General features: G+C 28.0%; 58 protein-coding genes and 1 riboswitch (1 of these 59 only partly in view). Of the genes, 48 read left to right on the top strand and 10 right to left on the bottom strand.

Features of this window, described 5'->3' with window-relative positions:
- Nucleotides 1–1,066 carry the 3' portion of a M13 family metallopeptidase gene (locus tag L3B98_RS22795; RefSeq protein WP_238918359.1) on the top strand. It extends 977 nt beyond the left edge of the window, so the window shows 1,066 of its 2,043 coding nt (coding positions 978–2,043); its start codon lies off the left edge, out of view; the stop codon is at nucleotides 1,064–1,066.
- Nucleotides 1,067–1,296: 230 nt separating this feature from the next.
- On the top strand, nucleotides 1,297–2,787 hold the full coding sequence (locus L3B98_RS22790; protein WP_238918358.1) for a hypothetical protein: 1,491 nt from the start codon (nucleotides 1,297–1,299) through the stop codon (nucleotides 2,785–2,787).
- On the opposite strand, the gene L3B98_RS22785 is transcribed toward L3B98_RS22790, so the two are convergent.
- Nucleotides 2,729–3,532 (bottom strand): CPBP family intramembrane glutamic endopeptidase, encoded by an 804-nt coding sequence (locus tag L3B98_RS22785; protein WP_077364076.1) that lies wholly within the window; start codon nucleotides 3,530–3,532, stop codon nucleotides 2,729–2,731. The two genes, L3B98_RS22790 and L3B98_RS22785, sit on opposite strands and share 59 nt — an antisense overlap.
- A 234-nt stretch (nucleotides 3,533–3,766) precedes the next feature.
- Between L3B98_RS22785 and L3B98_RS22780 the strand changes: the two genes are divergently transcribed.
- From L3B98_RS22780 to L3B98_RS22745, 8 genes are all read left to right on the top strand, one after another.
- Nucleotides 3,767–4,270, top strand: coding sequence for an AAA family ATPase (locus L3B98_RS22780; RefSeq protein WP_238918357.1), 504 nt, complete (start codon nucleotides 3,767–3,769; stop codon nucleotides 4,268–4,270).
- 306 nt (nucleotides 4,271–4,576) lie between these two features.
- Entirely contained in the window at nucleotides 4,577–5,533 is a 957-nt protein-coding gene (locus L3B98_RS22775; RefSeq protein ID WP_238918356.1) for a CAP domain-containing protein, read from the top strand.
- A 216-nt stretch (nucleotides 5,534–5,749) separates the two neighbouring features.
- Complete coding sequence (locus L3B98_RS22770) at nucleotides 5,750–6,121, top strand: SdpI family protein (RefSeq protein ID WP_238918355.1); 372 nt, start codon at nucleotides 5,750–5,752, stop codon at nucleotides 6,119–6,121.
- Nucleotides 6,122–6,378: 257 nt separating this feature from the next.
- Nucleotides 6,379–7,479: a hydrolase gene (locus L3B98_RS22765; RefSeq protein WP_238918354.1), complete on the top strand. Its 1,101-nt coding sequence runs from the start codon at nucleotides 6,379–6,381 to the stop codon at nucleotides 7,477–7,479.
- 144 nt (nucleotides 7,480–7,623) lie between these two features.
- Nucleotides 7,624–8,310, top strand: coding sequence for a response regulator transcription factor (locus L3B98_RS22760; protein ID WP_238918353.1), 687 nt, complete (start codon nucleotides 7,624–7,626; stop codon nucleotides 8,308–8,310).
- Nucleotides 8,311–8,314: 4 nt separating this feature from the next.
- Nucleotides 8,315–9,727, top strand: coding sequence for a HAMP domain-containing sensor histidine kinase (locus tag L3B98_RS22755; RefSeq protein ID WP_238918352.1), 1,413 nt, complete (start codon nucleotides 8,315–8,317; stop codon nucleotides 9,725–9,727).
- 128 nt (nucleotides 9,728–9,855) lie between these two features.
- Entirely contained in the window at nucleotides 9,856–11,091 is a 1,236-nt protein-coding gene (locus L3B98_RS22750; protein WP_238918351.1) for a hypothetical protein, read from the top strand.
- A gap of 54 nt (nucleotides 11,092–11,145) precedes the next feature.
- Nucleotides 11,146–12,417 carry a peptidase M56, BlaR1 gene (locus tag L3B98_RS22745; protein WP_238918350.1) on the top strand — a complete coding sequence of 424 codons (1,272 nt, stop codon included), beginning with the start codon at nucleotides 11,146–11,148 and terminating at the stop codon, nucleotides 12,415–12,417.
- A 62-nt stretch (nucleotides 12,418–12,479) separates the two neighbouring features.
- On the opposite strand, the gene L3B98_RS22740 is transcribed toward L3B98_RS22745, so the two are convergent.
- Nucleotides 12,480–13,349, bottom strand: coding sequence for a Cof-type HAD-IIB family hydrolase (locus L3B98_RS22740; protein WP_238918349.1), 870 nt, complete (start codon nucleotides 13,347–13,349; stop codon nucleotides 12,480–12,482).
- Nucleotides 13,350–13,633: 284 nt separating this feature from the next.
- Here L3B98_RS22740 and L3B98_RS22735 point away from each other — a divergent pair, with 284 nt between their 5' ends.
- Entirely contained in the window at nucleotides 13,634–13,840 is a 207-nt protein-coding gene (locus L3B98_RS22735) for an alpha/beta-type small acid-soluble spore protein (RefSeq protein WP_015393653.1), read from the top strand.
- 102 nt (nucleotides 13,841–13,942) lie between these two features.
- Here the strand turns inward: L3B98_RS22735 and L3B98_RS22730 are convergent, their stop codons facing one another.
- Nucleotides 13,943–14,968: a hypothetical protein gene (locus tag L3B98_RS22730; RefSeq protein WP_238918348.1), complete on the bottom strand. Its 1,026-nt coding sequence runs from the start codon at nucleotides 14,966–14,968 to the stop codon at nucleotides 13,943–13,945.
- Between the two features lie 85 nt (nucleotides 14,969–15,053).
- Entirely contained in the window at nucleotides 15,054–15,776 is a 723-nt protein-coding gene (locus tag L3B98_RS22725; RefSeq protein ID WP_238918347.1) for a hypothetical protein, read from the bottom strand.
- Between the two features lie 153 nt (nucleotides 15,777–15,929).
- On the opposite strand from L3B98_RS22725, the gene L3B98_RS22720 reads away from it, so the two are divergent.
- From L3B98_RS22720 to L3B98_RS22700, 5 genes are all read left to right on the top strand, one after another.
- The gene (locus L3B98_RS22720; RefSeq protein WP_238918346.1) at nucleotides 15,930–17,609 is read left to right on the top strand and encodes a M3 family oligoendopeptidase; all 1,680 of its coding nucleotides are present in this window, start codon (nucleotides 15,930–15,932) and stop codon (nucleotides 17,607–17,609) included.
- A gap of 69 nt (nucleotides 17,610–17,678) precedes the next feature.
- Complete coding sequence (locus tag L3B98_RS22715; protein WP_238918345.1) at nucleotides 17,679–18,227, top strand: ferritin-like domain-containing protein; 549 nt, start codon at nucleotides 17,679–17,681, stop codon at nucleotides 18,225–18,227.
- A 12-nt stretch (nucleotides 18,228–18,239) separates the two neighbouring features.
- Complete coding sequence (locus tag L3B98_RS22710; RefSeq protein ID WP_238918344.1) at nucleotides 18,240–19,187, top strand: L-lactate dehydrogenase; 948 nt, start codon at nucleotides 18,240–18,242, stop codon at nucleotides 19,185–19,187.
- Between the two features lie 256 nt (nucleotides 19,188–19,443).
- Nucleotides 19,444–21,309 (top strand): APC family permease, encoded by a 1,866-nt coding sequence (locus tag L3B98_RS22705; RefSeq protein ID WP_015393647.1) that lies wholly within the window; start codon nucleotides 19,444–19,446, stop codon nucleotides 21,307–21,309.
- Between the two features lie 168 nt (nucleotides 21,310–21,477).
- On the top strand, nucleotides 21,478–21,840 hold the full coding sequence (locus L3B98_RS22700) for a hypothetical protein (RefSeq protein WP_015393646.1): 363 nt from the start codon (nucleotides 21,478–21,480) through the stop codon (nucleotides 21,838–21,840).
- 69 nt (nucleotides 21,841–21,909) lie between these two features.
- Here the strand turns inward: L3B98_RS22700 and L3B98_RS22695 are convergent, their stop codons facing one another.
- Nucleotides 21,910–23,157: a helix-turn-helix transcriptional regulator gene (locus tag L3B98_RS22695; RefSeq protein ID WP_238918343.1), complete on the bottom strand. Its 1,248-nt coding sequence runs from the start codon at nucleotides 23,155–23,157 to the stop codon at nucleotides 21,910–21,912.
- A 171-nt stretch (nucleotides 23,158–23,328) separates the two neighbouring features.
- Here L3B98_RS22695 and L3B98_RS22690 point away from each other — a divergent pair, with 171 nt between their 5' ends.
- Together L3B98_RS22690 and L3B98_RS22685 are read left to right on the top strand one after the other, a co-directional pair.
- Nucleotides 23,329–24,636, top strand: a complete 1,308-nt coding sequence (locus L3B98_RS22690; protein WP_238918342.1) for an MFS transporter — start codon at nucleotides 23,329–23,331, stop codon at nucleotides 24,634–24,636.
- Nucleotides 24,596–24,892 (top strand): hypothetical protein, encoded by a 297-nt coding sequence (locus tag L3B98_RS22685; protein WP_238918341.1) that lies wholly within the window; start codon nucleotides 24,596–24,598, stop codon nucleotides 24,890–24,892. Before L3B98_RS22690 ends, L3B98_RS22685 begins: the two co-directional genes overlap by 41 nt.
- Before the next feature lie 162 nt (nucleotides 24,893–25,054).
- Here L3B98_RS22685 and L3B98_RS22680 read toward each other — a convergent pair whose 3' ends face one another.
- Nucleotides 25,055–25,651 (bottom strand): trimeric intracellular cation channel family protein, encoded by a 597-nt coding sequence (locus L3B98_RS22680; protein ID WP_238918340.1) that lies wholly within the window; start codon nucleotides 25,649–25,651, stop codon nucleotides 25,055–25,057.
- 302 nt (nucleotides 25,652–25,953) lie between these two features.
- A riboswitch (glycine riboswitch) is annotated at nucleotides 25,954–26,121 on the bottom strand.
- 208 nt (nucleotides 26,122–26,329) lie between these two features.
- On the opposite strand from L3B98_RS22680, the gene L3B98_RS22675 reads away from it, so the two are divergent.
- From L3B98_RS22675 to L3B98_RS22615, 13 genes are all read left to right on the top strand, one after another.
- On the top strand, nucleotides 26,330–27,547 hold the full coding sequence (locus L3B98_RS22675) for a MerR family transcriptional regulator (RefSeq protein WP_238918339.1): 1,218 nt from the start codon (nucleotides 26,330–26,332) through the stop codon (nucleotides 27,545–27,547).
- A gap of 141 nt (nucleotides 27,548–27,688) precedes the next feature.
- Nucleotides 27,689–28,942: an MFS transporter gene (locus L3B98_RS22670; RefSeq protein ID WP_238918338.1), complete on the top strand. Its 1,254-nt coding sequence runs from the start codon at nucleotides 27,689–27,691 to the stop codon at nucleotides 28,940–28,942.
- A 144-nt stretch (nucleotides 28,943–29,086) separates the two neighbouring features.
- On the top strand, nucleotides 29,087–29,311 hold the full coding sequence (locus L3B98_RS22665; RefSeq protein ID WP_015393639.1) for a hypothetical protein: 225 nt from the start codon (nucleotides 29,087–29,089) through the stop codon (nucleotides 29,309–29,311).
- A 37-nt stretch (nucleotides 29,312–29,348) separates the two neighbouring features.
- Nucleotides 29,349–29,660 (top strand): DUF2085 domain-containing protein, encoded by a 312-nt coding sequence (locus tag L3B98_RS22660; protein ID WP_077364044.1) that lies wholly within the window; start codon nucleotides 29,349–29,351, stop codon nucleotides 29,658–29,660.
- Nucleotides 29,661–29,750: 90 nt separating this feature from the next.
- Nucleotides 29,751–30,674, top strand: a complete 924-nt coding sequence (locus tag L3B98_RS22655; RefSeq protein ID WP_238918337.1) for a YafY family protein — start codon at nucleotides 29,751–29,753, stop codon at nucleotides 30,672–30,674.
- A gap of 71 nt (nucleotides 30,675–30,745) precedes the next feature.
- Nucleotides 30,746–31,390: an MBL fold metallo-hydrolase gene (locus L3B98_RS22650; protein ID WP_238918336.1), complete on the top strand. Its 645-nt coding sequence runs from the start codon at nucleotides 30,746–30,748 to the stop codon at nucleotides 31,388–31,390.
- A gap of 40 nt (nucleotides 31,391–31,430) precedes the next feature.
- The gene (locus L3B98_RS22645; protein WP_077364039.1) at nucleotides 31,431–31,988 is read left to right on the top strand and encodes a DJ-1/PfpI family protein; all 558 of its coding nucleotides are present in this window, start codon (nucleotides 31,431–31,433) and stop codon (nucleotides 31,986–31,988) included.
- A gap of 138 nt (nucleotides 31,989–32,126) precedes the next feature.
- On the top strand, nucleotides 32,127–32,429 hold the full coding sequence (locus L3B98_RS22640; RefSeq protein WP_238918335.1) for a hypothetical protein: 303 nt from the start codon (nucleotides 32,127–32,129) through the stop codon (nucleotides 32,427–32,429).
- A gap of 482 nt (nucleotides 32,430–32,911) precedes the next feature.
- Entirely contained in the window at nucleotides 32,912–33,463 is a 552-nt protein-coding gene (locus tag L3B98_RS22635) for a hypothetical protein (protein ID WP_238918334.1), read from the top strand.
- Complete coding sequence (locus tag L3B98_RS22630) at nucleotides 33,450–33,836, top strand: GntR family transcriptional regulator (protein WP_238918333.1); 387 nt, start codon at nucleotides 33,450–33,452, stop codon at nucleotides 33,834–33,836. The genes L3B98_RS22635 and L3B98_RS22630 overlap by 14 nt, the downstream gene beginning before the upstream one ends.
- Nucleotides 33,833–34,729, top strand: a complete 897-nt coding sequence (locus tag L3B98_RS22625; RefSeq protein WP_238918332.1) for an ABC transporter ATP-binding protein — start codon at nucleotides 33,833–33,835, stop codon at nucleotides 34,727–34,729. Before L3B98_RS22630 ends, L3B98_RS22625 begins: the two co-directional genes overlap by 4 nt.
- The gene (locus tag L3B98_RS22620) at nucleotides 34,710–35,765 is read left to right on the top strand and encodes a hypothetical protein (RefSeq protein WP_238918331.1); all 1,056 of its coding nucleotides are present in this window, start codon (nucleotides 34,710–34,712) and stop codon (nucleotides 35,763–35,765) included. The genes L3B98_RS22625 and L3B98_RS22620 overlap by 20 nt, the downstream gene beginning before the upstream one ends.
- Nucleotides 35,766–36,125: 360 nt before the next feature.
- The gene (locus L3B98_RS22615; RefSeq protein WP_077364029.1) at nucleotides 36,126–37,124 is read left to right on the top strand and encodes a polysaccharide deacetylase family protein; all 999 of its coding nucleotides are present in this window, start codon (nucleotides 36,126–36,128) and stop codon (nucleotides 37,122–37,124) included.
- Nucleotides 37,125–37,129: 5 nt separating this feature from the next.
- Here the strand turns inward: L3B98_RS22615 and L3B98_RS22610 are convergent, their stop codons facing one another.
- Nucleotides 37,130–37,450 carry a hypothetical protein gene (locus tag L3B98_RS22610; RefSeq protein WP_015393628.1) on the bottom strand — a complete coding sequence of 107 codons (321 nt, stop codon included), beginning with the start codon at nucleotides 37,448–37,450 and terminating at the stop codon, nucleotides 37,130–37,132.
- A 77-nt stretch (nucleotides 37,451–37,527) separates the two neighbouring features.
- The gene (locus L3B98_RS22605; protein ID WP_077364025.1) at nucleotides 37,528–37,845 is read right to left on the bottom strand and encodes a hypothetical protein; all 318 of its coding nucleotides are present in this window, start codon (nucleotides 37,843–37,845) and stop codon (nucleotides 37,528–37,530) included.
- Nucleotides 37,846–38,156: 311 nt separating this feature from the next.
- Here L3B98_RS22605 and L3B98_RS22600 point away from each other — a divergent pair, with 311 nt between their 5' ends.
- The 17 genes from L3B98_RS22600 (at nucleotide 38,157) to L3B98_RS22520 (ending at nucleotide 56,291) form a co-directional block, all read left to right on the top strand.
- The gene (locus tag L3B98_RS22600; RefSeq protein WP_015393626.1) at nucleotides 38,157–39,140 is read left to right on the top strand and encodes a magnesium transporter CorA family protein; all 984 of its coding nucleotides are present in this window, start codon (nucleotides 38,157–38,159) and stop codon (nucleotides 39,138–39,140) included.
- 209 nt (nucleotides 39,141–39,349) lie between these two features.
- Nucleotides 39,350–41,167, top strand: coding sequence for an LTA synthase family protein (locus L3B98_RS22595; protein WP_238918330.1), 1,818 nt, complete (start codon nucleotides 39,350–39,352; stop codon nucleotides 41,165–41,167).
- 108 nt (nucleotides 41,168–41,275) lie between these two features.
- Complete coding sequence (locus L3B98_RS22590; protein WP_077364021.1) at nucleotides 41,276–42,025, top strand: tetratricopeptide repeat protein; 750 nt, start codon at nucleotides 41,276–41,278, stop codon at nucleotides 42,023–42,025.
- A 289-nt stretch (nucleotides 42,026–42,314) separates the two neighbouring features.
- Nucleotides 42,315–42,671, top strand: a complete 357-nt coding sequence (locus L3B98_RS22585; protein WP_077364019.1) for a hypothetical protein — start codon at nucleotides 42,315–42,317, stop codon at nucleotides 42,669–42,671.
- A 382-nt stretch (nucleotides 42,672–43,053) separates the two neighbouring features.
- Complete coding sequence (locus L3B98_RS22580; RefSeq protein WP_077364017.1) at nucleotides 43,054–44,217, top strand: ABC transporter substrate-binding protein; 1,164 nt, start codon at nucleotides 43,054–43,056, stop codon at nucleotides 44,215–44,217.
- Nucleotides 44,218–44,232: 15 nt separating this feature from the next.
- Entirely contained in the window at nucleotides 44,233–45,135 is a 903-nt protein-coding gene (locus tag L3B98_RS22575; RefSeq protein ID WP_015393621.1) for a branched-chain amino acid ABC transporter permease, read from the top strand.
- Nucleotides 45,136–45,137: 2 nt separating this feature from the next.
- On the top strand, nucleotides 45,138–46,196 hold the full coding sequence (locus L3B98_RS22570; RefSeq protein WP_077364015.1) for a branched-chain amino acid ABC transporter permease: 1,059 nt from the start codon (nucleotides 45,138–45,140) through the stop codon (nucleotides 46,194–46,196).
- The gene (locus L3B98_RS22565) at nucleotides 46,196–46,966 is read left to right on the top strand and encodes an ABC transporter ATP-binding protein (protein WP_238918329.1); all 771 of its coding nucleotides are present in this window, start codon (nucleotides 46,196–46,198) and stop codon (nucleotides 46,964–46,966) included. The genes L3B98_RS22570 and L3B98_RS22565 overlap by 1 nt, the downstream gene beginning before the upstream one ends.
- Nucleotides 46,959–47,669 carry an ABC transporter ATP-binding protein gene (locus tag L3B98_RS22560; protein WP_077364011.1) on the top strand — a complete coding sequence of 237 codons (711 nt, stop codon included), beginning with the start codon at nucleotides 46,959–46,961 and terminating at the stop codon, nucleotides 47,667–47,669. Before L3B98_RS22565 ends, L3B98_RS22560 begins: the two co-directional genes overlap by 8 nt.
- Before the next feature lie 229 nt (nucleotides 47,670–47,898).
- A complete protein-coding gene (locus L3B98_RS22555) occupies nucleotides 47,899–48,291 on the top strand; it encodes a zinc ribbon domain-containing protein (protein ID WP_238918328.1) in 393 nt (130 codons plus the stop codon).
- A 347-nt stretch (nucleotides 48,292–48,638) separates the two neighbouring features.
- Nucleotides 48,639–49,295 (top strand): NAD(P)/FAD-dependent oxidoreductase, encoded by a 657-nt coding sequence (locus L3B98_RS22550; protein WP_238918327.1) that lies wholly within the window; start codon nucleotides 48,639–48,641, stop codon nucleotides 49,293–49,295.
- Between the two features lie 198 nt (nucleotides 49,296–49,493).
- Nucleotides 49,494–51,434: a [FeFe] hydrogenase, group A gene (locus L3B98_RS22545; protein WP_015393615.1), complete on the top strand. Its 1,941-nt coding sequence runs from the start codon at nucleotides 49,494–49,496 to the stop codon at nucleotides 51,432–51,434.
- A 328-nt stretch (nucleotides 51,435–51,762) separates the two neighbouring features.
- Complete coding sequence (locus L3B98_RS22540; protein WP_015393614.1) at nucleotides 51,763–52,386, top strand: DUF47 family protein; 624 nt, start codon at nucleotides 51,763–51,765, stop codon at nucleotides 52,384–52,386.
- On the top strand, nucleotides 52,379–53,377 hold the full coding sequence (locus L3B98_RS22535) for an inorganic phosphate transporter (RefSeq protein ID WP_077364005.1): 999 nt from the start codon (nucleotides 52,379–52,381) through the stop codon (nucleotides 53,375–53,377). Before L3B98_RS22540 ends, L3B98_RS22535 begins: the two co-directional genes overlap by 8 nt.
- 219 nt (nucleotides 53,378–53,596) lie before the next feature.
- Entirely contained in the window at nucleotides 53,597–54,793 is a 1,197-nt protein-coding gene (locus tag L3B98_RS22530; RefSeq protein ID WP_077364003.1) for an Mbeg1-like protein, read from the top strand.
- Nucleotides 54,794–54,817: 24 nt separating this feature from the next.
- Nucleotides 54,818–55,660 carry a metallophosphoesterase gene (locus tag L3B98_RS22525; protein WP_077364001.1) on the top strand — a complete coding sequence of 281 codons (843 nt, stop codon included), beginning with the start codon at nucleotides 54,818–54,820 and terminating at the stop codon, nucleotides 55,658–55,660.
- 253 nt (nucleotides 55,661–55,913) lie between these two features.
- Nucleotides 55,914–56,291, top strand: coding sequence for a phage holin family protein (locus L3B98_RS22520; protein WP_077363999.1), 378 nt, complete (start codon nucleotides 55,914–55,916; stop codon nucleotides 56,289–56,291).
- Nucleotides 56,292–56,356: 65 nt separating this feature from the next.
- Here L3B98_RS22520 and L3B98_RS22515 read toward each other — a convergent pair whose 3' ends face one another.
- Together L3B98_RS22515 and L3B98_RS22510 are read right to left on the bottom strand one after the other, a co-directional pair.
- Nucleotides 56,357–56,737 carry a VOC family protein gene (locus L3B98_RS22515; RefSeq protein ID WP_077363997.1) on the bottom strand — a complete coding sequence of 127 codons (381 nt, stop codon included), beginning with the start codon at nucleotides 56,735–56,737 and terminating at the stop codon, nucleotides 56,357–56,359.
- Between the two features lie 83 nt (nucleotides 56,738–56,820).
- The gene (locus tag L3B98_RS22510) at nucleotides 56,821–57,540 is read right to left on the bottom strand and encodes a hypothetical protein (RefSeq protein ID WP_077363995.1); all 720 of its coding nucleotides are present in this window, start codon (nucleotides 57,538–57,540) and stop codon (nucleotides 56,821–56,823) included.
- Nucleotides 57,541–57,671 lie beyond the last annotated feature (131 nt).

Here is a 57,671-nt window from a genome sequence, read left to right as displayed (position 1 = left end):
TGCCCCATATTTAGGTCAGTCATTTGAAAAGGCTTCACTTGAATTTAAAAATGCATATTTAGGATCACAAGGGGATATTTCAGAGGAAGAAAAAGCTATTAATATGGTTAATGCTACATTAGGTGATCCTTTTGGCAAAATATATATTCAAAAATATTTTTCTGATAAAGTTAAAAATGATGTTAAAGATATGACAAATGAAATTATAGAAACATATAAAACTAGAATTAATAAGTTGGATTGGATGAGCGAAGCAACTAAAAAGAAAGCAATTGAAAAATTAGATAAGCTTAATATTCAAATTGCTTATCCAGATAAGTGGGAAGATTATTCAAAGCTACAAATAAGATCCTTTGAAGAAGGTGGATCACTTTGGGATAATATTGAGAATTTAAAAAAATTCGCATTTGAAAAGCAAATAAGTAAATTAAATCAACCAGTTGATAAGACAAAATTTGCTTGCCCTCCACAAACAATTAATGCATTTTATAATGCAACCTCAAATACTATAACTGTTCCTGCTGGAATTCTGCAAGGAGCATTTTATAATGCCAATGCAAGTAAAGAAGAAAAGCTTGGTGCAATTGGAACTATTATAGGTCATGAAATAAGTCATGCCTTTGATAATACTGGTGCAAAGTTTGACGCTGATGGTAACCTAAACAATTGGTGGACAGCAGAAGATTATGCTAAATTCCAAGATAAAACAAAGAAGGTAAGAGCTTTTTATAGCAACGTAAAATTAGATGATGGGAAAAATGTTAATGGAGATCTTACTGTTGGTGAAAATATTGCTGATATTGGTGGAATGACTTGTGCGTTAGATATTTTAAGCAAAATGCAAAATCCTGACTACAAAGCATTTTTTGAAAGCAATTCATCTGTATGGCGTGAAATTAATACTAAAGAATATGCAGAAATGCGACTTCAATATGATTCACATTCACCAAATAAAGTTAGAAGTAATATAGTTTCTGCCCAATTTGATAAATTCTATGAAACTTTTGGAATAAAGCCTGGCGATAAAATGTATGTTAAACCCGAGGATAGATTAAAAATTTGGTAAGATTATTGTTTAATATATTTAACTAATAGAGATAAAATTAAAAAAATATTTGAGAAAAGAACTGCATTATTCTTTATGAATTTGCGGTTCTTTTATTTTAAGATCAATTATTATCAGCACTTTAATAGTATTTAAAATAAAATAGTATAAATTTTATAATTTACATCATATTACTATTAGAACTTATTTTTAGATAAGAACAAATTCCATTTATACGGAGGAAAAGCCCAATGAGCATTAAAGACGTTAAAATAAATAAGTATAGGGTTTGTGCCATTTTAACTGCAGTGATGATAATAACTGCAGTATTATTTGTTGGACCAGAAGTTGGTGTTGCTGATCAAGGGGATTTTGATAGAATAATGAATATTTCAGGATTGAGTTTGCTAGATAAGGATAAAAATAATCCTGATTTTATTAGATTTTTCAAATACATAGTTACTGAATATAAAATTAATCCAATAGATAATCTTTCAAAGACTATAAAGGGGTGTAGTATTAGTTATTTAATTGTGCCCATAAGTAAAGTTATAAGAATGTTTGGAGAAAATATATTTAAAACCAAATATTTAGCTTTTATATATAGTTGTTTATATACTCTAGCATTAATTATTATTTTAAAAGCATTTAATATAAAAAATACATTAAATTCAATCGTAGTCTCTACTTTAATTTTATTGATTTTTTTCGATGGTAATTATTTAGTTTGGTTCAATAGTTTATATGGTGAACCAATGATGATAGTAACTTTGTCTCTATTTATTGCATGTGTATTAAACTATATACATTGCAAATACGCTATTAAAAATCGTAAGAATATAACTATAAATATTGCTTTTATAATAATTACCGCATTTTTATTTTTAGGATCAAAACTTCAAGTAACTATCTCATTACCAATTATAATTGCTCTAATATTAAAAATTATATGGGATAACAGACTATGTTTAAGTAAAATTAGCTTAGGGGCTCTGTGTATACTGATATACATATTAGTTCTTTATCCAATTGGAATTTGTAATAAAAGTGATAATTTGTGTAAAGATACAGAATATAATTCTGTTTTTTATGGGGTATTAAATGGTTCAAAAACACCTAGACAGGATTTAATTGATTTGGGACTTAATCCGGATATGTCTATAGAGGCTGGAAAACATTCATATTTAGAGAAAACTGAATATGAAAAATATATTCCAGGAGCAGAAATAACAAATGAAGAGTTTTATAGTAAGGTTAGTAACCGGAGTTTGGCGAAATTTTACTTAACTCATCCTATAAGATTATTTGAAGGCATGGAATATACGGCAGGAAAAGCTTTTTATACTAGTACCTCATTAGGCAAATGCTCTCAATACTATAGTGAACTTCCTATAGTAGAATTTCATAGATTTACAATTTGGTCAGATTTTAGAGATCATATATTGCCTAAAAATTTATATTTTATTGTAGCAGTTTATCTAATAATAATAATTCATTCTATTCACGATTATATTAATAATAAATCAAATTTAGAATTTAAGAATAGGATACTACTACTTTGGGTAGTAATGCTAATTGGAATAATTCAATTTCCTATGCCATTTGTAGGAAATGGAAAAGCTGATACTGCAAAACAACTATTTCTATTTAATTTTATTTTTGATGGATTACTCCTATGTATGTTTACATATGTTTATCTAAAATTGAAAACTTTTTATAAGCGTAAATTGCAAAGAAAATAAAATAAATTAAACCAAATACGCCTAGGCCATTTACAATATAAGGGTTACCTATAATATAACCTTGGACTGGTAGTAATTTATATGATGATCCTAGAATAGCTAGATTTAAATTATTCCATAATGTAAGCATTATGCTTGGAAGAATTACATTTTTAGATAATGTAAAAAGATATGTAAAACCGAAGTTTATAGCAAAAACGGCTGCAGATTGAAGCAAAGTATAAACAATAGCTTTTGATAAACCATGATGAAAATTTAAAATAAAAATTACTGGAAGATGATATAAGGTTATGATAACACCAATTATAAAGGTAGCACGTTTTATTTTATATTTTTCAATAAGTCTAGGAAGTAAATATCCTCTCCAACCAAACTCTTCTAATAAACCTACAATAAATAACACTATTGAGATTAAAGTAATACTTACTATTTTTAAAAATATGTTGTTCCAACTAGTTAGTAATGAACCTTGATGTGTAAATATAGTAACTAACATACAAAACAATACTGCGGTTATTGGGAAAAATATTGTAAATGCTAAACTTTTAACAGATATTCTTTGAAAAAAAGGTGTAAGTAGATTTTTTAAAGATTTATTTTCAATTAACATTGAAACGATAGCTGCAAATGCTGGAAGTGCAGTAATGGCAAGCAATAAGCTATTTGATCCTTTAAACCAAAATAATATGCTAATAAAATAAGTTATTGGTAAAATGATTGATAAAAATATTCTTTCGTATTTCATGTTTTAGCTCCTCTCAATGATTATCTATATCATTGTATCTATTGTATAATACAATTATGACGGTAATTTGTAAAGAGGAGTTTGGAAGTAATAACTATTTTGAGTAATAATGCCAGTAAATAGAATATATTTAAATAGTATAAAGATTAAATCTGTATTAATTTATAGCTTTATGGTAAATTTTTTGAATGATATAATATTAATAAATATTACAGTATTCAGGAGTTTTTGATTATGAAGAAAAAATTGATAATTATTAATGGAACAATGGGAGTTGGAAAAACAGCAACTTGTAGAGAACTTAATAAGAAACTTAAAAATTCAGTATGGCTTGATGGTGATTGGTGTTGGATGATAAATCCTTTTAAAGTTAATGAAGAAAATAAAGAAATGGTGATTGATAATATAACTTACTTATTAAAAAACTTTCTTAAAAATTCAACTATAGAATATGTCATTTTTAATTGGGTCATACATATTGAAGAAATTTTTGAGGAAATATTGAAGCCTTTAAATGCTTTGGATTTTGAAATTATTAAGATTACTCTTACCTGTAGCGAAGAGGCTCTTAAGAATAGGATATTGGAGGATGTTAAACATAATATACGAAATGATGATTGTTTACTTCGGAGTATTAATAGACTTGAAATGTACAAAGACATGTCTACAAAGCAAATTGATACAAGCGAATTATCAATAGTAGAAACAGTTAAAGAGATAGTGAAAATAGTTAAATGACTTTTGATATGAGTATATTTTTATAAAAATATAGGGGCCTAGCCCTTGAAGAATCTCTTGTTAAAGGATATCATGAAGTATATTGAAATAAACGGGAGTATACAGGAGAACTTTTTAGCTAATATCATTTAAATGAGATATACTAAGAATTGTTTTGTTGAATAATGTCGAAAATGTGATAGTATAGAGTCATGGACTTCACAGAAAAAGCGAATATGATTAATTTAAATTATAAAATCATGTTTGAGTTTTTAGATTTTTATTTATAATGTGAAGTCAAATACGAAAGATAAAGGAGAAAAACTAATGAAGAAAGCTTTTTTAACAAAGATTGTGACAGGGGTTATTGCTGCAACAACAATGACTACTATAGCACCATTAGGAGTATCTGCAGCAACTACTAATTCAACATATGATAATTTCTATAATTATTATAATTCACTTGCAAATTCTATTGTTAACTCTGGATGGGTTAAAGATAATGGAAATTGGTACTATTTTGATAACTCAGGAGCAAAGCAGACAGGTGTACTTAATATTAATGGAAAAACTTATTGTTTTAATCCATCAGGAATAATGCAAACTGGAAAAGTTGCTATTGGCAATAAAACGTATACATGCTCTGATAATGGACAAGTTACTGGATCAAAGACTCCATCAGTGGATAAAGTATTTGATTCGACTAACAATGTAGTAAAAGATACAAATAAAACTACTACAGTATCTAATCAAAATAAGAATGAAACAACAACAAATGCTGGAACTACAACTAATACAGCAAATACTAATTCGGGAGCAAAAACAACAAGTAGTACAAGTAATACAGCTTCAGTAGATGTGCAAGGGTTACCTAAGCTACCAACAAATTATTCTGTAAGTATTCAAACTTCTGCAGAAGATAAGATCCTTGAATTAATGAATGCTAAAAGAGTTGAAGCAGGTTTAAAGCCATTAACCTTAGATAAAACATTAATAAGTGTAGCAAGATATAAAAGTAACGATATGATTCAAAATAACTTTTTTGATCATACAAATCCAGATGGAACAAAGTGGACAAACTGGTTACAAGCATTAGGCTATAGTTATACTACAACAGGAGAAAACATTGCATACAATACTTATGATGCTGTTGAACTATTTACTCAATGGTGGAATTCACCAGGTCATAGAGCTAATATGATGAATGCTTCATATACTAAAGTTGGTATAGGAGTAGTTTATGGAAATGGAAAATATATGGGCTCACAAGAATTTTCAAATTAGTGTACAAGCTTTAAAAAATAATTATTAGCTAAAATATAAATACTAAAAAGATGAAATTTGAGGTAGAAAAATAATACTAAAAATTTCATCTTTTTATTGTTAATAAAGCATCTAAAAAAATTTTATATGATACACAACAAAAAATGTGATATAATATCATTGTGCGAAAATAATATACAACATATGTTTCTAAAGGAAATAAATGGGGGATGTTTTATGATACTGTTAACTAATATATTACCAAGTATAATTTTTATTGTTTTGGGAACTATATTAAAATTGTGGCCACCGAAAGAAATAAATCATGCTTTTGGATATAGAACTTTTTTTGCTATGAAAAATAATGAAACATGGAAAGAAGGTAATAGTTTCAGTAGTGCAATGCTGATATTAAGTGGTGTTATAGCTTTGTTTTTCTCAATATCAGTTACATTTTTATATTCTAATGCGCCAAGTATATCAAGTACGCTATCTGGAGTTGGGAGCATATTGCTTGGATTTAGTTTTGGGTTTTATACTGAGGTGCATTTAAGAAGAATATTTGATAAAGATGGAAAAAGAAAAGTAGAATCAGAAGTTTTACAATAAGGAAATTTTAGGGAATACATTAGGCACTATCAAATAAATAGCAAGTCCTCTTGCCAGCAATTTTTGACCTGTTATTTCTTTTCATGTGCCGTATGCATGACAATCATAGTATAGGTTAAGGAAAACAGAAGTAAATATTAAAACTTCTGTTTTTTTATGGATTCTTTAATAATGGAGGAATCAGGAATTTATATGGAATGAGTACTTTGCTATTAAATATTCAAAGGTATTATTTAATATAACTGTTGGGGGTAAATATGACAAAGAAAAAGACAATAATAATAATTTTAGTATGTTTATGTTTGGGTTTATTTTATGCCTATAACTTTAACGTAAATTCTAGGGGATACATAAATGATGTTATAAATAAGATAGAAGGTAAAACTTTAAATTCAAAATTTGAAACAAAGATTAAATCAGGAAATTTATCTACTGATTATAATATAGACCAAGTTCTTAAAGACATAGATAAACTTCAATTAAATACATTGAATGTGCCAATAGTTATTAATGTTAGCTCTAGAACATCTAGTAATATGTCAATAGAAGGTTGGAGCGAGAAAAGAGCTATAGAATTAATTAAGAAATTAAGGTTTAAAAAAATAAATATTATACTTGAGCCTTATCCTTGGATAGAAAATGGAAGTGTAGGGGAAACTGAGTGGAAACCAGATAATATAGAGAGATTTTTTTATAATTGGGAAAATGATGTTTTAGGAAAATTGATTAAGGATGTAGCAGTACCTTATCATGTAGATGCATTAAATGCTGGAACTAGTTTTGTTTATATGGAGCAATATGAAGATAATATGTGTCATATGATTGATTATGTTAGAGAACGATATAAAGGATTAGTGACATATAGAACAAATTTTTGGGTTACTGCTGCAGATTTTGCACCAGAATACACGGGAAAATATAAGGCAAAATTAAACAATCAAGTATTTTCAAAAGTTGATTTTATTTCAATAGCAGCTTATTTTGAGTTGACAGAAAATGAAACAAACACTGTTGAAAACTTAACTAAAGCTCTTGAAAATACTACAAAATTTAATAGGAAACAAAATATAAAGCAAGAAATAAAGAATTTTAATGAAAAATGGAATAAACCAATTTTCTTTGGAGAATTAGGCTTTCCTAAGACAAATAAAGCATCAGAAGAGCCTCATAATCCATTAATATCAAATATTATGAATAATAAAGAACAAGCTAATTGTTTTGAAGCCTATAAAAATGTGTTTAGAAATGAATCCTGGAATTTAGGTTTTTCAGTATTTGCAATTGGAGAAACCAGTGATGATAAAAGATATTATCCAAGTGATGAAAGTGCTGAAATAATAAAAAACTGGTATTCGTAAGTATAAATAATAATAATATAAATCAAAGCTGTTGCTCAATACATTTAGTGGGCAGTAGCTTTTTTTATTAATTTCTGTTAGGAAACATCTATGTAACAAATTAATGGTAAAATGGTAATATAATCTAAACTTGAGGTGAAAAATATGGAGACAAGTAAAATACTTGTAGTGGAAGATGATAAAAGTATAAGGGAAATGTTAACCTTTGCTCTTGAAACAGAAGGCTTTAGTGTTGATGTAAGTAAGAATGGAAATGAGGCTTTAATGAAAAATAATGAATTTAAACCTAATTTAGTTCTTTTAGATTTGATGTTGCCAGATATAAATGGTTTTGAAGTTTGTAAAAAAATACAGCAGGAAAGAGATATACCAATAATTATGGTTACAGCAAAAAATGATATAGTGGATAAGGTTTTAGGATTGGAAATAGGTGCTGATGATTATATTACAAAGCCTTTTCATATAAAGGAAGTAATAGCAAGAGTTAATAAATCTCTTCAAAGAATAGAAAAAGCTGTGAAAGCAGAAAAAGAACAAGCTTTAATCACGATTGGAAAAGATATCTTTTTAGATGAAGAGGGGAGAATAGTAGTAAAGAAAGGTAAAGAAATAAATTTGCGACCTAAAGAATATGATTTGATATATCTGCTAGCAACAAATAAAGGTAAAGTTTTTTCAAGAGAAGAACTTTTAAATAAAATATGGAGCTATGATTATTATGGAGAATTAAGAACTGTAGACGTACATGTCAGAAGATTAAGAGCTAAGATTGAAGATGATGAAAATAAGTATATTGAAACAGTTTTTGGTGTTGGATATAAGATGAGGTAGCTATATGAAAAATAGAAAGCTAAGAACTAAAATTACATTGAGGATTGGAATTTTTATAATTTTATGTGATATTGCATTAAATATAGTTGTTAAAAATATAATAGATTACAGCAGTAGTAATACAATTAAAAATGATATGATCATTCAGCAAAATAATGCAACAGATTTTATTAATGAATACTTTATGATTAATGGTAAAAATTTAGATAAGCAGACCTTTATAAGCAATAGTCCTAAAATAGCAATAAGTTTATCAGAAAATAATAATTCTACAGTTGGAATTTATGATGATAATGGACAACTTCAATATGAAAGCGTAAAGGGGGAAGTAAACAAAAACATAAATGAACATATTAACAAAGCTAAGGAAAATAAAGCATATATATACTTTGCCAAAGAAAATGATGAGAATAAAGGATATTTTGCATATCCATTTTATTCAAATGGAGAAGTTGTTGGAATAGTTGAAATTATACGAGATTATAAAGATATAATTTCTAATAATAGAAGTATTTATTTACTATTTACTTTGGTTGAAAGCATTTTCTTTTTTATAATCTTAATTTTAATCTATATTATATTGAGAAAATCAACGCGCCCTATTGAAAATTTATTAAAGGGCGTTAGAGAAGTATCTAATGGTAATTATGGATATGAAGTGGTTGAGCTAAATAATAAAGATGAAATTGGTGATTTAGCTTATGAATATAATAAAATGAGAACTAAAATTAAAAAGCAAATAGAAGTTACACATCATTTAGAAAAATCGAGAAGAGATTTTTTTTGCAACATCACCCATGAATTAAAAACACCATTGACTTCAATAGCTGGATATGCAGAACTATTACAAACAAATTATGATAATGAAAAATTTAGAATACAGGCAATAAATTCAATTGAAAAAGAAAGTGCAAAGTTAAATAGTATGATATCGAGCATATTAGAAGTATCAAGAGGTCAAATCTTAAATAGAGAGAAAAATGAATTTGATATTGGAAAGCTGATAAAAGATACTTCAGATGAAATGAAAATAAGAAATAATAATAGCTTAAAAGTTAAATTAAATGTTGAAAATAGCATCATCCTTGGAATATACGATGAAATAAAAAGTCTTTTGTTAAATTTACTAGAAAATGCTTATAGATATTCAATTGAATATGGAGAAATAGAGATAGTTGGACAGAAAAAAGATAATTATTATAATTTGTTAATTTCTAATAAAAGCTATAATTTGGATTCGGAATTTCAAGAGAAAGCTTTTGAACCATTTATAAGAGGTGAAAATGCTTTGAATTTAGAAGGTAATGGTTTGGGGCTATACATATGTAAGTTAATTGTGGAAGAACATAATGGAGAAATAGATATTGAAATTAAGGATGATGTTGTAAAAATTATGATAAAGTTAACAACTATGTAATATTATTCATAAATTTTGAAACATTTTAGATATAAAAAATATATATAGGGTAAATCACGTGAAAAACCGTATTATAAAAATATTAACTAAATAGTTTGCTGCTATTAGAGTTAGGGGGAATTAATGTTGTGATACATTTAGTTAAATTAATAATTATATTGTTAATGGCTTTAATAACATCATTAAGTGGATGCGCGAAGATAAAAGAAATTAAAGTTTCAGATAATGTTAAAGCAGAAGTTACATCTAAGGCAGAAGATAATAAAATTAGAAATCAACCTGAATTAAAAAAGAAGCTTAGTGGCCTTGAAAATCAAGTAGTATTATCTTGGATTGATGATGAGAATGTTTTAACGGTTAATCGAGATTCGTCTTGTCTTAATGATTCGAAAGTAATTCTGAGTAGCTATAATGTTGATAGTGGTGAAATTACAGAAATATTAAATGATAGTAGAATTACAAGAATATATGATACTCCATTTAAACAGCATGATGGATTGATTTTGCTAGGAAATAGAAAACAAGCATTTACTTTTGATCCTAAAGAAAAGAACTTGGAACTGGTTTTAGATGTTGACAAGGAATTCCCCAATGGGGTACCTGGAAGTCAAAAGTCAAAAGATCAAATGGATTTAAGGGTACTTAATGTTCAATTGATTAAACACAATTATATTTCATACGTTAGTAAATTAAATAGAGAAAAAGGAAAAAAATATGCAGAAACTGCAGAGTATACAATATTAAATTATAAGGAAAATAAAAAATATACTCTTGAGGAACGATTTTCAGCAGCAGGAATTGATTGCAAATTTGATTTAACAGGTAATAATATTTACATTGGCCAATTTGCAAAATTGACTAAATTAAATATAGAAACTGGAGAAAAAGCATCTATGGATTTAAGTATGCCGAGTATTGAAAATATATTTGAAGATGGGACATTACTTGTTTATTGTATAGAAGAAAATGGTACAACTTATGATAAGGAAAGGATATATAAAGTGGATTTTGATAAAAAAGATGTAACTAGATATGTAGAAAACTATGAAGGAAAGAATTTATCGATTGACTCGATTGATTTTAAAAACCAGTTTGTTTGTTACACTTATTTTGGGGATGGTGAAGATAGAAGGCAAGATGTTGCCATGTATGGGAGCTTAAAGGGAAATAAATTTGTTGTAACCGATAAATTGTTTAAGAATAATGAAGAAGAAGGCTGTAATGATCCAAGAGAATTTATTTTTAGTCCTGACCATAATAAATTTATAGTAACAGTAAGTAAATCTAAAGTTGAAAAAAAAGATGATAGTAAATTTGATGTTACATATCTTAAGGATGATAAATATCTTTTTGAATTACAATAAATTTTTAAGAAATATGTATGTTAAATAATTATATATAATAGGGAGGAATAAAGAATGAAAGAATTAAAGAAAAACTCATTAAGAATAACTCAAAAAACAATACTAAGCTGCATGGTGCTTGCAGCTGTTACAGCAGGAAATTGCTCTGTGGCTAAGGCAGCTGATAATAATTTGATAGCAGCTACTTCAAGTAGTGCAACAAATGTTAATGGAACATATAAATTCCTTATTGATTCATCTGTAAAAGATTATGATGATATATACAAACTAGAAAAGGTTACAAACTTTAAATTTAAGCTGCCAAATTTTCTACCAGAAGGAGATAAATTAGACGCTATTCAATTAATCAAACTGTCAGATAAAGATAATGCTATCCAATTATATTATAATGGTGATGATAAACATATAGTATCTGATATCTCATTAAAAATATCTGAAACTGATCCTGTAGAAGCTACAAAGAAAATAGAAGTTGATAAAATGAAAACAACTAAAAATCCTAAGGTTGAAGCAGAAGAAAAAACTATGAAAATAGATGATATAACTGGTACAAGTCTAAGCCTTTCGATTACATCTCCAGCAGAAAAATTTAAAGATGGTCATGAATCAAAGGAATTTACTGTAAGTGAAAAATATTTTATATGGCAAGATGGTGGTGTATACTATAGCATAAGGTATACTTCACAAATTACTAATGAAGGTAAGAGTGGTAAGGAAAATATAATACTTACAGAAGATGTAATTAAAAAAATAGTCAAATCTTTTGTAGCTCCATCACAAATAAAACTTAATGGCTATTCTACAATAAAGAATGAATTATCAACAGAAACCGGGGTTATGGGAATTTACGACAATGAGGATTTGAAAAAAGCTGAAAATCTTCTTGGTTTTACTCCAAAGCTACCAATAAAGATTAATGATGATATAATCATAAAAGAATCAGTAGTTGGTGTTTCAAGTGATTCAGACATAGAAAATAATAAGATTGATTATGAACTTAATAGTTTTTATACAAATAAAGATGGTTCAATTACTTTCAATGAAGGAAAGACTTCAAAGCAATATGATTATATAAAGAAGAATGGTTACTATAGCGAAAAGAATTGGAAAACTAATGAAATGGTTAAAATTGATGTTAGTAAGTTAAATGTTAATAATACAGAAGTTTTTAAATTTAAGGAATTGCAAGTAGAAGAGAATCAAGCCCCATGTCTATGTTATTTTTGGAAAGAAAATAATATTTATTATTCAGTTATTTTCTTTGGGCAAGCTGATAATTCAGATGAAATAATAAAAACTTTTGTAAATTCTAAACCTATGGCCTAATTTAATACAAAGTAGCAAAAAGAACTGTTACCATTTTTGTAACAGTTCTTTTATGTGAAAATTTATTTATTAGAATCTAAGATTCTATATATTGCTTTTGCTACGCCATGTTCTAAATTGCTTGAAGTTATATATTTTGCAACTTTTTTTATTTCTGGAATTGCATTTTCCATAGCAACGGAATTTGGAAATTCCATAAACATAGAATAATCGTTTGAACTATCTCCTAAGACAGCAACCTCGTCTTTTTTTATGTTAATATTTTCAGCAACTTGGGCTAGGAGCTTTCCTTTAGTTGCATTAGCATGGTTAATTTCTATATTTGTTATAAAACTAGAAGAAATGGCTAGACCATCTATTTTGCTTAATTGTTCTTTTAAATTCGTTATTTCTTCAAGGGATTCTGAGAATGAAACAAATTTTCCTATATTTACATCATTGTCTAGAAATACTTCCATATCAGTTATGTAATTCATATTAACAAAATGTGGATTTTTGATAGCATATTTATAGATTTCATCTGTATCAGTAATCTCTGGATGAAAAGTTTTTTCTCTTTTTATCATACCAGCTAAGGTTTCTTCTTTTGTATTGGTTGTATAATATCCATTGTCAGTATATATTTCAACCGATAAAGGATAAGTTGACATAACTTTTAAAATTTCAGAAGCTTTATTTTTATCAATATATATGCCAGCGACAGTTTTACCATCGATATTTCTGTATTGTCCACCATTAAGTACTACACATTCACATTTCAAATTATGTTCGTCTAAAAAAGGTTTTACATCATCATATGCTCTGCCAGTAGCAATAGCAAACTTAATTCCTCTATCTTGTGCTAATCTTATAGCTTCTATGTTTTCTTTTGATATCTTATGGTCACTTCCTAGTAAAGTACCATCCATATCAGATGCAATTAATTTTATCATGTTGAGATCTCCTTACAAATATTGTCAAGCTATGTATATTATTTCTTAATTTGTTATAGTTAATTAATTTCTTGACTGTGCATTTTAATAATAAACTAAAAAAATATTTGTAGCAAGAAAAACAACTGCTAAACTTGTCTCAAAGTTTAGCAGTTAATCACTATAATACTATTTATGTTAATAATTTTATAGAGTATTATTGATAGCTGTGGTTAATATAATAGTGCAAAGCAAATTTATAAAAATTTGCTAGGTAAAGTTTAAACTTAAGGAGGTATGTAATTATGGCATCAAGTAATAGTGGAAGCAATAGAACTTTAGTACCAGAGGCAAAGGCAGGTTTAAACAGATTGAAAACTGAGGTTGCTTCAGAAATAGGATTAAGCAATTATGAAAATACTGATAAAGGAAACCTTTCTTCAAGACAAAATGGAAGTGTTGGTGGAGAAATGGTTAAGAGAATGATTGAAAGTTACGAACAAGGACTCTAAAAAATAACTAATAAAGAATGCACTAGGATGATTCTTAGTGCATTCTTTATTAGTTATTTTTCATATTAATTAAGTATAAATTTGTTGATTCTAAATAAGACTTTATAGGTTTTCTGATGCATTCATAATATAATGGTGAATTTTATCTTTTATTAAAGATAAATCTTGATTATCAAGAATATCACAGGCTTCTGAATAAGTTAGTTCTCTAATAATATAATTTGAATCATTATGAATTTTATCATTGGAAGTATCCTTGTTTCTATCATAAAAGTTAATAGTGTCAAATTTATAGTTAAAGCTTTTTAAAAGATCTAATATTGAGTAAATATATTGAACATTAAATTCAAGGTCATTATAATCTGGAGTCATTGAATATATGAAATTAAAAAAGTTTCCTTTTGATGAATTCAATTCATAAAATACTTCATAAGGAGGAAGTTTTGTTTTATATTCACCCAATAAGTTCAGGGAAGAGTCGATATTGAATTCTAATCTATCATAATTTGGACCATTATTAATATTAAGTAATTTGTTTGTATAAGATTCATTTGATTTTAATGCATATTTTTTTATATTATATTTTATTTTAGCGTTAATTTCATCATTAAAGTGGCGCTCAAAATAATTATCATATACTAAACTATTATCTATGATTATATCAAAATTACAATTATCTATAGCAGAATTAACTGCCATTAAAATACGATTATCGGATAAAGAATTCATAGAAAATTTATGATTTAAAGATATTGAACTGTTATATCTTGTTTTAATATATTCATTACATTGATCTACATAGTAGCGGCCTTGTGAACACAATTCAAAAAATTTATTGATATCTTTGGAAAAAGTTAAAATGCATATAATTAAAAAATATAAAATCAGTATTATATATTTTGTATTAAAGTTAAAAAATATAAAGAAGTTATCCAAAGTATTAATAACTAACATTCCACATTTCATAATAAGAGAAATAATGAAAGTCCATCTAGCCCAATTAATACCTATCCTTATTAAAAGTAGTAGTATTACATCCAATGCAATAGTAAAAAGTCCTATTAATAAAAATGCTAGATTATTTTTTATTACTGGAAATAACATATAAGTTACAATGTCAATAGACATTATAAGAATAAATAGATAAATAAAGTAGTGAGTCATTCTTTGTGTGTTTTTATTTTCATTCATATTATTTATTACCTTTCAACAATTAATCTCTTTGAATACCTGCCATGTTTTGATAATCATAAAAGCGATATACAGTATTTTTAAAATTATCAACAGTAAGTTTATTTATGTCTAGGGCCTTAAGAGTTTTATCATCATACCAGCTAACAGCTGCTTCTTCAATATCAGTGTCAGTTCCTTTCTTATTTATTGTTCTACCACTAACAGTAATACCAAATACAGTATGTCCAAATTTTTCTGGATAAAGGGTGTATAATGACTTATAAAGTTCAACACTAGCATTTATTGCAGCAGCTTTTAATTGTTCACTGCTTACATAATAACCAATGTTTATATGAATTAGCTGACAGTTATTTGTAAAACGAATAGAACTTAAGAATGGTTTATCTATATTATTTTTCTTTCCAAAAGTTTGATCTACACAAAGGCTAACATACTCATTAACGGTAAGTCTGCTATAGTCTTTAGGATCGATAACATTATTTGAAGAACTTTGAGAGGATTTAGTAGAACTATCATTTTTAGCTGGAGATTTTTTGTCATCGTTCTTACTATTTTCTGTATCAGTTTTTGAAGTTTGAGTATCATTTTTAGAAGAAAGTAAATCATTAATCTTATTATCAATATTTAAATTAGGTTTTTGCAATGTCGTAAAAATTGAAATTCCATATGCAAAAATAAAAATTAAAGAAAGTATTATATTTTTTAATTTGAACCTTTTCTTAGGCTTTAATTTAAATTCCATAGTATCCACATCCTTAAACATAATCAGTTAAATTATAACATAACTTTCAATTTGATACTTGTAAGATTATAATTACGTATGTAAATACTAATAAAAAAGCTATATAATAGAAGAAAAATTATAATTAATATGTACATCTTAGGAGGCAAAAAAATGACAGAGGAAAAATTTAAATTATCAGAACTTCCATATGAAAGAATAACAATTGAAGCTTTTGAAAAGGAAGCTTCAGATATAATTAATCAATTTAATAAAGCTAAAGATGGAGAAGAGCAGTTTTTAGTTCATAAAAAATATTACGCTTTAATGGAGAAAGTTAGTACAGCTATGGTTTTGGCTGCTATGAGACATCATGGTGATGTCTCAGATAAATTTTATGAGGGGGAGCAGGAATATTATGATACAATATCACCTAAAATTGAAAGCTTTAAGGTAAAGTATCAAAAGCTTCTTTTTAATTCAAAATATAGAGCATATCTTGAAGATAAAATTGGCAAAGTGGCTTTCAAGGATATTGAAATAAAGATGAAGTCATTTGCAGATGTTCTTATTCCACTTAAGCAAGAAGAAAATGCTCTTAGATCAAGATACACTAAGCTTATAGCTCAAACTAAAGTTGAATTTAGAGGAGAAACCCTTAATTTATCTCTTATGTTAAAATATTTAAAGGCGAAAGACAGAGCAACTAGAATAGAAGCAGCAAAAGTGAGATGTGAAAAACTACTTACAATTGCGGATGAGTTAGATGAAATTTTTGATAAACTTGTAGCTAATCGTAATAAACAAGCAAAGTCAATGGAATATGAAAATTTTGTAGAGCTTGGTTATTATAATATGCAACGTAATTCTTATACTAAAGAAGATGTGGCTAATTTTAGAAATCAAGTTAAAAAGTATTTAGTTCCACTTGCATCACAAATGCATGAAAATAGAAGAAAACGTCTAGGCTTGGAAGAACTTGATTTTGTTGATGAGGGAGTTTATTTTCTAGGGGGAAATCCAATTCCAATTGGAACTGCTGATGATATTTTTGCGGCAGGTAAAAAAATGTACAGTGAATTATCTTCAGAAACAAATGAATTTTTTAATTTTATGTTAGATCATGAATTATTCGATGTTCTAGGAAGACCTAATAAAAGAGCTGGAGGTTATATGGATATGCTTATGCTTTATAAGGCACCAATAATCTTTGCTAATTTTAATGGTACTAGTGGTGATGTAGATGTTATTACACATGAGTGTGGCCACGCCTTCCAAGGATTTTTAACAAGAAATGATGAGGTGGCAGAACATAATAACATTACTATGGAAACAGCAGAAACTCACTCTATGTCTATGGAATTTTTTACAGGCAAATGGATGGAATTATTCTTTGGCGAAAGAGCAGAAGATTATAGAAAACTTCAACTTGAAGATGCTATAGCCTTCATACCATATGGCTGTATGGTTGATGAATTCCAAGAAATAGTATATACAAAACCAGAACTTACCCCTAAAGAAAGAAGAGAAGTTTGGAAGCAATTAGAAAAAGAATATAAACCACATCTTGTATTTAAAAATGATGAGTTTTATGGTGACGGGCGTACTTGGCAAATGCAAAGGCATATATATAATTCACCATTCTATTATATAGATTACTCTCTTGCTCAAACTTGTGCACTTCAATTTAAAGGCTTGATGGATGAGGATTATATGAAGGCTTGGGAAAAATATGTTGCATTTTCAAAACAATCAGCAAAAGATTTCTTCCCTAATATGTTAAATAACGTTGGCCTTAAAAGTCCATTTGAAGATAGTTTTATGAAGGAACTTGTTGAGAAAATAAAATTATAAACAAAAAGGTGTGCTTAAATCATAATATAACTAATAAATATAACATATATAAATAATTTAGGTGATATTATGAGTTACACAACAAATAGACAACCACAAGGCGTTATGAATAATATTGATGGATTTTTAAGAGAAGGTCTTATTTCAGAGATGGTGGCAATAAATGATTATAGTGATTTTATAGAATCAACAGATAACAGACAAATAAAAGAATTATTCCATCATATAATGTTAGAAGAAAAGAGGCACTATTCGATTTTTCTAACTTTATTAAGATCTTTAGACTCAGAAGAAAGAGAATTATCTGAAGAAGTGAAAGATCATTTGAAAATATCTCAAAAGGGTAAATACAGTGATTTGACAGGCAAAGTACTTAAAGAAATAAATCTTCTTGTTGTAATTAGACAAGCGATAAAGGGGGAGTTAGAGGCTACATTACTTTATCAGGAATTTGTAGACAATTTAACTGATGAGAATTTAATAAGAATTATTAATGAAATAATTAGAGACGAAAAAGAACATGTTGAGAAATTATCACGGGCATTGATAATATTGGATAAAGATAGATATGGGGACCTTAACCCTTCAATGCCGAAGAAAAAAAGAGTCGATGAGTAAAGGATGAGATATATGGCAATTGGTAGAAGTAAAGTGGTAGTAGTTGGAACAGGAGCTGTTGGGGCAGCAGTTGCATTTGATATAGTAAGAAATCATGTTTGTGATGATTTGATATTAATTGATATTAATAAAGAAAAAGCATGGGCAGAGGCCACTGACTTGCAACATTCTCTTGGTTATAGTGGGAGTAAGATGAGAATTAAAGATGGGGAATATGATGAATGCTCTGATGCGGATATAGTTGTAATAGCAGCAGCACTACCTTATATTACAGGACAGACGAGATTAGATATGATAGAAAAAGCAGCTGGAATAATGAATAATATTGTACCAAAAGTTATGGAAAGTGGTTTCAGAGGAATTTTCATTGTCATAACAAATCCAGTAGATGTTATGTCTTATTATGTTCATAAACTTTCTGGTATTTCTGCGGATAAAGTTATTGGTACTGGTACAGCTTTAGATTCTGCACGTTTAAGATATCATTTAGCAGATGTTATGAATGTAGATCCTCAAAGTGTGCATGCATTATGTATGGGTGAGCATGGGGATTCACAAATTATTCCTTGGAGTCAAATTACAGTTGGTGGGAAAAAATTTCTTGATATTATTAATGATAATAAAGTACGTCTAGAAGGATTTAACATAAATACAGTTACAGAGGATATTAAAAAAATAGCTTACAGAATTGTTAATGCTAAAGGTGCAACGACTTTTGGAATAGCTGCAACAACTGTCCAAATTATAAAGGCAGTATTAAATGATGAAAATAAAGTAATACCCGTATCTGCTATGCTTAATGGTGAGTATGACGAAGAAAATATATATATTGGAGTGCCAGCAGTTTTAAATAGTCAAGGAGTAAAGGAATTAGTGGAATATCATTTATCGGATGATGAGATGGTAGAACTTAAAAAATCTATTAGTATTATTAAGGAATATAGTGAAAAGTTAAATTAAAAAAATCATAAATAAATGAAAAACTAATCTGTTTGTTAATGGACACAAATGGGTTAGTTTTTTGTTTGAAAAAAATATTGATAAAACTGTAGAAAAATAGAATAAATAATCAAGGATGTGTGAGAATAATAAATGTATTCGTATTCATTGAGAAAATTCTACATTTTTCTTAAGAATATATCATAATTAGGATATTGCATTTAAGTACAGAATTACTATAAAATTATTTTCATATGATATTATAGGGGGAAAACAAATGCTTACAAAGTTTTTAGACGTTTTGCTAGGAGAACCGTTATCTAATGAGCAAGGTAGCCATGAAAAATATAATGTACCTTTTGGACTTGCAATTATGGCAAGTGATGCGGTTTCATCAGTTGCCTATGCAGCACAGGAAATTCTTTTTGTACTAATAGTGTTAGGTGCAGCTGCATATCAATGGTTAACATGGACTTCATTTATGATTATAGGTCTGTTAATAATATTAACAATTTCTTATATTCAAATTATTAGAGCGTATCCTCAAGGTGGAGGAGCTTATAAAGTAGCAAGTGAAAATATAAGTAGTAAAGCAGGTTTAGTTGCAGGTGCAGGTTTAATAATTGATTATCTGCTTACTGTTGCGGTTAGTGCCAGTGCTGGTGCCGATGCAATAATTTCAGCATTTAGCAGTCTAGCACAATATAAGGTCCCTTTTGTTTTAATAATAATTATAGTTTTGACAATTTTAAACTTAAGAGGTATAAGTGAATCTTCTAAAATATTTGCGATACCTACATATATTTTTATTTTTAGTATGATTTTCATGATTATCTATGGATTATTTAAATACCTTGTGTTAGGAATTCACCCTGAACCAGTATTTTCAGCTCCTTTGCATGCGACTGAAAGCTTATCAATATTTCTTGTATTACGTGCATTTTCTTCAGGATGTTCAGCATTAACAGGATTGGAATCAGTAAGTAATTCTGTTCCAAATTTTAAAGAACCAAGTACTAAAAATGCTAAAATTGTAATGATTTTATTAGCATTCTTAATATTCTTCATATTTGGTGGAACTTCAATATTAGCTATTTTTTATACAGCTATGCCAATTGAAAATGGACCAACAGTTATTTCACAAATAGCTACTGCAATTTTTGGTAATAGTATAATGTACTACATAATACAATTTAGTACAGCTATAATATTACTTATGGCATGTAATACAGCATATACTGGATTTCCAATGCTTATGTACATAGTTGGAAAAGATGGTTATGCACCTAGACAATTTACTATTAGAGGAAAAAGACTTAGCTTTTCATTTGGAATAGCAGCACTATCCTTTATTGCATGTTTTTTGGTTATCATATTTAAAGCAGATACTCATAGTTTGATACCTTTATATGCAATTGGTGTATTTACATCTTTTACTTTAGGTCAATTTGGTATGGTAAATCACTGGAGAAATGAAAAAGAAAAAGGCTGGTTAAAACGCGCTATCATCAATGGATGTGGTGCAATAGTTTCATTAGTAACAACAATAATAATTTTAGTTGAAAAATTTAAAGAAGGTGCATTCATAGTTGCCATTTTAATTCCAATTATAATATTGGTTCAACTAAAAATTAAACATCACTATGATAAAGTAGCTAATGGGTTAAGTATCAGCCAATTAAATTTAAAAAAAGTAGATTTAAGAAAAAAATATACTCATATTGTTGTAGTTCCAATTGCTAGTTTAAACAAGGCAACTATTGGTGCCCTTCAATATGCACAAAGTATAAGTGATAATGTTATTGCTCTTAATATTTCAACAGATAAGGTTGCAATGGAAAGATTAAAAACCAGATGGGATGAATTAGATACAGATATTTTGTTGGTTTCAAAATATTCTCCTTTTAGAGCTGTTGTTACTCCTTTATTGAAAAATATTGAATTAATCGCAAATTCAGCAGCTAAAGATGAAAAGATAACTGTTGTTGTACCTCAGTTCATTACACATGAAAGATTTGGTGAAGTATTACATAATCACACAAGCTTCTTTATTAGAGAGACTTTATTGAAAAATGATAATATAATAGTTTCTACGTTCCCTTATCATTTAATGGATGAATGTGAGCATAAACATAATAACTAAAAAATTATTATGTGTTTGTAAAATAATTTACGTGATGTATTAGTTTAGTAAACTACTATATCACGTTTTTTGTATTAAGATATTTTCTATAAATATAATTTCCATTTATTTGGTACTATTTACTGTGAAATTGAATATGATGTAAATCGAAAGGAGATGTTTAGATAAATGAATTTAGAAAGAGAAGAAACTTATAGGGATCTACAAGATTTACAAGATAAATGCAGAAAGTGCATGTATTATCATATCAATATGACTATGACAGATGGAAGTACTCTTGATGGAATTATTGAAACTGTAGATCCAGATAGAATTATTGTCTTGGTTGGAGAAGATGTAATGGAACAGGAAAATCAAGAACAACAGTCTGAGCAGCAAAGACAATATTATGGTTATGGGCACCGTCCAAGAAGAAGATATAGGCGATTTAGGCGTCAAGCGTTTCCATTAGCTTCTTTAGCAGCTTTGTCTTTATTACCTTATCCATATTATGTTCAGCCACCATATCCATATTATCCTTATTATTATTAATGGATACCTAAAATTTTTTGAATTGTCCTTTTGCAATTAATGTTTTACTTATGACCATATAGATCAATTCTATATGGTCATAAGTTCTTTATAAAGTTTATTTGCTTCTTTATATCTTCGTTTACTTTCAAGATATTCAATTAGTTTTAATTTAATATCATTACATATATCAATTTTTCTCATAGACTCATAATATGGTAGAATCTTATTTTTTACTTCTTCATAAAAGAATTTTTCGTGAAAATTATGCACAACTAAATAAAGGTAATATATAGAATTATAATGTTTAGAAGATTTATATTCTTCACTTAAGTATATATCAAAGATAACGTCACATTCATCTAATCTATTTAATTTTATACAAGCTGAGATATAATTATAGGCGCACAATATATTTTTATAACTTGATTCCATAGCTAGGCGGCTCCATTTAATACATGCTTCATAGTCTCCTTTTGATAAATAGCAGTCAGACAAATTTGTATAAAGATGCCACAATAATTTATCCATATTAAAATGCTTGGCAGACATAAGAGCTGCTTTAAAATGTTTCTCAGCATTTTCGTAAATTTTAAGATAAGAAAAACATACTCCAATATAATTATGACACCATACTGCATTGAGATATCGTCCACTTCTCTCATAACTATCTAAAGCTTTTTCTAAATAATAAGCACCTCTACCCATAGCATCATTGAAACAAAAGGCTTTCCCTAAGCAAAAATTTATCCAAGATGTATCTTTAATATTTAACGCAGTTAACTGCCTTTCAATGCTTTTTTCATTTTCATGATTTCTGAATAATATATCACCAGATACAAGAAGGTATAAGTATCTGAGTTCACGACTCAATGAATTAGATATTTTATCTAATAGAGTTAAATCATCTTTTAAATATTTATAATCTAAGCCATCCACAAAGGTTTTATACATAAGATCATAGATTTTAAATTCTATGCTATAAGGAGAGTGGTTAATAATTGGTTCTATCTTTAAAAGTTTCTTATAAATTCTTTTAGCTCCATCAAAGTTATAGCTTTCAATATCATTCATCATTGTGTTGAGCTTTTGCCTTACTTTTCCTATATCAGTGAATTTATCTAAATCAGTAATTTGGAGTTTTTTTAATAAAGCCTCGATAATCTCTTTTCTTAAATGTTTTTTACCATTTTCAAAATAACTCAAATGACTAACAGAACATATACCATGAGCTAAAGCTTCTTGGCTAAATCCATTTTTAATCCTTGTATATTTTATCCAAGAGGATAAGAAATCATATTCTAATTCTTTACCTAATATTACTAAAGTGGATTCCATGAAAATACCTCCAATTAAATATAATAAAAAATATATTATTTGACTAATAATTGTCAAGTATATCTAAAATTATAGCATTAAAGTAACATTTTTAGTAGAAATTATTCAATAGGATTGCTTTGAAATAAATGGAACTTATATGTAAAATAAATATGAGAAGGGGGCATGAAAATGAAAGAATTCATTAATAATTACAAAGGACTGCCTAAAGAAATGTATATAATATGCTTTGCAAAATTTGTTAATAGATTGGGGGATTTTGTAGTACCATTTCTAGCTTTATATCTTACACAAAAAATTGGCATGACAGCAGCAACTTCTGGAATTATAGTTATGTTGTCATCAATTATAGGAGTGCCGGCATCAATCATTGGAGGAAAAGTGTCAGATACTTTTGGTCGAAAGAAAATATATATGTTTGCTCAAAGTATGGCAGCTGCTACATTAATACCTTGTGCTTTAACTAAAAATGTTGTGATTACAATTATATGTTTATTAGTAAGTACTTTTTTTAGTGGCTTTTTGCGACCATCATTTACTTCGATGATTACTGATATACTTTCAAGAGAACAAAGACAAGCGGGTTTTTCACTTCAATATCTTTCAATAAATGCTGGAGTTGCTGTAGGACCTATTATTGCTGGATTTCTATTCAATAACTTCTTACCTATGTTGTTTATAGGAGATGCTATAACATCTTTTATAGCAGTGTTTTTAATATGGAAAAATATTAAGGAAACATATTCCGTAAATTCTAAAACTAAAGTTGAAAGTAAGGATGAAAAAATAGAAAAAGGAAATACAGTTCAAATGCTTATAAAAAGACCTCAACTAAGTATGTTTTTTATTTTAAACATAGTATACAATTTTATTTATGCACAACATAAATTTGCATTACCACTAACCTTAAATATAGAATTTAACAATGAAGGGGCTAAATATTTTGGCTATCTTATGAGTATAAATGCTGTTACTGTTGTAGTTTTTACTGTTTTTGTAGGGTACATAACTAAAAAAAATCATCAATTAACAAATATGGCTCTTACTGGAATACTTTATGCTGTAGGTTTTGGAATGATAGGCTATATAGATAGTTTTGGTTTCTTTATAATATCTACAATAATATGGACTGGAGGGGAAATTTTAAGTTCGATTAGCTCTGGAGTATATGTAGCTAATAATAGTCCTAGTAATTATAGAGCGAGATTAAATGCAATAACAACACTTGGAATGTTTTTGGGCTCAGCACTAAGCACCTCATTTTCTGGCGCTTATATTCAAATTTATAACTGTAAGTCATTATGGGGATTAACTTTCTTTATGTCATTAATTGCAGCTGGATTAATGTTTTGCTTAAAAATATACACAGATAAAAAAAGCAGCTATGCTGCAACCAAGATCATTGATAAAAAAAGCAGCTATGCTGCAACCAAGATCATTGATAAAAAAAGCAGCTATGCTGCAACCAAGATCATTTAATAAAAAAAGCAGCTATGCACATCTAAAAAGAGCAGCTATGCTGCAATACGGAACTTATCTGCAACCAAGATCAATTAAAAAAAAGCAGCTATGCACATCTGAAAAGAGTGGCTTTGCCACAATACGCACATATAAAAAGAGTGGCTATGCCACAATACGGAACTTATATAAAAAGAGTGGCTATGCCACAATACGGAACTTATATAAAAAGAGTGGCTATGCCACAATAAATAACGTTCCTGCAACCAAGAAATAAATCTTTTTTTAGATTCTCACTTTTCCCTTCAAGATTTCTTGATGTGAGAGGCAATATCCTTAATAAGAACTTATATAACTAAAACTTGTTAACTAGTGCTTTGTAAATTTTATAATCGCCTAAAGTTAACAAGTCTTTTATATAAATAATAACTTGTACATCTTAATTAATGACAGGAAGATTAATTTTTTTCATATAGCAGACCATTCTAACTGAAAATATTGTTAGTAATGATAAATGTTGAGCTGTATGTGCACCTAGTATAGGATACAAAAACCAAAGTAAAAGTGAACCAACAATACCTGCAACACAATAAATATCTGTTTTAAATATTTCTGGTTTTCTATTTGTAATAATATCACGAAGCATTCCACCACCAACACCGGTTATACTAGCAGCAAATAAAAATAACATTAAATTATATCCACTTTCTATAGCTTTAAGGCCAGAAGAGACAAAAAAAGCAGAAAGTCCAATTGCATCAACTACTACAAACAAAGTATTATATTTTAATTTCCCTCGAAGAAGAATTGGAATAGTTGCCCCAAGGATGATAAAAGGGATAGTCTTATAGTTAGAAAAGAATGCCGGAATTCCGACATTTGTAACAATATCACGAAGAACTCCACCTCCCATAGCGGTAACAGTAGCTAAAATATAAATACCAAATAAATCAAATTTTTCTTCTATTGCTACATAAGCACCAGAAGCTGCAAAAGCAAAAATTCCTAGATATTCTAATAGGGCAATATCATACATGAAAAATACTCCTTTCAAGTTACAGTTTACAGTTTTGGTAAGAAATGCACTACATTTCTCTCAATTGTTTATTTTTTCCTTAGTTATCATTTATCTTTGATAACTATTGATTTCATCAGTTTCTCAAATTTCTGAAATTCTATACTTTCGTAGACATAAAAAAGAGACGAATTGCGTAAACAATTCGCCTCTGTTATGGTACCTGAAAGATTCTCATTTAAGAGCAAGTTTATAATAATTAATTATAATTAATGCTAAATTAAAAGATTGCTTCTTGGGTGTCATAAGACTTTCCAGAGTTTCGTCAGAATTCGGTCCTTTTGCCTGAGAGTTTGTTGCGGCTTCACCTTCGGCGCTGTTATATGGCACTATCAAATAAATAACAAGTCTTTTTGCTAGCCTATTTTCATGTGCCTAAAGCAATTTTTTCTTTAAAATGCTTTATTTGCAGTCTCTCCCAAATTCGTCATACGAGCACTATAAATTTCTAGATAAATTATAAATTAGTTTTAATAGCATGTCAATAAAATTGATTAAAAGTTAGTTTATAAATAGTAGAGTGTTTTACTTATATCAAGTACGGGCATAAAAGTATTTTATGGTAAAATAGAATAATGATGTTATATGAATTGTATTATAATATAATTTATAATTTAAAGTATAAGGGAGATCATTAATATGAAAATCGGTAGATTTGTTGAACATAATAATTTAACAATTGATACAGTGAGACATTATATGGATATGAGCCTAATAATACCAGAAAAAAAGGGAGGACAATATGATTTTGATGATAATTGTCAAAAGGATTTAGAAAATATTTTAGCCTATAAAGCAATGGGATTTTCCTTAAGTGAAATAAAAACAATATTTATGTTTAAGAGATTAGGTAAATTTACTGAATATCAAGAAAATGAATATTTTAAAGAACTTTTTATAAATAAACATAATCAATTGGAGCAGCAGTTAATTGAAATTGGAGAAATGAAGGAAAGACTAGAATCCAAACTAAAAGAACTTTCAGAAAAGAAAATGAATAATGAATCGGTTATTGGTGTGGATATTAGGGCCTTGGATATTTTAAAATGCTTAAAATGTGGAAATGATTTAGAACTGTTTGAAGGAAAGGTTTCAAAAAATCAAATTATAAACGGAAAATTGAAATGTTGCTGCGGTGAAGAATACTTAATTGAAGATGGTATTTTAACAATTACTTGTATAAACGAAAAACATACAAGTGATTTTGACAGTAATTATATAAATGATTATATAAAAGTTACTGATTCAGAATACTTGGATAATGTTTATAGAGGAATAGAATGGATTAACAAAAAAGTAGATTTTGAGAATCTCAAGAACAAAGTAATTCTAGAGTTAGGATCAGGAATTGGATTTTTCTTAAGAAATATTTATGAATGCTTGCCTGATGATTCAATATATATTGCTGTAGACAATGATATAAATAGACATAAATTTCTAAAGAACATATTAGCAGCTACTAATTGTAGAAAAAACATATTGTTTATTTGTTCTGATTTTCAGAAGCTTCCTATAAAAGAAAAATCTATTGAAGTACTTATAGATATTTCAGGAACAAGTAATTACAGTTTTGACAATGAAGAGTTTCTACTTAAATTAATTGATAAATATGTAAAGGACGAAGCAAGCATAATAGGAACTTATATTTTATTTGAAAAATTTGCTTTAAATAGTTTAATAGAAAGTAAATATCGAAAAAATTTTATGATGGATAATGTTAAAGATCAAATTTTAACGCTTAAATATAATATAATTGATGAAAGCATATCACGCCATGTTGAAAGTGGTGGCATATATGAAGATTATTTCGTAGATGGTGAAAAAGTATATTCATATATATTTATTGGACAAAGATAGGGTCAACCCTATCTTTTATTAATTTTAGAATAAAATTTATTAATTAATGAACTTGATGTTGGATCAAGCCAATGATTTAAACTAACTTTAGGGAGTTATAGACAGAATAAATTAGCCCTAAAGAAAGTGAGCGTGAATAAAATGTTATATTCATTATTATCATTTAAAAATATTATAAAGAATAAGGAAATTTCAAATATTATGCTATTTTCAGTAGCAAGCAGCATATCTTTATTAGGCACAGCCATTTATAATTTTGCTATAGGCTTATATGTATTAAGGATCACTGGTTCAGGATTGAGTTTTGCAGTAACATTATCGGTGAGCGTCTTATCAACAATACTTGTAAATCCATTTGCAGGTGTTTTGGCAGATAGACTAGATAAAAAACTTTTAGCAATAATTACTGATATGCTAAATGGCATTTTATTTATAGGTTTATATGTTGTAACTTGTAGGAGTACTTTAAATTTATCGATGATATATGTAAGTACCTTTCTCTTAAATGTATTTACTACTGTATATGGAATAAGCATTGAAGCTGTAAAAGCAAATTTAGTATCAGACGAAAAACTGATTTCAATGAATTCTATAATTAAAGTTATTGAATCAACAGCAGCGATACTTGGGCCAGCAATTGGTGGAATAGTATTTATTTCTTTAGATATAAAATTTTTTGTTTTTATCAATGGCTTATCTTTTGCATTGTCTGCAGTATTACAACTTTTTATAGATTTTAATTTTAATTGCAATGAGAGTAATAAGGTAAAAGCAGAGATTAGCTTCATTGCTGATATAGTTGAAGGAATTACTTTTCTAAAAACTGAAAAGAATATTATTAATATGTTTAAAATTTTTATTGTATTAAACTTTTGCATTGGCCTATCAATAGAAGTCCCAATGCCATATATTATTAATAATATTTTAAGACTTGATGCGAATTTTCTAGGAGTTATAAATGGTGCTTGGTCGTTAGGAATGATTTTAGGTGCTTTTTTGATCAAAGGAGTTATGAAGAAATATTCATATACAGAGATTGTTAGGTGGGCGAGTATTTTACTATCTTTTAGTATGGTAGCTATTGGTTTTTCTGTGATATTATACTATGAATTATTTAATGAAATATTTTACTTAATATACTTTATACTCATTATGATAATAGCTGGAATAGCCATATCTTTTATAGATATCCCTTTATTTTATATATTGCAGAAGGATATTCCAGAAGAATTTAGAGGTAGGGTATTATGTATAGGCATAAGTGTTGCCAAAATAGTACTTCCAATGGCGTTAATTATGTCCGGAGGATTTATAAATTCAGTTCCTGCATATTTTTTACCTATAGCAGGTGGTTTGGTACTATGTATTTTTAGTATAAGAAAAATTATGAATTGATTTTCGTTAACTGGAATAGATAATAACTTTTAAATGTAAGATGATGAGGAGTATTTATCAGAGAAAAATATGTTACGTATTGTAGTATAATATACTATATAGTATAATTATGGAAGCTGAGTTGTACAAGGAGGATATAAATTTATGAATAAAGTTAATGTTGGATGCCCAAGGTGCGGTAGCTTAAATGTTAATGTAGTAAGTGATGTTACAGAAACAACAAAAGGGTTTGGCGCAGGAAAAGGTTGCTTAGGATATATTTGTTTTGGTCCTATAGGTTTACTTTGCGGCTTAATTGGTATGGGAGAAGGCAAGACTGAAACAAATACGTATCGAGTATGTGCAAATTGTGGCGCGAGATTTAAGTAGTTTGATGGACAAAAAAACAAAAATGTGGATTTTTTTAATGAAACTTGGAGCATACAGCTGTCATCAAATTTATGAGAGAAGCTTTACTTTTAGAGGTTATCAGTTTCCTGTATGTGCAAGATGTACAGGCCTTTTGTTAGGAAATATATTAGGAGTATTTTTAAGTATTATAAAAATTAAGATTAATTTAAAAATAAGTTTGCTGCTAATATTCATAATGGCTTTTGATGGATTTTTGCAGTTGCTTAAGATAAAGAATTCAAATAATATAAGAAGATTAATAACTGGATTTTTTGCAGGAATAGGATATGTTTTTACATTAGTGAATATTGTATCCTATTTTATTTAAACATCTGCTTGTTGTAGATGTTTATTTTAATATATAGATTTTTATATGGCTGGAAAAATGAGAAGAGGAAGGCGGATTAGTATTTAAATTATGAGAGCGGAGAGATTTTTATCGATCTTAATAATTATTTCACAAAAAGGATTGGTTACAGCAAAGGAATTAGCTGAACATTTTGAAGTATCCTTGAGAACCATTTATAGAGATATAGAAAAAATATGTGAATCGGGAGTTCCTATAGGGGCAACTGGAGGTAAAGGTGGAGGTTATTATATTATGGAAAACTATAATATAGATAATCTATTTTTTAATAAAAATGAAATAGAACCGTTGCTATCAATGATCGAAAGTTTAAAGTATATATTTGGAAAAAATCAGCAGTTTAATGATATTGTTCTAAAATTTGAAACCTTATATAAAAGAGAAAAAAATGAAAATGAGAAGCTTAATATAGATATGTCTCACTTTAGTATGGAACAAGAACTAAGAGAATATTTGTTTTTGGTAAATCAGGCAATTGAATATGGAAAATTATTGACTTTTGGATATATAAATAGAAAAATGGAATACGCTCAAAGAATAGTGGAACCTATACAAATAGAATTTACAGATGGACAGTGGTATCTTATTGGCTTTTGTAGAATAAGAAAAAATTATAGAAGATTTAAGTTTGTAAGAATAAGAAATATGAAGCTTGGTGAGAATTTTGTAAAGAAAAATATATCTCAAGTTGAAATAGAAAAAATCTTTAAGGAAAGTTATAGTAATAACAGCATTCTTGTTAAGTTCATATTTTCTGAAGAAATTGGAGAACAACTAAGTGAATATTTTTCAAAAGATAAAATTAAAAAAATAGATAATAAAAAGTATATGGTAGAAGGCTTTTTTCCTAATGATGAAGGATTAAAAAGATTCGTTTTAGGCTTTGGGGTACATTGCGAAGTTTTAGCTCCAAAGAGACTGAGAAAAGAAATGCAAGAATACATAAAAAATATATATTATAAATACAATGACTGACATAAAGGTGTCAGTCATTGTATTTTATAATGGTAAAAGAATATTGGTTGAGAGAAAGAGAGTATAAAAATATGAAAATTGAAAAAGTGAAGAATAGAAGTATTTTATTTACTAAGAGTTTTGAAGAAGGATGGAATTTAAATGTTCATCTTATTATTGGGGAGAAATACAATTATATAATTGATACAGGAGTTGGTTCTTCACATCTTGAATCAATTATGGAATATATAAAAAATGATAATAAAAATATAATGGTTATTAATACTCATCACCATTGGGATCATATTTTTGGAAATAGCTTTTTTAAAGCTGGGATTATTGTAGCTCATAAATTATGTAAAGAAATGATAGAACATAATTGGGATGACATGTCAAAAAAGCATAAGGAATATATTAAGTATAATGAGGAAATGTATTTACCTAATTTATTATTTGAACAGGAACTATATTTTGAGGAAGATAAAATAAGAATCATTCACACTCCTGGACATACAGTTGATTCCATAAGTGTAGTGGATGAGTTAGATAAAGTGATAAACATAGGTGATAACCTTGGAGATTCAGTTGAAGAGCTTATTCCTAGTATATATTGTGAAAAAGACAAATATATTAATACACTTTTAAGATATAGTCAGATGGATTTTGATACTTGTATATCAGGTCATAATATTGTTATGAAAAGAGATGTTATTGATGAAATTTTAAAAGACATATGAAAAATATAGATTTAATAAAATATTGAAAGAGGTTTTTATAATGAATGTATGCTTATTGTATTATGAAGGGTTTTGTGAGTTTGAAGTTGTATTTGCAGCAAATGAATTCAGGGATTCAATGTTTTCTGCTGCTTTAGAAAATCGTATTTATATAAGTGAAGAAAAACAGAAGTTTTTGCCTGATAAGGTTATAGAGGATATAAATCCAGAAGATATTGATCTTTTTATTATACCTGGAGGAGAATCAAGTAAGCTGTATGAAGAAATAGAATTAAAAGAATTTGTTTTAAAATTAAATGAAAAAAATAAACTCATCGCTGGTATTTGCGGTGGAGCTGAGCTCATGGCTTATTATGGGTTACTCGATAATAAAAAGGCTAACGGTGATAGTGCTGGATTTAAGGTAGATGAAACAAACAAAAATATCTATGATAAAGTAAATATTGTGAGTAAGGATGTTGTTAAAGATGGAAATTGTATTACAGCAATAGGAAAAGCTTATGTAGAATTCGCAATTGAGCTAGGTAAAGTAATGAAAATATTTAAAAATGAGCAAGAGAGTATTGATGAATATAACTGGTTAAAAAATATAAGTTAGAAAACTTTCTAACTTTAATTACCAAAAGACGTTGAATGTAAATGGAAAAAATTATATAATAAAAATAATACATATATTCGCAATTAATATGAGAATCTGAGTTTTTAAAAATCATAAATATTTTAAAGGCGGTGAAAAATGATGGATAGCAGAGAACTTTTTAGTGCAAATATTTTAACAGATGATGAAATTATTAATGCAGCTATTAAAGCACTTAATGTTGATAAGAAAGAAATTTTAATAATTCGTAATCCTGATGGATGGCTAAACAAGAAAGAAGAATCTATCATTTTTGAAAGTATGGGATTGCTTGATGAAGGAGATACAGAAGAATATATTGGATGTTATTATTATAATATCTATTTCAATTCTAATGAATTTTTGGATAAGATAAAATTACTAGAAAAAGAATTTGACACAAAAGTTAAAGTAAATATATAAATAGTAAGCATCTACATAATACAATGGTAGGTGCTTTTTTTATTCTTTAAGAATTTATAATGCAGTAAAATCTGTAGATAATATATGAAAAGGGCTATTTAAGTGAGTTGTGTATAAGATAAAGAATAAAAAACAAATCATATTCGCCTGCATAAAATGTTCTTATATGCAGCATAGCTGCGATTTCTAATGTGCAGATTTTTCTCACATACGTTCGAAAAGGCAGATGCGCACCTATAAAAAGAGTGCGAAGCACAATACGGAACTTAATATTAAAAATCTCCGGCTCCATAGTCGCCTGCAATTTTTTTATGTGTAAATTTAATGAAATATTTTTAGGTTAACAAAAGAGTATCAATGAATATGATCGGATAAAAAATATAAGTTACAAAATTTCACTTGACAATATAGGGAAAAAATAACTATAATAAGTGTGTACTAGTTCACGTAGTACACATAATACAGATTGGAGGAGAATTAATATGAAAAAATCAATTTTAGCAATTGGAGCTGGAGTTTTTGTTGTAGTTACAATTTTGCTATGTATGAATAATGATGAAAAAATGTATCAAAAGAAAAAACATTTTGATACAGTAAATGATGTTTTGTCGCAATTAGAAAATAATGAAATTAGAAAAATTAGTGATACTGGTAGAAGAGAAGAAACTGATGAGTTTCTTGAATGCCTTTCAAAAAGAAAAAGATTAACTGATTCACAAATGGATTTTAAAAATTTAAAAATTAATAATGTCAAAGAATTAAATGATGAAGAAAAGAAAGCATTAATTGAAGACTATAATAAAATTCAAAAGAAATTAAACATTCCTTATAAGGCAACAAAAATGGAACCAGTAAGATTGGAAGCTGAAGAAATATTTCCATATAAAGATGAGAATGGTGAGATCTCGAAAAAGGAATGTGATATTGATTTTGTAATGGTTGATGAAGGCGAAGGAATGGTGATTGACTATTACGTTGAAGGTATAGATAAAAATTCTGATAAAAAAGAAGGAAACATGCATGCTAAAGGTTGATCCTAGGAGTAGTACTCCTATTTATGAACAAATTCAACTTGGAATTAAAGAATTAATATTAAAAGGGGCATTGCAAGGTGGAGATAAGATTCCATCGGTTAGAGAAATGGCAGCGTTACTTACAATAAACCCTAATACAATAAGCAAAGCCTATGGAGAACTTGAAAGAGCTGGAATTATTGAAACATTAAGAGGAAAAGGTACATACGTTGTAGATAATTTTAATAGAAAGGTTGATGAAAAGAAAATGCAGAATATTTCTGAGGAGCTAAAAAAAATTATCTTAGAGGCAAATTATAATGGGATGGATAAAGAATCATTCATTGAGTTAGCACTTAAAATCTTTTCAGAGCTAGGAGTGGATAATAAATGATCGAAATAAATAAATTATCCTTTGAAATAGATGAAAAAGTAATTTTAAAGGATATAAATTTGAAGATAAATAAGGGAACAATCTTTGGGATAATTGGTCCTAATGGTGTTGGGAAAACAACTTTACTTAGATGTCTAACAGGAATTTATCAGCCAACTTGTGGTTCCGTAAATTATGATGGAAGAGAAGTTTATGATAATGTTGACGTTAAAAGTGAAATAGGTTATGTAGCTGATGAAAATATAATGCAGTCAAAATTTAAAGTTAAGGAAATATTGAAGTATTACAAATATTCCTATAAGAATTTTGATGAAGCTAGATTTAATCAATTAAATAAGATTTTTAAAATACCAACAAATAAATTCATTTTTCAATTATCTAAAGGAATGAAAATGAGATTATCTATAATGCTTTCATTTTCAATTAAAGCTAAATATTTAATTTTAGATGAACCAACCTCAGGGCTAGATGCAATACTAAAAAATAAATTATTAAAACTATTTGCAGATGAAGTTATTGAAAATGGGACGACAATAGTAATAAGTTCCCATCATTTAAGTGAATTAGAAAGAATTTGTGATGAAGTAGCTATATTAGATGAAGGTGTAGTTTCTTATGAAAATTCAGTAGAAAATATGAAAAATAAAATTAAGAAAATACAAGTTGCTTTTGATAAACAGATTTCAGAAGAAGAACTTAAGTTAAAAGGAAATAATAAAATATCGAAAGTTGGAAGAGTATTTACAATTATTACAGATGAATACGATGAAGAATTAATACAAAGCTTAAAAGCATTAAAGCCTTTATTTATTGAAGAAATTGATTTGAGTTTAGAGGATATATTTATTTATAAGGTGGATAAGGAGGATAGTTATGAAGAACTATTTAAATAAGGGATTAATTTACGAGTGGTTTAATGCTGGTAAAGCAGCTATTTTGATTGGCCTTATCACTTGGGGATTTTTAGCACGTGCGCTCTTAGTATCCAATGTTGATAGGGTGAAATATGAAATTGCTAGAGCTGATTCAAGCTCATTTTATGCAGTAAACTTAGGTGATTATTTTATACTTGGAATAATCTTTTTAGCTATATATATTTTTGCTAATGGAGTTAGCAAAAGAAATAACATTATGTTTTTATGCAGTGGACCATATACTAAGAAACAAATTAAGCTTAATGAATTAATATGCTTATTTATAACATTATTACTATTTATAATAATGTATTTATATATTGTAGCAACTGTGTATATTAAATATCATGAACTCATGTATATTATAAATTATATTCCTCAGATAATATTAATAGAGGTATTAAGATTATTTCTTTTTGGTGTCTTAGGAATACTGCTAATGCTTACAATTGACTTATTGTTTTCTAATTCTATAATGGCTTACATTGGTATGATAGGTTTAGGAATAGCAACAATAGGGGGGATAGCTAAGTTATTTATGGTGATATCATATTTTGGTCAGTTTGAAAGAACTATAAATAATTTTATATTTAGAAAGATAGATAAGGATGGTGTAAGACATTATAATTTGTTATTTGGACAAGGAAATTTTGATAATGAACAATTCGGTCTTATATTAAAAGGAAGTATAGTAATGCTTATTATTATAGGAATCACCTTCTTTGCATTTAACTTTTTTGAAAAAAGATCAAAACTAGAAACATCTGGAAAGATATTTTCTAGCAAAGTAAACGAAACTATTATTAGTATATATTTATCAGTAGGGGCAGCTTCAGTTTTAAACATTATATTTACAGAAGATAGGGTTTCTAGAATTATATACAAATCTGGTGAATATGCACCATTAATAGCTTCGGATTTAATTAAGGTTTTATCTATTGATATAGTAAGTATAGCTGTAATTAGTTTTATTTTATTTAAAATACTTAAAAAAATAATAAAGATTGTAGGGTAAAGTGTAATAAAAGATGTAATTGCTTTAGGGGATGGTTATGCAATGGCTATAATTTTAATATTAAAGATAATTTTAATATTTATAATTAATTTTTTGTTTATATAAAATTAGATAATTTAAAGGAAGGAAAATATTTTATATTGGGGAAAAATTAATATTAGAGTTTAAAAATAATATAAAGGAAGAATCTTTACTTAAATTAAGGATTCTTCTTTTTTAGAGTATTTATTACTAAAGTATATCGTAATTTTACTATGGAAGTGATAAAATTAGTATAAATAATACAAGTTTTTCAAATTTAATAAAGTACTAGCACTTTGTTAAATATTAACATACATTATAGTGTTAGGAGGGATAAAATTGATTAAGAGAAATTTGATCATAACTATGTCATTATCATTAATGCTATTATCAGGCTGCCAAATGTCCAATGGAAATTCAGAAAAAAATGAGGCAGATAAAAAAATAGTTTCATCTGAAGACAAGCAAGAAGCAAAATCAGATGATGATATAGAAGCGAACTCTGGTAAAGAAAAGAAAGTTGAAGCAGGGAATGTTAATGGCGCTGATAAATCAGATAATAAAAAACTAGCAGAATCACAAAATTCTGAAGCTTTATCTGAAGAAAAATCAATAACTCCTAAAATTGTAGCAGATACATCAAGCTTAAGTACTAAGGCAATACCTTGGTCTTGGCTTTATTCTCCAAGAGATAACGCTAGTCTTTTAGAAAAATATAAAGGTTATGCCTTTGGAGATACTTCTAAAAAAATAATCTATTTAACCTTTGATGAAGGATATGAAAATGGTTATACTTCAAGAATTCTAGATGTTTTAAAAACAAATAATGTCCATGCAACCTTCTTTGTGACCAAGCCATATGTTACTGGAAGCTTTAATGGAGTTCAAGATTCAGTTTTGATAAAAAGGATGATTAATGAAGGGCATATAATAGGTAATCATTCAGTGCAGCATAAATCGATGCCTTCCTTTAAATCAGAAAGTGCTTTTAATGCTGAATTAACAGGAGTAGAACAAGCTGTTAATAGTATACCTGGATGTAAAATGTCTAAATATTTTAGACCTCCAGAAGGTACTTTTAGTGAATTGTCACTATACTATACTCAGAAACTAGGTTATAAATCCATATTTTTCGCCTTTGCTTATCAAGACTACGATGTAGATAATCAGCCAAGTCCTGAGTCAGCTAAGGCAACAATATTAAAAAATACTCGAAATGGGATGATCTGCCTACTTCATGCAGTGTCTAAAACTAATACAGAGATTTTAGATAGTTTGATTAAAGAGTGGAAGAGTAGAGGATACGAATTTAAATCTTTAAATGAACTCCCTAATTAATTATATTAGTCAGAAATTTCAAGTTCACCTTCTCCTATTAGCACAAGTTTATAGCCTGGTTGTAGAGGAATTAAATTAAATTTAGGAGATTGTGGCTTTAAACGCACACCTTGAAGTGGAGTAGCTTTGCTATCAAAAATAAGTATGTAAATTCGTTCACTGAAGGAATTATTTTGTATAGTGTAGATTGTATCTGGGGATAGATTTAAATCACCAGCTTTATAAAAACCTTTTTTTAGAGTTTGTGAACTAGCCATTGTAGGCGAGCTAAGTAAAATAGAGGAAAGAGTAAAAAAGCAAATGAATAATGAAACTTTCTTTAGCATATATAACTCCTTTCAATAAATAGACTTTATAATAAGAAATATATATAAATCAAAACTAAAAATATATTATTATATACCTAATCAATAGTGACTTCTCCATTAGTAACAATCAACATTTGATAACCTGTATCTAATGGTGTCAGAGTATATTTTTCAGATTGAGGATTTAATTGCATCAGCTGTTGAGCAATTTGGTTTGAGTCAAAAATCATAAAAAAAACATATTCACTTGGGGAATTGTTTTGTATAGTATGAAGTTTATTAGTCGGTAAATTTAAGTCACTAGCTTTATATAAACCTTCCTTTAGATTAATTACTTGTGCAAAGGATGGAGTTATAAACAGATTATTTAACAATAAGAAAAAAAATAAGAAAATGATAATATATTTTTTCATAAGCTAAAAACCTACCTTTCCTGCTTAGATTATGCAAAATAGAAAGAGGATATACTGAGTTTTAGTTTAAATTAAAAAGTTATTGGTAATTTAACAAAGTTTTACTTGCATATTATTATGAAAATTATTATAATTTACGAGTCGAGTAAAACTTTTCATAAAATAAATTGAATTTTATAAGGTGGTGAATTTGAGTGGATGACTATTCGGCCCAGGAGTATTATGAACAACTGAATATAAGAAAGGGAGGATTAGTTTATGCTGCTCATTTTATATAAACGTATCCTCCCCAAAGATGGAGGAGGATTATCATGTTTACATTACCATTTAAGAATGATAAAAAACAACCAATTATACTAAGAAAGTTGGGCACAGAAGTGCGAATAATTGAGTATAATGGTCTAAAATGGATTGATATTATAAGGCCAACTAATAAAGAAATCAAAATGCTTGAGGATATGTATGATTTCCATGAACTTCTATTAGAAGACTGTATGACAGAACATCAAAGATCTAAGGTTGATTCCTATGAGGATTATAGTTTTATAGTTCTTCATCTTCCAAGATATAGAAAGGAACTCGTTAGGCTTGATTCAGAAGAAATAGATATATTTATAGGACAGAATTATTTAGTTACTTTGCATGAAGGCGAATTAAAACCTTTGGTTCAATTGGCAAAAAAATGTGAGTGCAATGAGAATGCAAGAAAAGAGTATATGGAAGAAGGTTCAGCATTATTACTATATGAAATAATTAAAGCTTTATTTGATTATTGTTTCCCTATGCTTGATAAGATTGGAAATATGGTTAACGAAATTAATAGGGAAGTATTTGCTACTCGTTCTAAGGCGATGCTTGAGTTAATTTCAAGAACAAAAATGCAGATAATAAATTATAGAAGTGTTATTAAGCCATTAAGACCTGTTATATTAACTTTAGAAAAAGTAATTACTAAATATCTTCCTAGAGATATGGATATATATTTCGATGATATTACAGATAGAATCGAAAAAATATGGGATATGCTTGAAAATTATAAAGAAGTAATTGAGTCTGCTGATAATACCTTTGCAACGCTTACTAATCATACTATGAATGGTCTTATGCGTACCTTCACTATTATTCAAGTAGCTATATTACCTATGACACTTGTAAGTGGTCTTTTCTCTATGAATGTTCAAGGAATTCCAATGCATGATTATGAGTTTGCTTTTTGGATAGTATTTGGAATGATATTTATTCCAACAATGGTTATAGCTGCAGTGTTACTTATTAAGAGAGATAAGTGGTTTTGAGTTGTTAATGGTATAAGATTGAGTATTTGTCATAAAATTCGTTATCGAATGAATTTTATGACATTTTTATATGTGAAAAGTTATTATTGCTATGTTTTTGAAAAGAATATTGGAAAAAAATTAAATAATAATTAAAAATCTCTTGGTTAAAATTAAAGTTTGAGTTACAATATATTAGGATTAAAGACAGAATAGTGGAGAGTAGAAAAATGAAACAAAGGTTAAAAAGTATATTTATAAACAATTGGCTATTTTTATTTATGGTGGTTGTGCTTCAGTATAAATCCATCATATTATTATCTATGCTTAGAACGCAAGATTCATCAAGCATTAATTTAGGGGATATTTATTTTGGAACGCCTGTAAAATGGGCGCATATAGCAATAATTGTTCTTATTTGTAGTCCTATACTTCTATTTAAAGAAAAAGGAAGATTAAGAACTGCTGCTATAATTGATTTATTGGTGACTATTCTATTTGTGGCAGATATTTGGTATTATCGTGCAAATGGAACTTTTTTATCTGTTAGATATATGACGCATAGCGAGATATTTAATCCAATAGGTAAAAACTTATTAAATTTTAGATTAGTAGATTTATCATTCATTATTGATTTTGTTATATTATTTTTGATATGCAAATTTGCTAAAATAAAAGCTAGCGACAGAAATTCCAAATTACAATTTAGAATAATTAAAGGTTTTTCAGTATTTTTAATAAGTGCTGTTGTAGTTGGATTAGGTCATTATTTCATTGATATTAAAAGAATAGATCCATCAAGAAATTTATTTAGTCAGTCTTGGGCACCATTTCAAACTTTTAGTGATATGAGCCCTTTAGGATATCATGGTTTTGACATTAATTTTTATCAAGATAAAAATAAGAAACTTTCGAACGAAGATGAGGATAAAATTAAAAATTGGATGGAAAATAATAAAGAGAATCTTCCTGATAATCAATATAAAGGTATCTTCAAAGGAAAGAATTTAATTGCAATTCAAGTAGAATCCATGGAAAACTTTGTTATAAATCAAAAAGTTTATGGACAAGAAATAACACCTAATTTAAATAAACTTTTAGGAAGTAGTATTTATTTTAATAATATTTATGAACAAAATAATTCAGGCACAAGTTCAGATTGTGATTTGTTGGTTAATTCATCAATATTTCCAATTAGAGAAGGGAAAACAGTTTTCTCTTATCCTTGGACTACTTTTAATTCATTACAAAAAAATTTAGAGAATGAAGGCTATAAGACAATTTCAACTCATGCAGAAGTGCCAGGAAATTGGAATTGGGCTGAATTACATAAATCTTTTAAGGCTGATGAAATATGGGATATTGGACAATATAATGTTGATGAGAAAATAGGATTGGGATTATCAGATGAATCATATTTGAGACAAATATCTCAAAAATTGAAAAATCAAAAAGAACCATTCTATGCTTTTATGACTACATTAACAAGTCATGGGCCATTTGAAATGCCTGATAATAAGAAATATTTAAATTTGCCAAAAGAACTTGATGAAAATATGTTGGGTGCTTATTTTCAAAGTGTAAGATATACAGATGAAGCTATTGGAAAATTTATAGCTGAATTAGATAAAAATAATCAGCTAGATAATACGGTTATTATGATTTATGGAGATCATTGTGGAGTTCATAAATTTTATGAAGATGATATAAAAAATTCTCCGTTAGAAGGGGATTGGTGGAAAGATAATCATAAAAAAATTCCATATATAATTTATTCAAAAGGATCTCAGCCAGAAGTGATTTCTAAAGCTGGTGGGCAATCTGATTTCTTGCCAACAATATTATATATGCTTGGATATGATAGAAAAGCGTTTGAAGATAGTTCTATGGGAAGAGTATTAGTAAATACAGAAAGAGATGCAACAATTTTAAATGATGGGCAGATAATGGGAATTCCAAAAGATGAAAAAGAACTTAATCATTTAAAAGAGACCTTTGATATAGCTGATACTATAATTGAAAAAAATTATTTTAAAAATAAATATTAATTGATAAAATATAGTAAGGATAAATTGTAATAATAAAAGTTATAAAGTTAATTATATAAAATAATATTAAGGATAAATAACAAATTATAAAAAAGTGAGGATATTATAATGGAAGAAAATAAAAATATACAAGATAAAATAAACTTATTTTTAGAGGAAAACAGAATAAATGTAAAGGGTGGAACAATAAAAGATGAAAAGCAATTATCTTTGGTGTTAAATAACCTTGCAATGAGTGATTATGAAAAAGGAAAACTTGAAAAAGCTTTGTATTTTACAGAAAGTGCAGTTGAATTTTATGAAGAAAATTATTATAGTTACTATATTAAAGGATTAGTATTAAGAAAATTAGCTAAAACTAAAGAAGCAATAGATGCTTTTGAAAAGTATTGCGATAATTCTGATGATTCTGATGACTCGTTAGCGCATATTTATTTAGGTCTTTCCTATGCAGAATTAGATGATGCGGAAAATGCTTTGATGCATTTAAGGACTGGTGAAAAAAATATTAGTGATGAAGAAAAAGAAAAGAATTTATTGTTGATTTGTGCTGTATATGAATGCATAGGAAATATATATTTAAAGAGAGAAAATATAGTTGAGTTCACAGAGCATGATAAGTACAGCATGAATTATAAGTCAGCAGTAAGATATTATAAAATGTCACTTAAAATTAATAGACTTAATAGCGAATTGATTAATAGGCTTGCAGCTTGCTATTATCATTTAGAAGATTTAAATAAAGTTTTATATTGCTATGAACAAGCAGCAAAAATTGCACCAGACAATGCAATGTTTAAGGATGCAATAAAAGAGTTGAAAGAATCTGGAGTAAAGGCAGAATCAGCAGGATTTTAATTTTCAAAATAGTTTATTTGGTGAACATATTTGTTTTGTAAATGAATTTTTTAAGACATAAAGATTTCCAAAGGAAATCAACATTCATTGACACTTTATTATTTCAGTGATCATTGAGAATTAACCATTGTATATATAATTATCTTTTTGTTATTAGTAATACCAAAAATTAATAAGTAGCATAGTATATAATTGAGGATATATTATTTGGTAACTCCTATTTATATAAAGCTATGTGTTTACAAAAAAAGTAATATATAATTTTTGTGATTACGAAGGAGATAATAGAATGGATAGCAAATATGATAAAAATGAATTTGATTGTTTTAAAAATGAATATGAATTTATGGAAGAAATAGATAGTAGTTATGATGAAATGGACTATGGCCTTGATGAACTAAAATGTGATTGTGAAGAAATGGATAATAGTTACGAGGATAAGAATTCCGAGTATGATCAAAAGAACAATTATGATCAGAAGAACAATTGCATTACTGAGGTTTTAGAGAAGGTTTATAAGGAAGGCTTTGAAAAAGGATTTAAAAAAGGATGCAAAGTTGGTAAAAAAATAGGAATAAAGCAATTCATACAATTTTTAAAAAAGAATAGATGTTGCATAAAATGTCATAAACGTTGCAGTAAATAAACTAATGAATATTGTATTGATGTAAAAGATTTTAAAGGAGAAGTGAGAAATACTTCTCCTTTTTGTTAGGTTTTTTGAATTTTAAGTAAATGCTACTTATATATGCATATACCGTGCTATTTCTCATCAAAATTTAAATAAATTTCAGTGACAAAAGTTGACATAACAGATTATATGATATAGTATAAATTATGTGTATTATCTGTTAAAAATTAAAAGATAATTTTGATAAATTATTAATATTTATATAGTATTTTTATTCTATATACAATTTTAAAGATAATATCAGATTCATAAAAATATTATAACCTTAAATATATTTTAAGAATGATGTTTTTGTGACCACTAGAAGTTAATTTACATAAGGGGGGGCTATTATTTTATGAAAAGGAAAATTTCTTTGCTTTTGGTGCTAGCAATGACAGCTTCGTTTAGTTTAGCTGGGTGTAGTTCAAAATCTGATACAAAAGCAAATGTGGACAGCGACGTAATTAAAATCGGAGTGTTCGAACCAATGACAGGTGCTAATGCAGCTGGAGGAGAATTGGAGGTAGAAGGAGCAAAGCTTGCTAATAAACTATATCCAACTGTACTTGGGAAAAAAGTAGAGTTGGTTTTTGCTGATAACAAGTCAGACAAGGTAGAAGCAGCAAGTGCAGCAGCAAATCTTATTGAGCAGGAACATGTTAACGCTATTATTGGAAGTTGGGGAAGCGGTAATTCAATGGCAGCGGGAGATATAGTGCAGGAAGCTAAGGTTCCTGCAGTTGGAGCATCCTGTACAAATCCATTAGTAACTGCAGGTAATGATTATTACTTTAGAGTTTGCTTTATAGATCCTTTTCAAGGGACTGTTATGGCAAAATATGCAGCAAATAATTTAAAAGCTAAAAAAGTGGCACTTCTTCAAGAGGTTTCAAGTGATTATTCAGTTGGTATTTGTAAATTTTTTACTGATGAATTTAAGAAATTAACTGGTGATGAAAATGCAGTTGTAGCTAAAGCAAATTATAATACTGGTGATCAGGATTTTACAGCTCAGCTTACAAATATAAAAAGCAGTAATCCAGATGTTATATTTGCGCCAGGGAACTTTACTGAAGGTGCAATGATAATAAAACAAGCGAGACAACTTGGTATTAAAACACCTATAATTGGTGGTGATACATGGGAAACACCAGAATTCTTAGATATAGGTAAAGAGGATGTCGAAGGTACAGTATTTTCAACTTTCTTTGCTAGTGAGACACCTATTACTACTGAATCTAAGACATTTTTAGATGCATATAGAAAAGAATATAATAAAGAACCAGCAGCAGTAACTGCACTATCATATGATGCTTATTTGGTAATTTTAGATGCAATTAAGAGAGCAAATTCAACTGATCCAGTGAAAATTAGAGATGAAATTGCAAAAACTAAGAATTTCCCTGGAGCAGCTGGAGTTATAACGATAGATGAAAATAATAATGCAGTAAAAGATGCGGTTTTAAAGGTTGTTAAAGATGGTAAGTTTACATATCTAGACACAATAAAACCAGAATAAAATAGGGGTGAAAATATGACATTAATGGATTTTACAACATTCATGCAAAACTTGGCAAATGGGATTTCACTGGGAAGCTTATATGCCTTAATAGCTATTGGTTATACAATGGTTTATGGAATACTAAAGCTTATAAACTTTGCTCATGGAGATATATTTATGATGGGGGCATACTTCGCATTCTTTGGAATAGCAACGTTTGGACTACCTTGGTACTTTGCTTTTATAATAGCTATTGTAATTACAGCAGTACTTGGAATGGGAATTGAGTTTGCAGCGTACAGACCACTTAGAAATGCACCTAAGATTTCAGTTTTGATTTCTGCAATTGGTGTGTCTTTCTTACTTGAAAATTTAGCGGTTGTTTTATTTGGGGGAAGACCTAAGGCATTCCCTGATATAAAATTATTTACTAACGTTATGGTTATAGGTGGGGTTTCGATTCAAAATCTTACTTTTATCATTCCAATAGTTACTATAATTTTATTATTCATTTTATTACATCTTGTTAATAATACAAATGTTGGTATGGCTATGAGAGCTGCATCTAAGGATGTAGAAACTGCAAGACTTATGGGTATAAACGTGAATAGAATAATATCTTTTACTTTTGCAATAGGTTCAGGACTTGCAGCTGTAGGATCAATGATGTGGTGTGTGAAATATCCCCAGATAGTTGCTCTTATGGGGATGATGCCAGGATTAAAATGCTTTATAGCTGCTGTAATAGGTGGTATTGGAGATATTAAAGGTGCAGTTATTGGTGGATTTATTCTTGGACTAACAGAAATCATGTTAGTTGGATTCTTTCCAGCATTAACTGGATATAGAGATGCATTAGCTTTCGTTTTATTAATTATAATATTATTATTTAAGCCTACTGGAATTATGGGCAAAAATCTAACAGAGAAGGTGTAAAAATGAACAATAAAAATAAATTTTTAAATATAGCTCTTATTGCAATTGTATTTTTACTCTTGTTTGTTGCAAATAATGGCTTAGACTCATATAAAATTAGAATTTTGAATTTATGTGCTATATATACAGTGCTTGGACTTAGTTTGAATTTAATAAATGGATTTACAGGACTTTTTTCATTAGGACATGCTGGGTTTATTGCAATAGGTGCATATACAACTGCATTATTAACTATGTCTGAAAAAGTAAAAAATCAAAATTTCTTTATGGAACCATTAATGGCACCATTTAATCATATTTCAGTGCCATTTATAATAGCGTTAATTATAGCAGGACTTTTATCAGCCCTAATAGCAATCTTAATTGGTGCTCCAGCTTTAAGACTTAAAGGAGATTACCTAGCTATTGTTACTTTAGGGTTTGCAGAAATTATTAGAATAGTAATTACTAATGCACAAAGCTTAACTAATGGTGCTTTAGGTCTTAGAGGTATTCCTCACATGACAAATTTATACTGGAGTTTTGGAATTACTATTGCAACCATAATAATTTTATTGTCACTTATAAATAGTTCCTATGGTAGAGCTTTAAAGGCAATTAGAGAAGATGAAATAGCTGCTGAAAGCATGGGAATAAGTTTATTTAAACATAAGGTTATTGGATTTGCTGTTGGAGCGTTTTTTGCAGGAGTAGGCGGAGGTTTACTTGGTAACTTAATGGGAACAATAGATCCTAATATGTTCAAATTCAGTCTTACTTTTAATATACTTCTTATTATAGTAATTGGTGGTATGGGAAGTGTTACTGGTACAGTAATTTCAGCCTTCATTGTAACAATTCTTGGAGAAGTCTTAAGATTTTTGGACATGGAAAAAGTGTTTGATTTAGGAATTTTCAGTTTTACAGGTATACCAGGTTTAAGAATGGTTATATTCTCGATATTACTTATGGTAATAGTATTGTTCTTTAGACATGGAATTATGGGAACAAAAGAATTTTCATGGAAATCAATATTTAAATATACAAACAATAAACCTCTAGAAGAAGGGGGAGATAAATAATGGCATTATTAAATGTTCAAAATGCAACAATGCAGTTTGGAGGACTTACAGCTGTAAGTGATTTTAATCTTCAAATTAATGAAGGTGAAATAATTTCATTAATTGGACCAAATGGGGCTGGAAAGACTACAGCTTTTAATATGATTACTAATGTTTATACTCCTACAAAAGGACAAATTACTTTTAATGGTACTAATATTACAGGGATGAGACAAGATAAAATAACTCAAACTGGTATAGCAAGAACCTTTCAAAATATAAGATTATTTAAAGATTTAAGTGTGCTTGACAATGTATTAATTGCTAATCACGTACATATAAAATCAAATTGTTTTGAAGCTATGTTAAAACTTCCTAAATACAGAAAAGAAGAAAAGGAAATGGTTAAAAAATCTCTAGACCTTTTGAGAGAATTAGGTCTTGAAGACTTAAAAGATGAAAAAGCTAGTTCGCTTCCATATGGTAAGCAAAGAAAGCTTGAAATAGCTCGAGCACTTGCAACTAATCCTAAACTTCTTTTGCTTGATGAACCAGCAGCAGGAATGAATCCTACAGAAACAGATGAGCTTACTGCTTTTATTAAAGAAATAAAAGATAAGTTCAAGTTATCAATATTTATGATTGAACATCATATGAGTATGGTTATGAGTTTATCTGATAGAATACAAGTTTTTGAATATGGTATTACTATAGCTGAAGGTACACCTTCTGAAATACAAAACAATAAGAAGGTTATAGACGCATATTTGGGGGTATCTGAAGATGATTAAAATTGATAATTTAGTAGTTGCTTATGGAGGAATAGAAGCCTTAAAAGGCATAAGCATGGAAGTACCTAGTGGTAAAATTGTTACTTTGGTTGGAGCAAATGGAGCTGGGAAAAGTACTACCTTGAAATCCATAGTAGGTCTTGTTAAACCTAAAAGTGGAAGTATAGATTATGAAGGAACTGATTTAACTAAGCTTAATACTGAATTAATGGTTAAAAAAGGAATTGCTTTAGTACCAGAAGGTAGAAGGGTTTTTTCTGACCTTACAGTTTTAGAAAATTTAAAAATAGGTGCATACTCAAGAAATGATGCTAAAGGTATCGCAGAAGATTTAGAAAAAGTATATTCATTATTTCCTAGACTTAAGGAAAGAACTTGGCAATTAGCTGGGACACTTTCAGGTGGAGAACAGCAGATGTTAGCTATAGGTAGAGCTTTAATGTCAAGACCTAAGCTTATAATGATGGATGAACCTTCTTTAGGTCTAGCGCCTATAATAGTTAAAGAATTATTTGGAATAATTAAAAAGATTAATGAAGAAGGTATGACAGTTCTTTTGATAGAACAAAATGCTAATGCGGCTCTTAAAATAGCTGATGTAGGTTATATTATGGAGACTGGAAGAATTACATTAAGTGGTTCAGGACAAGAATTACTTGCAAATGATGAAATTAAAAAGGCTTATCTTGGTGAAGCCTTATAAATTAATAAAATCAAATTTTATTTTGTAGAGAAACAAGTTAGTAGACATACCAATGTCATTAAGTTAAGATGACATTGGTAGAAATACTGGCTTGTTTTTTCTTTAATACTCTTATTTAACAACAACATATTGAGAACATAGTAAACAATAGAAGTATTTCTATGTTATAATATTGTCATGGCAATAATGCTTTAGAAGTCAACAAAAAAATATTAAAGGAAATGAGTGTATGTTTTTTATAGGAATATTTGGAATAGAAAGTAAAGAAAAGGAAATTACTATTATAGATAATATCAATTGTAATAGATGTAAATCAACAGTCAAAGGTCACTTAATAAAAAGCTATGATTTTTTTCATTTCTTCTTTATACCTATTTTTAAGTGGAATGAAAAATATTATTTAGTATGTGAAAATTGTAACGAAGTATATGGTATTAAAAAAGAAAAAGGTAAAGCAATTGAGCGTGGTGAGAATATAAACATAACATATTGGGATTTATATGATTTGGATCAAAAGCAATATGGTTCTAATGTATATGGAAAGACTATATGTAGAAATTGTAAAAATGAAGTAGATGGTAATTTTAAATTTTGCCCTTACTGTGGTACGAAGATTGATTAAAATTTATTGAAATAGTATCATTGTATTCTTTTTATGGGCTTTTGTATTGTAACATATGATACGTATTGCTATTTTGTTATGTAATATAATTATAATGCATAAGTTCTGATAAAAGTTCTACATTAATTAAATAGAAATCCTGGAGCAAAAGTAAGTGTCCAAAAAGTGAATGTCCAAATTTTATATTTGGAAACATGAAGTTTCTCCTCTGGAGCTTTTATATTTGGTTATACGAACTTTCTCCTTAGAGCTTTTATATTTGGAAACATGAACTTTCACCTGTGGATGTTTAAACATTCATTGTAAACTGTAAAATTGTAAACTGCAAACTAGAACGGAGGGATAATATGAGTTATGGAAATCTTCAAAAAGTTATAAATGGAAAGAGAACTTTCGCAATAACCCCACATATTCCAGGGGGATTTATAACTATAGATAATATGCAAAAAATCTTAGATGTAGCTAAAAAATATAAAGGGGTACTTAAAATTACATCTGGTCAAAGAATATTAATAACTAACCTTAAGCAGGAAGACTTGGAAGCTATATGGAATGAACTAGGAATGGAACCTGCTGTAAGAACGCAAAATTCAGTTAAGAATGTAGAAATGTGTCCAGCAGGTTATTGTAAGAGGTCAAAATTTAATACAATTGGAATAGGTATGAAACTTTCAAAAAAGTATCAGTGGATGGAGACTCCGTGTAGAACTAAAATTGGGGTTGCAGGCTGTAGAAATGCTTGTGGTAGTGTATATAGTAAAGATGTAGGTGTAATTGCAGCAGATAAGACGGGATTTATTGTTTCTGCTGGGGGTTCTGGAGGGTATAATCCAAGGATGGCAGATATTATTGCACAAGATATATCAGAAGAACAAGCACTTAAGTTAGTAGATAATATTTTTGAATATTACATGGAATTTGCAGAAGATGGAGAAAAATTAGGATTTTTTATTGATAGAGTTGGAGTTGAAGAGTTTAAAGAAAAGGTAAGTAAGGATATATAAAGATTATCAATTTAAAGTCTTTTTTTGATAATAATAATAATATTCTGTCAAAGGATTTTTTAATTAAAATATGATATACTTAAAAATGTAAATAAATTTTAGTTTTCAAAATAACAAATTTAAATTTTTGTGGGAAAAAATGTATTTGTTAGTAACTAAATTTAATATAACCATTACATGAAAATAAGGAGTGAAATTATGGTGAACAACAATACATCATTTATTCAAAGTTCATTAGGATCAGTATTCTCAGTTTTTAGTGAGGAAGAGTTAAAACAATTAAAGGATGGCAGAAAAATAGCAATCTGCGGTAAGGTTAATAAACCGGGGATAATAGAAGTTCCAGAAGGGGCAACTCTTAATGATATAATAGAATTATGTGGTGGACTAATAAATAAAAGTGGTTTTAAAGCAGCACAAATTGGATTACCTTTTGGTGGTTTTTTAACTGAAGATAGTTTAAATAAAGAATTTGATTTTAATTTGTTTTATGAAAATATAGCAAAGACAATTATTGTTTTATCACAAGAGGATTGTATAATCCAATTTGAAAAATTCTATATAAGATACTTATTAGCAAAAATCAAGGATGGTTCTTATAAAAATTATGAAATAGTAAAAGAAGATATAACAGAAATGTATAATGTCTTAAATAGAATAAGTAAAGGCGTATCTAATATGCGTGAACTTTATACATTAAGAAATCTTGCAATAACTGTTAAGACTAAAATGAATCAAAAGCATAATATAATGGAAGAAATTATAGATAAATTTTACGAAGAAATTGAGGAACACATTGAAGAAAAGAAATGTCCAACTTCTCAGTGTAGTCATTTAATTAAACTAAAAATTACAAAGAAATGTATTGGATGTGGAGCTTGTAAAAGAGCATGTCCAGTGGATTGTATAGATGGAGAATTGAAAAAACAACATGTAATAGACGATAATAGATGTACTCATTGTGGTGCCTGTGTATCAGCATGTCCAGTAGATGCAATATTTACGGGAGATAATACTCTTTTATTCCTTAGAAACTTAGCAACACCTAATAAGGTTGTAATTACTCAAATGGCTCCAGCTGTTCGTGTAGCTATAGGTGAAGCTTTTGGCTTTGAACCAGGAGAAAATGTTGAAAAGAAATTAGCAGCAGGACTTAGAAAGTTAGGAGTAGACTATGTATTTGATACTTCTTGGGGAGCTGATTTGACAATAATGGAAGAAGCAGCTGAACTTCAAGAAAGACTTGAAAAGCATCTTGCAGGAGATGAAAATGTAAAACTTCCAATACTTACTTCATGCTGTCCTTCATGGATTAAATTTATAGAACAAAATTATGGTGATATGTTAGAAGTTCCTTCTTCAGCAAAATCTCCTATGGAGATGTTTGGTATTGTTGCTAAAGAAATCTGGGCAAAAGAAAAAGGATTAAAGAGAGAAGAAATATCGTCAGTTGCAATTATGCCTTGTATTGCTAAAAAATATGAAGCATCAAGACCAGAATTTTCTGTAAATCTAGATTCAGATGTTAACTATGTTATAACAACAAGAGAACTTATTAAGATTTTCCAAGATTCAGGAATAGATTTAAGAACTCTTGAAGATGAAGAAATAGATACAGTAATGGGTGAATATACTGGTGCTGGTATCATTTTTGGTAGAACAGGTGGAGTTATTGAAGCAGCTGTAAGAACAGCCATGGAAAATATGACTGGAGAAAGAGTTGACAACATCGAATTTGAAGGTCTTAGAGGCTGGGATGGATTTAGAGTTTGTGAAATAGAAGTCAAAGATATTAAATTGAGAATCGGTGTTGCTCATGGACTTAGAGAAGCAGCTAAGATGTTGGATAAAGTAAGATCTGGTGAAGAATTCTTTCATGCTATAGAAATAATGGCGTGTGTAGGAGGCTGTATTGGTGGCGGTGGTCAACCTAAAATAAGAAAGAATAAAGACGAAGTTTTACAAAAAAGAGCTGAAGGTTTAAATAATATAGATAGAGCTAAGACTCTTAGAAGATCTAATGAAAATCCAGAAGTTCTTGCAATATATGAAAAATATTTAGGACATCCACTAAGTAATAAGGCTCATGAATTATTGCATACAACATACTTCCCAAGAGCAAAAAAGAATAATGAATAATAATTAATTTAAATTAAAAGTTGCATAGAATAATGGAAAGTAATATATGTTCTTACATTATTTTTGCAACTTTTAGTTTGCAAATTTTCTGTTAAGATTTCTGAGAAATTATTGCTAAAGTGATAAATTAAAGTAAATTAAATCTGTTTTTGATTACAAAAATTACTAATAAAATTAATATATGAGAAAATTCAAGCATATTTATATTAAATTTAGGTTAAGTTTTTTAAAAATAGTTTAAATTTATATTAAAATAGAATATACTAGAACAGGATTATGACATTTGGCAATATATTAAATTTTTATACTTATAGGGAGATGTGATAATATGTTCAATTTAAATCCAAAAGAAGACAAATTTTATAAACTGTTTAATGAAGCTGCACAAATCGTTGATGAAGGTGCAAAACTTTTAAGAAGGACCTTAGATTCACTAGATAATATTGATCTTGATGTAAGTAGAATAGAAGAATTAGAACATCAAGGTGATAGAATAGTAGGTATTATAGTTAAAGAATTAAACGATTCTTTTATTACTCCATTTGATAGAGAGGATATCTATGTTTTAATTAAAAGATTAGATGATGTTTTAGATTTAATCAATTCAGCAGTACATAGATTTGTAATGTTTAATGTTAAGCAAAGTACAGAAGCATCAAAATTATTAGCTGATATGTTAATTAAATGTACTGGTCATTTAGTAGAATTAATGGATGAACTTCACTTAATGGGCGGTAAAAATCAAATTGCTGAGAAGATAAAGGTGATAAACCAAATTGAAAGTGGAGCGGACCGTTTATTTAGGCAAACTGTGTGCGAATTATTTAGAAATGAAAAAGATCCAATAGAAATTATTAAATGGAAAGAAATTTATCAAATAATGGAAAACACTATTGATAAGTGTGAAAAAATTGCAAATATCATAGAGGGAGTTGTAATTAAGAATGCTTAGTGCTATGACTATAACGGTATTAATAGTAATAACGGTATTAATATTTGATTTTATTAATGGATTTCATGACACAGCCACAGCAGTTGCAACATCAATTACAACTAGAGCTCTTACACCAAGAACAGCAATTATAATATGTGCAATATTTAATTTTATTGGTGCATTTAGTGGAACAGCAGTTGCGAAAACTGTAGGTGAAAGTATAGTAAGCCATAACTCGATTGAACAATGGGTTATATTAGGAGTTTTAATTTCAGCGATAATATGGAATATAATAACTTGGTATTTTGGTATACCAAGCAGTTCTTCTCATGCTCTAATTGGAGCATTAATGGGTGGAGGAATAGCATATAATAATAGTTTTAATGTAGTAAATTGGTCTAATTTATTTCATGAAGTAATAATTTGGATATTTATTGCTCCAATTATAGGTTTTGTAGTTGGATACTTTTTAATGATATTATTAAATTGGATTTTAAGACCTTTTAAACCTGGTTTAGTAAATAAGATATTTTTAAAATTCCAAGTGGTTGCAGGTGCGCTTATGGCATTAAACCACGGTAGTAATGATGCTCAAAAATCAATGGGATTAATTACCATGGCCTTGCTAAGTGGAAAATTTATTACTGAATTTGCAGTTCCTACTTGGGTAATAGCATGTTGTGCTTTAGCTATGGCATTGGGAACAGCATCAGGAGGAAAAAAAATTATCAAAACTATGGGAAGTGGGATGGCTAAATTAACACCTGTTAATGGATTCGCAGCTCAAACTGGTGGAGCAGCGGTAATCTTCTTAGCTACATTTTTCCATGCACCAGTAAGTACAACACATATAATTTCAACTACTGTAATGGGTGTTGGAGCGTCAAAGAGATTTAAGTCTGTTAAATGGGGAGTAGCACAAAATATAGTTTGGGCTTGGATATTAACAATCCCTATTACTGCAACTTTATCAGCACTTATTATATATATAATGAAGATGTTTTTTTAAAATTATTTAATAGTAAAATATAGTTATGTAATTTATATTATAGCCTGTAGGTTTTCGAGTTGGAGACTACAGGTTATTTTATTATTTAAAAATAATATTAATTCTTTAATAGCTAATAATTAATCATTTTAGTTCAAAAATAATAATTGAGCATAGATTAGTTACAGGAATAAAATTTAGTTTTAAGTTCAGATAACTAGGTATATAATGGAGGTATCTATGGAACAACTGTCATATGCAGAATTAATTCTTTTGGATAATTTAATATATTTAGAATGGGAAGCAAAAGAAAATAAGAGTATTAAGGAAATTGTTTATGATATATTAAAGGATGCAGATTTTGATAAGCTTATGGGAAATATAGGAAATTGTATAATAAAAACGCCTAAATATCAATGGATAAAAATATTAAATTACATAAGAGAAAATAATAATTTATGTAATTATAGAATTAAAAATATAGCTGCTTATAAAAATGGTATGAAGTTTGCATGTTTAGTAAATGAAAATAATAATGCTGTTGTTATTTTTAGAGGCACCAGTACAGAAGCAGAGTGGGAGGATAATGGAGAAGGCGCATATACTTCTGTTACTAATGAACAATTTGAAGCTTTAAAATTTATAAATAATTTAAATTATGATAATATAACTGTATCAGGACATTCTAAAGGTGGTAATAAAGCACAATATGTAACAATTTTATCGTCTAAAATCAAGAAATGTGTATCAGTTAATGGACAAGGTTTTTCTAATAGTTTTTTAGAAAGCTATAGGGAAGAGATTAATAAAAATCAATCTAAAATTGTTTGTATAAATGCAGAATATGATTATGTCAGTTGTTTATTTAATACCATTTCAGAAGAAAATCATTTTATAAAGACAGATTTTCAAGTTAATCCATTTGACTATCATAGAGCAAATATACTTTTAGACAAAAACGGAAAATTAAGGCAGGAAACAAATGAATCAGTAATATTTGATATAATAAATGATTTTTCAAAATATATAATTTCAAATTTAAATGAAAATTCTGAAAGAGCAATTGTTGATAAAGTTATAGATATAATAGAATTATTTTTATGCAAGAAAGATGAAAAAAATATAATGACTTTTGCAGGGGAATATTTAATAATGGATTATTATAGAAGTAAATATGAACAAGACGAGGATTTTATTAAAAGTTATGCTTTAGTAGAAATTTTAATTTTACCTTTAGTCTTTTGGGATGAATTTATATATATTGAAGAAACTAAATCAGAGGCACATCTTAAAGCTGTAACAGAGAATATAAGATGGTTTTGCAATAAAATAGTAAATAAGTTACGAAATTTTAATGAAAGTCAAAAGTATATTGTTGTTTGGGTTATGAAGGGGATAAATGATTTTATTTACAGATTAGAAAGAGAAATTTTATAAATTTCAAGAGAATGGAGCAAATCAATGATAAAAAATATAGTTTTACTGTTGGGTTTATCATTACTAACCACATATACGTATTTAGATAATAAGTTATTAGGAATATCAAAATATAAAATTGTTAATAATAAAATTCCAAAAGAATTTAATAACTTTAAGATTATTCATTTGTCGGATTTTCATAATTATAAGTATATAGGAGATAATAATAGTACTATTATTGGTAAAATAGATAATGAAAAACCTAATATTATAGTTATGACGGGTGATATGGTAAATAAATACGATAAAAAATTTGATAATTTTTTTAGCTTGGTTGAGGCCTTGAGTGGAAAATATGAGATGTATTATATAGTAGGAAATCATGAAAAAAGGTTAAATTGTTATTACTTAAATATAATTATGACTAAGCTTAAGAATTTGAATGTTAAAGTAATAAATAATCAAAAAATTACGCTAACTAGAAAACAGGATTGGATTAATTTATATGGCCTCGATATTCCACTTTCGTTTTATAAAATAAAAAATAGACCATCCAATATAGAAGAAATTGTAAGTACTGAATTAATTAAATGTAAAGGTAAGGAATACAATATTTTATTAGTTCATAATCCACTATATTTTGATTTCTATGCAAAACATAATATTGATTTGACTTTAGCTGGTCATGTTCATGGAGGAATGATAAGAATACCATTTATAGGTGGATTGCTTTCTCCAGAAAGAAAATTTTTCCCTAAATATAATAGCGGAATTTATGATATAGATAATAAGAAACTTATTGTTAGTAGAGGAATGGGGCATAGTTCACCAGGTATAAGAATATTTAATATGCCAGAAATAGTAACCATAACTTTGCAAAATTAGATTTTCTGTTTAAAAGGTATACACATTAGAAAAGGCAGCTATGCTGCATATAAGAACATTTTATGCAAGCGAATATGATTTGTTTTTTATTCTTTTCTTATACACAAATCATTTAAATAGCCCTTTTCATATATTATCCACAGATTTAATTACATTATAAATTCTTAAAGAATAAAAAAATTAATATATTTTAATTAACTGGGCACAATATAATTACACTCATAAGAAATATATTTTTAGGAGGTAATTATTTATGGTACATGATAAAGATGATTCAACAAAAGGTAAGGTTGGTGGAAGAAGTATTGGTGGCTGGTTAATTAGACTAGTATTAACTGCCGTAATCTTAGCAATAGCATCATTTTTTACACCAGGTTTTACAATTTCAGGCATGTGGTCATATTTACTAGCAGCTTTAGTAATAAGCATATTGGATTATTTAGTTGAAGCTTTTATGGGTGTAGATGCATCACCATTTGGAAAAGGCATAAAAGGATTTTTTATAGCAGCAATAATATTATATATAGCACAATACTTTGTGCCTAATATGAGTGTATCAATAATAGGAGCACTTTTAGCAGCTTTGGCTATAGGAATACTGGATGCAGTAATACCTGGAAGAGCAATGTAAAGTATTGAATAATAAAGTAGGGATGATTATATAATAATCATCCCTATAAATTTTTACATTATATTTTATTCATGCAATTCTAAAGGTAAACCATCTGGATCTGAAAAAAAAGTAAATTTCTTTCCAGTATATTCATCTATATGAATTGGTTCTGTAATAATGCCATTCATATTCAATTCTTCAACAACTTTTTCGATATTTTCAACTCGAAAAGCAAGATGCCTTAATCCACAAGCTTCAGGATAAGATGGTCTTTTAGGTGCATTTGGCATTGAGAAAAGTTCAATTTCACTTGTTCCTATTTTTAAATCTAATTTATAAGAGTTTCTTCCTTTTCTATAGTTTTCTCTTATAATTTCAAAGCCTAAAATGTTCACATAAAAATGTTTTGATACTTCATAATCAGAAGTAATAATAGCTATGTGATGTATTGCGTCAAACTTCATAATAAATCTCCTCATTAGTTTATTATTTTAGAAAACATTACTTTAAATAGCATCGTATTTAAAGTAGACTTCAAGAAGATTAGTTAATTATTTTTTATTGTGTTATCTTCTTGTTTATTTGCTGATGCATCCTTTGAAGTATCTGATTTTCCTTGAAGTGCATCAAATCTCTTCATTACTTCAGTATAAGTATCTTTTGAGATTTGAGGAAGATCATCCATTTTTGTAGAGTTTTTAAAGTCAACTCCAGCTTGTTTAAAGCCTTCTTCAACAGCGTTTCTCATTTGCTGAAGTTTATCTTTATCATCTCCAGCTAAGGCAGTAGCCATAGTCATAATACGATCTGCCACAGCTTTTACAGAATATGGGCCTCCATCTGAAATAGCTTTTTGTGCTTCTTCAGGAGTAGTTCCAGCTTTAGGATAAGCCTTGTCAAGAGAGCCGAAAATCTTAGTAAGAAGATCTGAACTTTCTTTTGAAAGGCCATTATTTTCTGTACCATTACTAAAATTATTTTGTGTATTTATAGTGTTTTCTATAAATTTTTTTAAGAATGCCTTTTCTTGTTCTGCTTGATCATCATTTAATTGTTTTATTTCCTCTGCTGAAAGTTTCTTTTTAACTGGTTTATAAGTTAAATTTGTTAAGTCATCGTCTGAAGATTTTACAAATGTATCTTTTTCTAATTCATTTGCTGAAGTATTACTAGCATCATCGTTAACTTTATCTTTCTTTGAAACATCGTTTTTAGTAGCGTAAGTTGAAGTATCAACATTGTTAAGATTAGAAATACCTGTAATCATATTTAATCGCTCCTTTTTATAATCTACTTAATTTATTCTCGATTTATAATAAGGATACTTTATATAAATTGTTAGAATTTTCATATGTATGTTGACATTCAACTTAATTAAGAGTATTATCTATTATAAAT

This window comes from Clostridium sp. YIM B02555 (assembly GCF_022320955.1).
GTDB classification, from domain to species: Bacteria; Bacillota; Clostridia; order Clostridiales; family Clostridiaceae; genus Clostridium; species Clostridium saccharoperbutylacetonicum.
This window is presented reverse-complemented; position numbering and strand designations above follow the sequence as displayed.

What these genes read in the sequence shown, in the direction of transcription:
- L3B98_RS22790 (WP_238918358.1), top strand. Translation starts at nt 1,297, where the DNA reads ATGAGCATTAAAGACGTTAAAATAAATAAGTATAGGGTTTGTGCCATT.
- L3B98_RS22785 (WP_077364076.1), bottom strand. Translation starts at nt 3,532, where the DNA reads ATGAAATACGAAAGAATATTTTTATCAATCATTTTACCAATAACTTAT.
- L3B98_RS22780 (WP_238918357.1), top strand. Translation starts at nt 3,767, where the DNA reads ATGAAGAAAAAATTGATAATTATTAATGGAACAATGGGAGTTGGAAAA.
- L3B98_RS22775 (WP_238918356.1), top strand. Translation starts at nt 4,577, where the DNA reads ATGAAGAAAGCTTTTTTAACAAAGATTGTGACAGGGGTTATTGCTGCA.
- L3B98_RS22770 (WP_238918355.1), top strand. Translation starts at nt 5,750, where the DNA reads ATGATACTGTTAACTAATATATTACCAAGTATAATTTTTATTGTTTTG.
- L3B98_RS22765 (WP_238918354.1), top strand. Translation starts at nt 6,379, where the DNA reads ATGACAAAGAAAAAGACAATAATAATAATTTTAGTATGTTTATGTTTG.
- L3B98_RS22760 (WP_238918353.1), top strand. Translation starts at nt 7,624, where the DNA reads ATGGAGACAAGTAAAATACTTGTAGTGGAAGATGATAAAAGTATAAGG.
- L3B98_RS22755 (WP_238918352.1), top strand. Translation starts at nt 8,315, where the DNA reads ATGAAAAATAGAAAGCTAAGAACTAAAATTACATTGAGGATTGGAATT.
- L3B98_RS22745 (WP_238918350.1), top strand. Translation starts at nt 11,146, where the DNA reads ATGAAAGAATTAAAGAAAAACTCATTAAGAATAACTCAAAAAACAATA.
- L3B98_RS22740 (WP_238918349.1), bottom strand. Translation starts at nt 13,349, where the DNA reads ATGATAAAATTAATTGCATCTGATATGGATGGTACTTTACTAGGAAGT.
- L3B98_RS22735 (WP_015393653.1), top strand. Translation starts at nt 13,634, where the DNA reads ATGGCATCAAGTAATAGTGGAAGCAATAGAACTTTAGTACCAGAGGCA.
- L3B98_RS22730 (WP_238918348.1), bottom strand. Translation starts at nt 14,968, where the DNA reads ATGTCTATTGACATTGTAACTTATATGTTATTTCCAGTAATAAAAAAT.
- L3B98_RS22725 (WP_238918347.1), bottom strand. Translation starts at nt 15,776, where the DNA reads ATGGAATTTAAATTAAAGCCTAAGAAAAGGTTCAAATTAAAAAATATA.
- L3B98_RS22720 (WP_238918346.1), top strand. Translation starts at nt 15,930, where the DNA reads ATGACAGAGGAAAAATTTAAATTATCAGAACTTCCATATGAAAGAATA.
- L3B98_RS22715 (WP_238918345.1), top strand. Translation starts at nt 17,679, where the DNA reads ATGAGTTACACAACAAATAGACAACCACAAGGCGTTATGAATAATATT.
- L3B98_RS22710 (WP_238918344.1), top strand. Translation starts at nt 18,240, where the DNA reads ATGGCAATTGGTAGAAGTAAAGTGGTAGTAGTTGGAACAGGAGCTGTT.
- L3B98_RS22705 (WP_015393647.1), top strand. Translation starts at nt 19,444, where the DNA reads ATGCTTACAAAGTTTTTAGACGTTTTGCTAGGAGAACCGTTATCTAAT.
- L3B98_RS22700 (WP_015393646.1), top strand. Translation starts at nt 21,478, where the DNA reads ATGAATTTAGAAAGAGAAGAAACTTATAGGGATCTACAAGATTTACAA.
- L3B98_RS22695 (WP_238918343.1), bottom strand. Translation starts at nt 23,157, where the DNA reads ATGGAATCCACTTTAGTAATATTAGGTAAAGAATTAGAATATGATTTC.
- L3B98_RS22690 (WP_238918342.1), top strand. Translation starts at nt 23,329, where the DNA reads ATGAAAGAATTCATTAATAATTACAAAGGACTGCCTAAAGAAATGTAT.
- L3B98_RS22680 (WP_238918340.1), bottom strand. Translation starts at nt 25,651, where the DNA reads ATGTATGATATTGCCCTATTAGAATATCTAGGAATTTTTGCTTTTGCA.
- L3B98_RS22675 (WP_238918339.1), top strand. Translation starts at nt 26,330, where the DNA reads ATGAAAATCGGTAGATTTGTTGAACATAATAATTTAACAATTGATACA.
- L3B98_RS22670 (WP_238918338.1), top strand. Translation starts at nt 27,689, where the DNA reads ATGTTATATTCATTATTATCATTTAAAAATATTATAAAGAATAAGGAA.
- L3B98_RS22665 (WP_015393639.1), top strand. Translation starts at nt 29,087, where the DNA reads ATGAATAAAGTTAATGTTGGATGCCCAAGGTGCGGTAGCTTAAATGTT.
- L3B98_RS22660 (WP_077364044.1), top strand. Translation starts at nt 29,349, where the DNA reads ATGAAACTTGGAGCATACAGCTGTCATCAAATTTATGAGAGAAGCTTT.
- L3B98_RS22655 (WP_238918337.1), top strand. Translation starts at nt 29,751, where the DNA reads ATGAGAGCGGAGAGATTTTTATCGATCTTAATAATTATTTCACAAAAA.
- L3B98_RS22650 (WP_238918336.1), top strand. Translation starts at nt 30,746, where the DNA reads ATGAAAATTGAAAAAGTGAAGAATAGAAGTATTTTATTTACTAAGAGT.
- L3B98_RS22645 (WP_077364039.1), top strand. Translation starts at nt 31,431, where the DNA reads ATGAATGTATGCTTATTGTATTATGAAGGGTTTTGTGAGTTTGAAGTT.
- L3B98_RS22640 (WP_238918335.1), top strand. Translation starts at nt 32,127, where the DNA reads ATGATGGATAGCAGAGAACTTTTTAGTGCAAATATTTTAACAGATGAT.
- L3B98_RS22635 (WP_238918334.1), top strand. Translation starts at nt 32,912, where the DNA reads ATGAAAAAATCAATTTTAGCAATTGGAGCTGGAGTTTTTGTTGTAGTT.
- L3B98_RS22630 (WP_238918333.1), top strand. Translation starts at nt 33,450, where the DNA reads ATGCTAAAGGTTGATCCTAGGAGTAGTACTCCTATTTATGAACAAATT.
- L3B98_RS22625 (WP_238918332.1), top strand. Translation starts at nt 33,833, where the DNA reads ATGATCGAAATAAATAAATTATCCTTTGAAATAGATGAAAAAGTAATT.
- L3B98_RS22620 (WP_238918331.1), top strand. Translation starts at nt 34,710, where the DNA reads ATGAAGAACTATTTAAATAAGGGATTAATTTACGAGTGGTTTAATGCT.
- L3B98_RS22610 (WP_015393628.1), bottom strand. Translation starts at nt 37,450, where the DNA reads ATGCTAAAGAAAGTTTCATTATTCATTTGCTTTTTTACTCTTTCCTCT.
- L3B98_RS22605 (WP_077364025.1), bottom strand. Translation starts at nt 37,845, where the DNA reads ATGAAAAAATATATTATCATTTTCTTATTTTTTTTCTTATTGTTAAAT.
- L3B98_RS22600 (WP_015393626.1), top strand. Translation starts at nt 38,157, where the DNA reads ATGTTTACATTACCATTTAAGAATGATAAAAAACAACCAATTATACTA.
- L3B98_RS22595 (WP_238918330.1), top strand. Translation starts at nt 39,350, where the DNA reads ATGAAACAAAGGTTAAAAAGTATATTTATAAACAATTGGCTATTTTTA.
- L3B98_RS22590 (WP_077364021.1), top strand. Translation starts at nt 41,276, where the DNA reads ATGGAAGAAAATAAAAATATACAAGATAAAATAAACTTATTTTTAGAG.
- L3B98_RS22585 (WP_077364019.1), top strand. Translation starts at nt 42,315, where the DNA reads ATGGATAGCAAATATGATAAAAATGAATTTGATTGTTTTAAAAATGAA.
- L3B98_RS22580 (WP_077364017.1), top strand. Translation starts at nt 43,054, where the DNA reads ATGAAAAGGAAAATTTCTTTGCTTTTGGTGCTAGCAATGACAGCTTCG.
- L3B98_RS22575 (WP_015393621.1), top strand. Translation starts at nt 44,233, where the DNA reads ATGACATTAATGGATTTTACAACATTCATGCAAAACTTGGCAAATGGG.
- L3B98_RS22570 (WP_077364015.1), top strand. Translation starts at nt 45,138, where the DNA reads ATGAACAATAAAAATAAATTTTTAAATATAGCTCTTATTGCAATTGTA.
- L3B98_RS22565 (WP_238918329.1), top strand. Translation starts at nt 46,196, where the DNA reads ATGGCATTATTAAATGTTCAAAATGCAACAATGCAGTTTGGAGGACTT.
- L3B98_RS22560 (WP_077364011.1), top strand. Translation starts at nt 46,959, where the DNA reads ATGATTAAAATTGATAATTTAGTAGTTGCTTATGGAGGAATAGAAGCC.
- L3B98_RS22555 (WP_238918328.1), top strand. Translation starts at nt 47,899, where the DNA reads ATGTTTTTTATAGGAATATTTGGAATAGAAAGTAAAGAAAAGGAAATT.
- L3B98_RS22550 (WP_238918327.1), top strand. Translation starts at nt 48,639, where the DNA reads ATGAGTTATGGAAATCTTCAAAAAGTTATAAATGGAAAGAGAACTTTC.
- L3B98_RS22545 (WP_015393615.1), top strand. Translation starts at nt 49,494, where the DNA reads ATGGTGAACAACAATACATCATTTATTCAAAGTTCATTAGGATCAGTA.
- L3B98_RS22540 (WP_015393614.1), top strand. Translation starts at nt 51,763, where the DNA reads ATGTTCAATTTAAATCCAAAAGAAGACAAATTTTATAAACTGTTTAAT.
- L3B98_RS22535 (WP_077364005.1), top strand. Translation starts at nt 52,379, where the DNA reads ATGCTTAGTGCTATGACTATAACGGTATTAATAGTAATAACGGTATTA.
- L3B98_RS22530 (WP_077364003.1), top strand. Translation starts at nt 53,597, where the DNA reads ATGGAACAACTGTCATATGCAGAATTAATTCTTTTGGATAATTTAATA.
- L3B98_RS22525 (WP_077364001.1), top strand. Translation starts at nt 54,818, where the DNA reads ATGATAAAAAATATAGTTTTACTGTTGGGTTTATCATTACTAACCACA.
- L3B98_RS22520 (WP_077363999.1), top strand. Translation starts at nt 55,914, where the DNA reads ATGGTACATGATAAAGATGATTCAACAAAAGGTAAGGTTGGTGGAAGA.
- L3B98_RS22515 (WP_077363997.1), bottom strand. Translation starts at nt 56,737, where the DNA reads ATGAAGTTTGACGCAATACATCACATAGCTATTATTACTTCTGATTAT.
- L3B98_RS22510 (WP_077363995.1), bottom strand. Translation starts at nt 57,540, where the DNA reads ATGATTACAGGTATTTCTAATCTTAACAATGTTGATACTTCAACTTAC.